This window comes from Phenylobacterium composti DSM 19425, assembly GCF_059568645.1.
The window spans coordinates 442,189-496,873 of the sequence record NZ_JCANTT010000011.1 but is presented as its reverse complement, the minus strand read 5'-3'; the positions used below and the strand labels follow the sequence as shown (position 1 = coordinate 496,873).

The 54,685-nt window shown below is 70.0% G+C and carries 53 protein-coding genes, 1 tRNA gene and 1 pseudogene (2 of these 55 running past the window's edge); 35 read left to right on the top strand and 20 right to left on the bottom strand.

All coding sequences use genetic code 11. The features are described from left to right. The 3 genes in view from BO64_RS05395 to gapR are tightly spaced (each overlapping or abutting the next) and all read right to left on the bottom strand, a layout consistent with a single transcriptional unit that may run on beyond the window. Positions 1-182 carry the start of a ribonuclease T2 family protein gene (locus BO64_RS05395; RefSeq protein WP_496402245.1) on the bottom strand. It extends 526 nt beyond the left edge of the window, so only the first 182 of its 708 coding nucleotides appear in the window; its start codon is at positions 180-182; its stop codon lies beyond the left edge, outside the window. Next, positions 175-501: a hypothetical protein gene (locus BO64_RS05390; RefSeq protein ID WP_496402244.1), complete on the bottom strand. Its 327-nt coding sequence runs from the start codon at positions 499-501 to the stop codon at positions 175-177. Before BO64_RS05390 ends, BO64_RS05395 begins: the two co-directional genes overlap by 8 nt. Further along, positions 498-767 (bottom strand): nucleoid-associated protein GapR, encoded by a 270-nt coding sequence (gapR, locus tag BO64_RS05385; RefSeq protein WP_496402243.1) that lies wholly within the window; start codon positions 765-767, stop codon positions 498-500. The genes BO64_RS05390 and gapR overlap by 4 nt, the downstream gene beginning before the upstream one ends. A gap of 134 nt (positions 768-901) precedes the next feature. Here gapR and folE point away from each other — a divergent pair, with 134 nt between their 5' ends. Then, positions 902-1,489, top strand: coding sequence for a GTP cyclohydrolase I FolE (gene folE, locus BO64_RS05380; protein WP_496402242.1), 588 nt, complete (start codon positions 902-904; stop codon positions 1,487-1,489). 156 nt (positions 1,490-1,645) lie between these two features. Here folE and ykgO read toward each other — a convergent pair whose 3' ends face one another. Continuing rightward, positions 1,646-1,771 carry a type B 50S ribosomal protein L36 gene (gene ykgO / locus BO64_RS05375; RefSeq protein WP_496402241.1) on the bottom strand — a complete coding sequence of 42 codons (126 nt, stop codon included), beginning with the start codon at positions 1,769-1,771 and terminating at the stop codon, positions 1,646-1,648. Between the two features lie 133 nt (positions 1,772-1,904). On the opposite strand from ykgO, the gene BO64_RS05370 reads away from it, so the two are divergent. Further along, positions 1,905-3,203: a lytic murein transglycosylase gene (locus tag BO64_RS05370; RefSeq protein ID WP_496402460.1), complete on the top strand. Its 1,299-nt coding sequence runs from the start codon at positions 1,905-1,907 to the stop codon at positions 3,201-3,203. A 26-nt stretch (positions 3,204-3,229) separates the two neighbouring features. On the opposite strand, the gene BO64_RS05365 is transcribed toward BO64_RS05370, so the two are convergent. Further along, positions 3,230-4,543 (bottom strand): MFS transporter, encoded by a 1,314-nt coding sequence (locus tag BO64_RS05365; RefSeq protein ID WP_496402240.1) that lies wholly within the window; start codon positions 4,541-4,543, stop codon positions 3,230-3,232. A 121-nt stretch (positions 4,544-4,664) separates the two neighbouring features. Here BO64_RS05365 and motA point away from each other — a divergent pair, with 121 nt between their 5' ends. The 4 genes from motA to BO64_RS05345 all read left to right on the top strand — a co-directional run bounded on the left by motA (position 4,665) and on the right by BO64_RS05345 (position 8,145). After that, positions 4,665-5,534 carry a flagellar motor stator protein MotA gene (gene motA / locus BO64_RS05360; RefSeq protein ID WP_496402239.1) on the top strand — a complete coding sequence of 290 codons (870 nt, stop codon included), beginning with the start codon at positions 4,665-4,667 and terminating at the stop codon, positions 5,532-5,534. Positions 5,535-5,640: 106 nt separating this feature from the next. Further along, the gene (locus BO64_RS05355; RefSeq protein ID WP_496402238.1) at positions 5,641-5,871 is read left to right on the top strand and encodes a hypothetical protein; all 231 of its coding nucleotides are present in this window, start codon (positions 5,641-5,643) and stop codon (positions 5,869-5,871) included. Positions 5,872-5,942: 71 nt separating this feature from the next. Beyond that, complete coding sequence (mnmC2, locus tag BO64_RS05350; RefSeq protein WP_496402237.1) at positions 5,943-7,685, top strand: tRNA (5-methylaminomethyl-2-thiouridine)(34)-methyltransferase MnmC2; 1,743 nt, start codon at positions 5,943-5,945, stop codon at positions 7,683-7,685. A gap of 43 nt (positions 7,686-7,728) precedes the next feature. Continuing rightward, positions 7,729-8,145 (top strand): DUF6491 family protein, encoded by a 417-nt coding sequence (locus tag BO64_RS05345; protein WP_496402236.1) that lies wholly within the window; start codon positions 7,729-7,731, stop codon positions 8,143-8,145. A 43-nt stretch (positions 8,146-8,188) separates the two neighbouring features. Here the strand turns inward: BO64_RS05345 and BO64_RS05340 are convergent, their stop codons facing one another. Further along, on the bottom strand, positions 8,189-10,642 hold the full coding sequence (locus tag BO64_RS05340) for a TonB-dependent receptor (protein WP_496402235.1): 2,454 nt from the start codon (positions 10,640-10,642) through the stop codon (positions 8,189-8,191). 222 nt (positions 10,643-10,864) lie between these two features. Here BO64_RS05340 and BO64_RS05335 point away from each other — a divergent pair, with 222 nt between their 5' ends. Then, entirely contained in the window at positions 10,865-12,001 is a 1,137-nt protein-coding gene (locus tag BO64_RS05335) for a zinc-binding dehydrogenase (RefSeq protein WP_496402234.1), read from the top strand. Between the two features lie 204 nt (positions 12,002-12,205). On the opposite strand, the gene BO64_RS05330 is transcribed toward BO64_RS05335, so the two are convergent. Beyond that, the gene (locus BO64_RS05330) at positions 12,206-12,637 is read right to left on the bottom strand and encodes a hypothetical protein (protein ID WP_496402233.1); all 432 of its coding nucleotides are present in this window, start codon (positions 12,635-12,637) and stop codon (positions 12,206-12,208) included. A gap of 218 nt (positions 12,638-12,855) precedes the next feature. On the opposite strand from BO64_RS05330, the gene BO64_RS05325 reads away from it, so the two are divergent. Next, entirely contained in the window at positions 12,856-14,568 is a 1,713-nt protein-coding gene (locus BO64_RS05325) for a tetratricopeptide repeat protein (RefSeq protein WP_496402232.1), read from the top strand. 33 nt (positions 14,569-14,601) lie between these two features. Continuing rightward, positions 14,602-19,047 carry a cytochrome P450 gene (locus tag BO64_RS05320; protein WP_496402231.1) on the top strand — a complete coding sequence of 1,482 codons (4,446 nt, stop codon included), beginning with the start codon at positions 14,602-14,604 and terminating at the stop codon, positions 19,045-19,047. A 24-nt stretch (positions 19,048-19,071) separates the two neighbouring features. On the opposite strand, the gene BO64_RS05315 is transcribed toward BO64_RS05320, so the two are convergent. Both BO64_RS05315 and cpdR read right to left on the bottom strand, forming a co-directional pair. Further along, positions 19,072-19,146, bottom strand: a tRNA-Val gene (locus BO64_RS05315). A gap of 62 nt (positions 19,147-19,208) precedes the next feature. After that, the gene (gene cpdR, locus BO64_RS05310) at positions 19,209-19,565 is read right to left on the bottom strand and encodes a cell cycle two-component system response regulator CpdR (RefSeq protein ID WP_496402230.1); all 357 of its coding nucleotides are present in this window, start codon (positions 19,563-19,565) and stop codon (positions 19,209-19,211) included. Between the two features lie 116 nt (positions 19,566-19,681). Between cpdR and BO64_RS05305 the strand changes: the two genes are divergently transcribed. The 3 genes from BO64_RS05305 to trhA all read left to right on the top strand — a co-directional run bounded on the left by BO64_RS05305 (position 19,682) and on the right by trhA (position 23,615). Next, entirely contained in the window at positions 19,682-20,587 is a 906-nt protein-coding gene (locus BO64_RS05305) for an N-formylglutamate amidohydrolase (protein ID WP_496402459.1), read from the top strand. A gap of 331 nt (positions 20,588-20,918) precedes the next feature. Then, entirely contained in the window at positions 20,919-22,748 is a 1,830-nt protein-coding gene (gene typA, locus BO64_RS05300) for a translational GTPase TypA (protein WP_496402229.1), read from the top strand. 192 nt (positions 22,749-22,940) lie between these two features. Beyond that, entirely contained in the window at positions 22,941-23,615 is a 675-nt protein-coding gene (trhA, locus tag BO64_RS05295; RefSeq protein WP_496402228.1) for a PAQR family membrane homeostasis protein TrhA, read from the top strand. Between the two features lie 10 nt (positions 23,616-23,625). Here trhA and BO64_RS05290 read toward each other — a convergent pair whose 3' ends face one another. After that, positions 23,626-24,078: a GNAT family N-acetyltransferase gene (locus tag BO64_RS05290; RefSeq protein ID WP_496402227.1), complete on the bottom strand. Its 453-nt coding sequence runs from the start codon at positions 24,076-24,078 to the stop codon at positions 23,626-23,628. 54 nt (positions 24,079-24,132) lie between these two features. On the opposite strand from BO64_RS05290, the pseudogene BO64_RS05285 reads away from it, so the two are divergent. After that, positions 24,133-24,621, top strand: a pseudogene (locus BO64_RS05285) (aminotransferase class I/II-fold pyridoxal phosphate-dependent enzyme); the annotation flags it as partial. Between the two features lie 203 nt (positions 24,622-24,824). Here BO64_RS05285 and BO64_RS05280 read toward each other — a convergent pair. Further along, positions 24,825-25,769 (bottom strand): CsgG/HfaB family protein, encoded by a 945-nt coding sequence (locus BO64_RS05280; protein WP_496402226.1) that lies wholly within the window; start codon positions 25,767-25,769, stop codon positions 24,825-24,827. A gap of 163 nt (positions 25,770-25,932) precedes the next feature. Further along, the gene (locus tag BO64_RS05275) at positions 25,933-26,688 is read right to left on the bottom strand and encodes an SDR family oxidoreductase (RefSeq protein WP_496402458.1); all 756 of its coding nucleotides are present in this window, start codon (positions 26,686-26,688) and stop codon (positions 25,933-25,935) included. A 169-nt stretch (positions 26,689-26,857) separates the two neighbouring features. Between BO64_RS05275 and BO64_RS05270 the strand changes: the two genes are divergently transcribed. From BO64_RS05270 to BO64_RS05250, 5 genes are all read left to right on the top strand, one after another. Further along, positions 26,858-28,333, top strand: a complete 1,476-nt coding sequence (locus tag BO64_RS05270) for a M20 family peptidase (protein ID WP_496402225.1) — start codon at positions 26,858-26,860, stop codon at positions 28,331-28,333. A gap of 110 nt (positions 28,334-28,443) precedes the next feature. After that, positions 28,444-29,061: an ATP-dependent Clp protease proteolytic subunit gene (locus tag BO64_RS05265; protein ID WP_496402224.1), complete on the top strand. Its 618-nt coding sequence runs from the start codon at positions 28,444-28,446 to the stop codon at positions 29,059-29,061. A 6-nt stretch (positions 29,062-29,067) separates the two neighbouring features. Beyond that, the gene (locus BO64_RS05260) at positions 29,068-30,678 is read left to right on the top strand and encodes an alpha-glucosidase family protein (protein WP_496402223.1); all 1,611 of its coding nucleotides are present in this window, start codon (positions 29,068-29,070) and stop codon (positions 30,676-30,678) included. A 17-nt stretch (positions 30,679-30,695) separates the two neighbouring features. Next, positions 30,696-31,775 carry a Rieske 2Fe-2S domain-containing protein gene (locus BO64_RS05255; protein WP_496402222.1) on the top strand — a complete coding sequence of 360 codons (1,080 nt, stop codon included), beginning with the start codon at positions 30,696-30,698 and terminating at the stop codon, positions 31,773-31,775. 139 nt (positions 31,776-31,914) lie between these two features. Continuing rightward, positions 31,915-32,709, top strand: a complete 795-nt coding sequence (locus tag BO64_RS05250) for an alpha/beta fold hydrolase (RefSeq protein ID WP_496402221.1) — start codon at positions 31,915-31,917, stop codon at positions 32,707-32,709. On the opposite strand, the gene BO64_RS05245 is transcribed toward BO64_RS05250, so the two are convergent. From BO64_RS05245 to BO64_RS05235, 3 genes are read right to left on the bottom strand one after another with little or no spacing between them, the layout of a single operon-like run. Then, positions 32,706-33,332 (bottom strand): glutathione S-transferase family protein, encoded by a 627-nt coding sequence (locus BO64_RS05245; protein WP_496402220.1) that lies wholly within the window; start codon positions 33,330-33,332, stop codon positions 32,706-32,708. The genes BO64_RS05250 and BO64_RS05245 overlap by 4 nt on opposite strands. A gap of 54 nt (positions 33,333-33,386) precedes the next feature. Further along, on the bottom strand, positions 33,387-34,040 hold the full coding sequence (locus tag BO64_RS05240; RefSeq protein ID WP_496402219.1) for a TetR/AcrR family transcriptional regulator: 654 nt from the start codon (positions 34,038-34,040) through the stop codon (positions 33,387-33,389). A 20-nt stretch (positions 34,041-34,060) separates the two neighbouring features. Then, complete coding sequence (locus BO64_RS05235; protein ID WP_496402218.1) at positions 34,061-34,711, bottom strand: TetR/AcrR family transcriptional regulator; 651 nt, start codon at positions 34,709-34,711, stop codon at positions 34,061-34,063. A 343-nt stretch (positions 34,712-35,054) separates the two neighbouring features. On the opposite strand from BO64_RS05235, the gene BO64_RS05230 reads away from it, so the two are divergent. Next, the gene (locus BO64_RS05230) at positions 35,055-35,252 is read left to right on the top strand and encodes a twin transmembrane helix small protein (RefSeq protein ID WP_496402217.1); all 198 of its coding nucleotides are present in this window, start codon (positions 35,055-35,057) and stop codon (positions 35,250-35,252) included. Positions 35,253-35,263: 11 nt separating this feature from the next. Next, entirely contained in the window at positions 35,264-35,866 is a 603-nt protein-coding gene (locus tag BO64_RS05225) for a cob(I)yrinic acid a,c-diamide adenosyltransferase (protein WP_496402216.1), read from the top strand. A 15-nt stretch (positions 35,867-35,881) separates the two neighbouring features. Here BO64_RS05225 and BO64_RS05220 read toward each other — a convergent pair whose 3' ends face one another. After that, positions 35,882-36,145: a hypothetical protein gene (locus BO64_RS05220; protein ID WP_496402215.1), complete on the bottom strand. Its 264-nt coding sequence runs from the start codon at positions 36,143-36,145 to the stop codon at positions 35,882-35,884. A gap of 169 nt (positions 36,146-36,314) precedes the next feature. On the opposite strand from BO64_RS05220, the gene BO64_RS05215 reads away from it, so the two are divergent. Then, entirely contained in the window at positions 36,315-37,064 is a 750-nt protein-coding gene (locus BO64_RS05215) for an electron transfer flavoprotein subunit beta/FixA family protein (protein ID WP_496402214.1), read from the top strand. Further along, positions 37,064-38,008, top strand: coding sequence for an electron transfer flavoprotein subunit alpha/FixB family protein (locus tag BO64_RS05210; RefSeq protein ID WP_496402213.1), 945 nt, complete (start codon positions 37,064-37,066; stop codon positions 38,006-38,008). Before BO64_RS05215 ends, BO64_RS05210 begins: the two co-directional genes overlap by 1 nt. A 61-nt stretch (positions 38,009-38,069) precedes the next feature. On the opposite strand, the gene BO64_RS05205 is transcribed toward BO64_RS05210, so the two are convergent. After that, positions 38,070-38,219, bottom strand: coding sequence for a hypothetical protein (locus BO64_RS05205; RefSeq protein WP_496402212.1), 150 nt, complete (start codon positions 38,217-38,219; stop codon positions 38,070-38,072). Between the two features lie 128 nt (positions 38,220-38,347). On the opposite strand from BO64_RS05205, the gene gcvA reads away from it, so the two are divergent. The 12 genes from gcvA (at position 38,348) to BO64_RS05145 (ending at position 50,416) form a co-directional block, all read left to right on the top strand. Beyond that, positions 38,348-39,250, top strand: coding sequence for a transcriptional regulator GcvA (gene gcvA / locus BO64_RS05200; RefSeq protein WP_496402211.1), 903 nt, complete (start codon positions 38,348-38,350; stop codon positions 39,248-39,250). 118 nt (positions 39,251-39,368) lie between these two features. Then, positions 39,369-40,247, top strand: coding sequence for a 3-hydroxybutyryl-CoA dehydrogenase (locus BO64_RS05195; protein ID WP_496402210.1), 879 nt, complete (start codon positions 39,369-39,371; stop codon positions 40,245-40,247). Between the two features lie 105 nt (positions 40,248-40,352). Next, the gene (locus BO64_RS05190; protein ID WP_496402457.1) at positions 40,353-40,745 is read left to right on the top strand and encodes a YciI family protein; all 393 of its coding nucleotides are present in this window, start codon (positions 40,353-40,355) and stop codon (positions 40,743-40,745) included. A 4-nt stretch (positions 40,746-40,749) separates the two neighbouring features. After that, positions 40,750-42,024, top strand: coding sequence for an RNA polymerase sigma factor (locus BO64_RS05185; protein WP_496402209.1), 1,275 nt, complete (start codon positions 40,750-40,752; stop codon positions 42,022-42,024). Positions 42,025-42,123: 99 nt separating this feature from the next. Continuing rightward, complete coding sequence (locus BO64_RS05180; protein ID WP_496402208.1) at positions 42,124-42,546, top strand: VOC family protein; 423 nt, start codon at positions 42,124-42,126, stop codon at positions 42,544-42,546. A gap of 98 nt (positions 42,547-42,644) precedes the next feature. Continuing rightward, positions 42,645-43,910, top strand: a complete 1,266-nt coding sequence (tipF, locus tag BO64_RS05175; RefSeq protein WP_496402207.1) for a flagella assembly cyclic-di-GMP phosphodiesterase TipF — start codon at positions 42,645-42,647, stop codon at positions 43,908-43,910. A gap of 47 nt (positions 43,911-43,957) precedes the next feature. Next, on the top strand, positions 43,958-44,821 hold the full coding sequence (locus tag BO64_RS05170) for a TIGR01459 family HAD-type hydrolase (RefSeq protein WP_496402206.1): 864 nt from the start codon (positions 43,958-43,960) through the stop codon (positions 44,819-44,821). Between the two features lie 29 nt (positions 44,822-44,850). Further along, positions 44,851-45,279 (top strand): MaoC family dehydratase, encoded by a 429-nt coding sequence (locus tag BO64_RS05165; protein WP_496402205.1) that lies wholly within the window; start codon positions 44,851-44,853, stop codon positions 45,277-45,279. Continuing rightward, positions 45,276-46,223, top strand: a complete 948-nt coding sequence (locus tag BO64_RS05160) for a bifunctional riboflavin kinase/FAD synthetase (protein WP_496402204.1) — start codon at positions 45,276-45,278, stop codon at positions 46,221-46,223. Before BO64_RS05165 ends, BO64_RS05160 begins: the two co-directional genes overlap by 4 nt. A gap of 149 nt (positions 46,224-46,372) precedes the next feature. Next, the gene (gene ileS / locus BO64_RS05155; RefSeq protein WP_496402203.1) at positions 46,373-49,297 is read left to right on the top strand and encodes an isoleucine--tRNA ligase; all 2,925 of its coding nucleotides are present in this window, start codon (positions 46,373-46,375) and stop codon (positions 49,295-49,297) included. Further along, a complete protein-coding gene (gene lspA / locus BO64_RS05150; RefSeq protein WP_496402202.1) occupies positions 49,294-49,785 on the top strand; it encodes a signal peptidase II in 492 nt (163 codons plus the stop codon). Before ileS ends, lspA begins: the two co-directional genes overlap by 4 nt. A gap of 79 nt (positions 49,786-49,864) precedes the next feature. Next, entirely contained in the window at positions 49,865-50,416 is a 552-nt protein-coding gene (locus BO64_RS05145; RefSeq protein WP_496402201.1) for a DUF3035 domain-containing protein, read from the top strand. Between the two features lie 19 nt (positions 50,417-50,435). Here BO64_RS05145 and BO64_RS05140 read toward each other — a convergent pair whose 3' ends face one another. Further along, complete coding sequence (locus BO64_RS05140; protein ID WP_496402200.1) at positions 50,436-51,428, bottom strand: TraB/GumN family protein; 993 nt, start codon at positions 51,426-51,428, stop codon at positions 50,436-50,438. Between the two features lie 51 nt (positions 51,429-51,479). Here BO64_RS05140 and mutL point away from each other — a divergent pair, with 51 nt between their 5' ends. Continuing rightward, the gene (mutL, locus tag BO64_RS05135) at positions 51,480-53,354 is read left to right on the top strand and encodes a DNA mismatch repair endonuclease MutL (RefSeq protein WP_496402199.1); all 1,875 of its coding nucleotides are present in this window, start codon (positions 51,480-51,482) and stop codon (positions 53,352-53,354) included. A 46-nt stretch (positions 53,355-53,400) separates the two neighbouring features. Here mutL and rsmD read toward each other — a convergent pair whose 3' ends face one another. Together rsmD and BO64_RS05125 are read right to left on the bottom strand one after the other, a co-directional pair. Beyond that, positions 53,401-53,967 (bottom strand): 16S rRNA (guanine(966)-N(2))-methyltransferase RsmD, encoded by a 567-nt coding sequence (gene rsmD / locus BO64_RS05130; protein ID WP_496402198.1) that lies wholly within the window; start codon positions 53,965-53,967, stop codon positions 53,401-53,403. A gap of 3 nt (positions 53,968-53,970) precedes the next feature. Beyond that, positions 53,971-54,685, bottom strand: partial view of a pseudouridine synthase gene (locus BO64_RS05125; protein ID WP_496402197.1) — the 3' portion only. The gene runs 524 nt beyond the window's last position; the window shows 715 of its 1,239 coding nt (coding positions 525-1,239); the start codon falls outside the window, past its right edge; it ends in the stop codon at positions 53,971-53,973.

Below are 54,685 nucleotides of genomic sequence, written 5' to 3'. Positions count from 1 at the left end.
GGCGACCAGCTGATGGCCAGCACATGATGGTCGGCCCGGGTCTTCGAGACCTCGCCCTTCGGCGGCGGCTTGGCCGGCGCGGGCTGTATGCGGTCAGGAAGGCGGCAGGTCTGGGCGAGCGCCGGCAGCGGGCTCAGGGCGAGCAGCAGGACGGCGGCGGCCAGCGCCGGACGTTCAGTCATCCGAGGTTCGCCTGCGTTTGAACGGTTTGCGCTGAAGCCCCTTCTTCTCACCCTTCGCCTTGGCGGCGATTTCCTTGAGCTTGACGGTCTGCATGACCGAAAGGGCCTGACCCGGCGCGCCCTTCTCGGGATCGGCGAAGGCGCGGCCGTAGGTCTTCACGCGTTCAGCGACGCTGCCGAGAAATTCGCCCTCCCAGTCGGAGAGCGTGACGCCCGCCTTGTCGGCGGTCCGGCGGGCGCGCTTGAGGGCGTTGAGGGCGGCGCGCTTGGCGGCCGCCTTCTGGGCCTCGTAAGGCGAGAGGGGCGCCTTGCGCTTCAAATCTCTCCGATCGCCGAGAGGTAGAGCTCGAGGATCGCCTCTTCCTCCTGCCGCTTGGCGCGGTCCTGCTTGCGGAGGCGGATCACTTTGCGCAGGACCTTCACGTCGAAGCCGTTGCCCTTGGCCTCGGCGAAGACTTCCTTGATCTGCTCGGCGATCTCGGCCTTCTCCTGCTCCAGGCGCTCGACGCGCTCGATGATGCTTTTCAGCTGCCCCTGGGCGGTGGCGTTCAGCACGTCGGAATGGGCGGAAGCGTCGTCAGCCATGGCTAAGCTCTATCTCATGTCGAGGGCGGCAGGGAAGGCGCGGTCTATTAGCGGCCCGCGAGGGGACTGTCATGCAGGCATGAACCTCGACTAGAACCTGTCCGTTGAGACGCATCGACGCGGAAGGTTCTGACATGTCCGAAGGCAAGCGGCGCCCGACCGAGGAGGAAGCCCTGGCGGCGGTCCGGACCCTCATCGAATGGGCCGGCGACGATCCCGACCGGGAAGGCCTGCTCGACACTCCCAAGCGGGTCGTGAAGTCCTACCGCGAGCTGTTCTCCGGCTACGAAACCGATCCGCGGGAATATCTGCAGCGCACCTTCGACGAGGTGGGCGGCTACGACGAGCTGGTGATCTTGAAGGACATCCGGGTGGTCAGCTTCTGTGAGCACCACATGCTGCCGTTCCTCGGGAAGGCCCATGTGGGCTACCTGCCCCGCAACCGCGTGGTCGGCATCTCAAAGCTCGCCCGGGTGGTGCACGGCTTCGCCCGCCGCCTGCAGATCCAGGAGAAACTCACCGCCGAGATCGCCGAGGCCATCCAGGACATCCTCGATCCCAAGGGCGTGGGCGTGGTGATCGTGTCCGAACACTCCTGCATGACCATGCGCGGGGTGAACACCCCGGGCTCGCGGCTCACCACCAGCCACCTGCTGGGCGAGGTGCGGGACGATCCCCGCACCCGGCAGGAATTCTTCGACCTGGTGCGCAACGGGGTCTGACGGCCTCGGCGGCGGCGCCGAACCCATGATGCAGACATGCCAAAGGAACCGGTCCAGATCGGCCGGTTCCTTGAAACTCCTGGCGTGGAGCGTGCGCGCGTCGCGCACAAGACACAGCCGAGGCTCGCTCACGAGCCTCCGGCGCGCCCGGCCTGCTTAGCCTTGCTTGGCCTTGTAGCGCGGGTCGGTCTTGTTGATGACGTAGATGCGGCCCTTACGGCGCACGAGCTTGCAGTCGCGGTGGCGCGTCTTGAGCGACTTGAGCGAGCTTCTGACCTTCATGACCGTATACATCTGGGGGGCGGTGAGGCCCCGGTTTCAACAGGAGGGCGCGCATATACGGGGGCAGGCGGCTTTCGTCAACCTGACGGCGTTGTGATTGGGGCTTGGCCCGCCCCGGACTAGATATCCAATGATGCGTCGTCGTTACCTGCTCGCCCTCTATGTCCTCGCCGGCTGCGCCAGCCCGCAGAGGCCGCTCCCGCCCGACATCGCCCCGGAACCGCCCCCCGCGGAGGCGCCCGCGCCTGCGCCTGCGCCATCCCCCGCGCCTTCGGTGACGCCGCCCACGGCCTCGGGCGACATGATCTTCGACGCCTGGGCCGCGGACTTCCAGGGCCGGGCCCTGGCTGCGGGGATTCGGCCCGACGTCCTGCAGCGCGAGATGGCCGGCCTCACGCCCGACCCGCGGGTGGCCGCCCTCGACAGCCGCCAGCCCGAATTCTCCCGGCCAGTGAGCGCCTATCTCAAGGGCGTGGTGACGGCCGATCGGGCGGACGTGGGCCAGCGGCGCCGGGCGGACGTGACCGAATTTCCGGCCATCGAGGAGCGCTACGGCGTCCCCCGCGAGATCCTGATCGGCATCTGGGCGCTGGAAAGCAGCTTTGGCGCCATCCAGGGCGACATGGACGTGATCCGCTCGGTGGCCACCCTGGCCGCCCAGGGCCGCCGCCGGGCCTGGGCCGAGGGCGAGCTGATCGCGGCGCTCAAGATCATCCAGTCGGGCGAGCATCCGCGCTCGCGCCTGAAGGGCTCCTGGGCCGGGGCCATGGGCCAGACCCAGTTCATTCCCTCGACCTTCCTCTCAACCGCCGTCGACTTCGACGGCGACGGCCGGCGCGACATCTGGGGCTCGCGCGCCGACGCCCTGGCCTCGGCCGCCAACCTGCTGGCCAAAGGCGGCTGGGTGCGTGGCCAGAGCTGGGCCCGGGAGGTCACCGTCCCCGAAGGCTTCGACTATAGCCTCACCGAAGGCCCCAGGCTGACGCCCGTGGAATGGGCCGCGCGCGGCGTCGTCCGCGCCGATGGCCAGCCCTGGGCCGAGGCCGACCAACAGGCCCAGGCCCAGCTGGTGGCGCCTGCGGGCGCCAAGGGGCCGCTCTTCCTGCTGTTCCCCAACCACTTCGCCATCCGCAAGTACAACAACAGCCTGGCCTACGCCCTCGGGGTCGGAATGCTGGCGGACAGCTTCCTGGGCTCCGGCGGCGTCGTGCGCCCCTGGCCGCAGGAGCAGCCGCTGGCGCTGGTTGACCGGATGACCGCGCAACGGGCCCTCAACGCCCTGGGCTTCAACGCCGGAACACCCGACGGGGTGGTGGGCATGAACACCCGCACGGCCCTGCGCGCCTGGCAGAAGGCCCGCGGCCTGGTGGCCGACGGCTATCTGTCGCCCGAAATGGTGCAGAAACTGAAGGCCGAGGCCGGCGTCAGCTAGACTACGGAAGACGACGCCTTCAGTGGCTAAACCCCGCCCTCGTCCCGCTTTTCCAGGGTGGCCGCCGTGGCGGCTTCGCGGGACGCCGGCTCGGGGTCGGCGTTCCTGAGCTGCGGATTGCGGAAGGCGTAGGCCAGCATGGTCACCATCAACGCCGTGTTCAGCAGGAACGGCGCCGACCCGATGTGCTGGTAGAGCCAGACGAACAGCGGAGCGAGCACCACATTGATGCCGTTCACCGCCGCGATGAGGCCAGCGACCCGGGCCTGTTCGCCCATGCTCACGGCGATGGACGAGCCGGCGGTGAATCCTGGCCGGGCGAAGCCGAAGCCGAGGCTGGAGATCGCATAGCCGGCCACCACCACGTAGTAGTCGGGGGCCAGGGCGACAGCCAGGTTGCCCACCGCCGCCACGCCCACGCCCCAGCGCAGCAGCTGGCGGGGCGTCATCTGGAACATGCGGATCAGGCCCCATTGGGCGAGCAGTCCCGCGAGGGCGCCGAACATCATGGCGATGGCGATGAAGTACTGCGCCTCGGTGGGCGACATGCTGAGCTTGTCGATGATCAGGAAGCCCAGGGTCTGGGCCTGGGCCGTCTGGCAGGTGGCGACGATGAAGCCGTAGATCAGGAAGGGCGTGACCCGCCGGTCGCGCCACATGGGCGGCTCCTTGGGCGCGCCGGCCACCACCGGCTTGAGCGGCCGCTTCGCCTCCTTCGGTACGGGCGTCTCGGGCAGGAAACGCCAGACCACGAACAGCATGCCCGCCGCGATCAGGGCGAAGGTGAACAGGGGGCCCGCCAGCCCCACCACCGGATAGACGAACAGCGGCGCGAGGAACGGGCCAATGACGGTGCCGAGGCCGAAGGCGCCCGCGAGGCTGGCCATGGCCTGGGTCCGTTTCTCGGGCGCAGTGCGTTCGGCCACATAGGCCTGAGTGGCCGGGTTGGACGCCGCCCCGAAGAGGCCGAACAGCGCCCGGGCCACCAGGAACAGGCCGAAGATCACCATCGGCGCAGCCCAGTGGCGCAGGCCTGCGCTGACCACCACGCCGCACAGGGCCATGGAGACCATGAAGCCGGACAGGCCGACCATCATCAGGGGCTTGCGGCCGTAGCGGTCCGAGGCCCTCGCCCACCAGGGCGAGGAGACGGCCCACAGCACCGCCGAAAGCGAGAAGATCGCCGCCACCATCGGGTCCGGGATGCCGATCGAACGGCCGATGGCGGGCAGAACCGAGATCAGCCCGGTATTGCCAAGCGCTGTCGCCAGGGAAACGCCGAAGATGATGGCGAACGGCCGGCGGGATATGCCGCCCTGGGAGGACGCGGTGCTGGACATCGCCGCCCCGCTTACGCCGGAACCTGCGTCGCGCAAACCCCTTCGCGCAACACTGCTACGGCGCCGCTCACGGGACATTAAACATTAACCCCGATGCTGCCGGCCACCTTCGGGGGAGTCCATGTTCCAGATCGTCGGCATCGTGCTGCTGTTCGTGCTCGTGTTCGGCAGCTACATCATCTCGGGCGGCAACATGGGGGTGATCCTCCACGCGTTGCCGCATGAGCTGATGGCTATCGGCGGCGCCGGCGTGGCCAGCTTCCTGATCGCCAACTCGATGCCGGTCATCAAGGCCACGGCCAGCGGCCTGGGCAAGGTGTTCTCGGGCCCCAAGTGGAAGGCGTCCGACTATCGCGACCTGCTCAGCCTGCTGTTCCTGCTCACCAAGACCATGAAGTCCAAGGGCGTCATCGCCCTGGAAAGCCACATCGAGAACCCCACCGAAAGCTCGATCTTCACCCGCTTCCCGAAGATCATGAAGGATCACTTCGCCATCGACTTCATCTGCGACACCCTGCGGATGATGACCATGAGCCTGGAGGATCCCCATCAGGTCGAGGATGCGATGGAGAAGCAGCTCGACAAGCACCACCACGAGGCCCTGGCGCCCAGCCACGCCCTGCAGAGCCTCGCCGACGCCCTGCCGGCCCTGGGCATCGTGGCCGCCGTACTGGGGGTCATCAAGACCATGGGCGCCATCACCGAGCCGCCGGAAATCCTCGGCCAGATGATCGGCTCGGCCTTGGTGGGCACGTTCCTGGGCGTGTTCCTTGCCTATGGCCTGGTCGGCCCCATGGCCACACGCCTGAAGGAGATCGTCGAGGAGGAAGGCGCCTTCTACCGGATCATTCAGTCGGTGCTGGTGGCTCACCTGCACGGCAACGCCGCCCAGATCTCGGTGGAAATCGGCCGCGGCAGCGTTCCCTCCGGCGCCCAGCCCAGCTTCCTGGAGCTGGAAGAAGCCCTGTCGAACATCCCCAACGAGGCCTGACCGCCGCCCGGCGCGGCCTTGTCGCGCCCAGGGGCGGCCGCCTATCTCCTGCCGGCGCGGCGGCCATCGCACCGCGCCCATCACATCGAGGAAGGACCAGCCGCACATGACCCACGAACTCCTCCGCCGGCTGCTCGTGGCGGGCGCAGCCGTCGCCGCCCTGGCCGTGGCCGCCTGCTCGAAGACCGAGGGCTCGGGGACGCCCGAGACCACCGAAGCCGCGGAACTGCCGGCCGACGCCGAGGCCGCCATGGAGGCCGCCGCCGCCGATGCGGCCTCCGCCGCGGGCGATACGACCGAAGCACCCGCCGCCGAGGCCCCGGCCGAGAACCGCTAAGCGCGGGGCGAGGTTTGCCTTAAACGAGGGCCGCCTGCACAAGGCGGCCCTTTTCCATGCCCGAAGACGCCATGACCGGAAGCCCGCTTGACTGGACCCCCGACGGCCAGCCCCGCTCGCGGCTGTTCGGCGATGTCTATTTCTCGTCCGAAGACGGGCTGGCCGAGACACGGGCCGTTTTCCTGCAAGGGTGCGGCCTGCCCGAGGCCTGGGCGAGCCGGCGCCGGTTCACCGTGGCCGAACTCGGCTTCGGCACCGGCCTCAACATCGCCGCCCTCCTCGACCTCTGGCGCCGCACCCGCCCGCCGCAAGGGCGGCTGCACGTGTTCACGGTGGAAGGCTTTCCGATCAGCGCCGACGAGGCGCGGCGGGCGCTGTCGCGCTGGCCTGAACTGGCCGAGGTGACCACGGCCCTCGCCGACCGCTGGCCCGGCCGCGCCCGTGGCCTGCACCGGATCGAGCTGCCCCACCTCGCGGCCATCGTCGACGTCTACGTCGGCGATGTGGCCGAGGCCCTGACCGGCTGGACGGGCCGGGCCGACGCATGGTTCCTCGACGGCTTCTCGCCCGCGCTCAATCCGCAGATGTGGGCCGACGAGATCCTGGCGCTGGTGGGCGCATGCTCCGCCCCGGGGGCGAGGGCCGCCACCTTCACCGTCGCCGGTCAGGTGCGCCGTGGGCTGGCCGCCGCCGGCTTCGCCGTGGAGAAGCGGCCGGGCTTCGGCCGCAAGCGCGAGCGGCTCGAGGCCCATTTCCCCGGCAAGGCCCACGACCCGGCCGCCCGGCGGGTGGCCGTTGTCGGCGCGGGGATCGCGGGCGCCGCCGCCGCCCGGGCCGTCCGCGCCCTCGGCGGCGAAGCGACCATCTTCGAGGCGGAAGGCCCTGGGGCGGGCGGCTCGGGCAATCCCGCCGCCCTGGTGACGCCCCGTCTGGACGCCGGGCTGGGCGTCCCCGCCGCCCTCTTCGCCCGCGGCTTCGCCCGGGCCGTCGGCCTCTATCGAGACCTTCCCGATGCCCTGATCGCCGAGGGCGTCCTGCAGTTGGCGATGGCCGAGCGCGATACGGCCCGGTTCGAGAAGATCGCCGCCTCCGACCTCTTCGAGCCGGACAGCCTCGCGGTCCTGCCGCCCGAGGCGGTCGCCGCCCGCCTCGGCGCCCCGGCCCCGGCGGCCCTCGACCAGCGGCAGGCCCTGGTGATCGAGCCCGCCCACGTCCTCGCCGCCTGGACGGGAGACATGCGCCGTGCCCGGGTCAGCGACCTTGCGGCCCTCGAGGCCGACGCGGTGATCATCGCCGCCGGCCTCAGCGCCCGGGACCTGGCGCCAGACCTGCCGCTCCAGCCGGTGCGCGGCCAGGCAAGCTGGGCGGCGCGCCCGGCCATCGGCGCGGCCCTCGCCTGGGGCGGCTATGCGATCCCGACCCGCGACGGCGTGCTGTTCGGGGCCACCCACGACCGGGACGACGCTGGGGCCGATCTGCGGCCCGAGGACCACGCCCGCAACCTGGCTGTCCTGGCCAAGGTCCTGCCGGACCTGGCCGCCCGTCTCGCCGATGCGCCGCTGGAAGGCCGCGCCGCCGTGCGCGCCGCCACGCCGGACCGTCTGCCCGTCGCAGGCCAGGTCGGCTCGCCCGGCGTCTTCGCCCTGACGGGCTTCGGCTCGCGCGGCTTCGCCATGGCCCCGCTGCTGGCCGAGCATGTGGCGGCCCTGGCCCTGGGCGCGCCTTCGCCCCTGACGGCGGCGGCGCAAGACCTCGTCGCCCCCTCCCGTTTCGCCAAGCGGCGCCGTTCCGGAACCGGTGAAGCCTCCCTATAATCACGGGCGCTCGGGGGACATTCCTTCACCAAGGAACCGAGACATGAAGATCAGAACCAGCATCGCCGCCGCCGCGCTCGGGCTCGTGGCGCTCGGCCTCGCCGCGCCACAAGGCGCGACGGCCAAGTCGCCCGTGGAAGCCGAGGCTCCGGCCAAGCCGAAACGGCAGTGCTTCTGGGCCAGCGAGGTCAACAACTTCGCCGCCCAGGACGACCGCGTGGTGAACGTCCGCGTCGGAGTCCGCGACGTCTATCGCATGGAGATCTTCGGGACCTGCCCGGAGATCGACTGGACCCAGCGCATCGCCCTGGTGGCCCGCGCCGGCAACTCCATCTGCCAGGGCCTGGACGCCGAGATCATCACGCCCTCGCCCATCGGTCCGCAACGCTGCCTGGTGCGCGAGATCCGCAAGCTGACCCCTGCCGAGATCGAGGCCCTGCCGCGCAAGGCCCGGCCCTAGGGTCTGGGTCACGGGGCGCCGTCTTCGGCGCCCCGCATTCCGCTCAGTAGTTGAACCGCAGGGTCAGGCCGTAGGTCCGCGCCTGGCCCAGGAAGGCGTTGAACGAGCCCGGCTGGAACGGGGCGTCATAGGCCACCTGGTAATAGACTTCGTCGAACAGGTTCTGGGCCCAGGCCTCCAGGCTCCAGCGGTCGTCCTGGGAGCCGATGGCTACCCGGGCGTTCACCACGGTGTAGCCGGGCTGGTTCTTGATCGGATGGAGGTCCGAGCCGGTGTTGTATGACGAGACGCTCTTGGCGTTGACGGCGATCCGGCCCATGAGGTCGGCCGTCAGGTCGCGCTCATAGGTGACCGCCAGCGAGCCCGACCACAGCGGCGCCAGCGACAGGCGCGCGCCGGGCAGGTTACCGCCGAGCGCCACAGGCGTGCTCTCGGGATAGTAGGTCTCGGCATAGGTCACGCCGCCGTTGAGGGTCAGCCCCTCGATGGGCGTGAACCACAGGAAATCCACGTCCACGCCCTTCGACACCACCTTCGGCACCGAGGTGACGGTGAAGACCAGGCCGTTGAAGGCGTTGAGCTGGAAGTCGCTGTAGTCCTGATAGAAGACCGTGGCGTTCAGCAGCAGCGAGTTGTCGAGCAGGGTGTTCTTCACCCCGACCTCGTAGGAATCCACCGTCTCCGGGGCGAAGCTGGTGTCCAGCACCGGCGCGGTCGCCTGGCCGGGAACCGTCTGCACCGTGGAGGCGATACGGTCGAGGTTGAAGCCGCCGGCCTTGTAGCCCCGGGCGTAGGACGCATAGGCCAGGACCGCTTCATTGAACCGGAAGGCGGCCTTCACCGTGCCGGTGAACTTCTCCTCCTTGAGGTCCTGCACATTGCGGCCGATCTGGGCGAAGCGCGGATTGCCCGCGGTGGAGCAGATCAGCTGGTAGGGCCCGCTGCCGAGCAGACCGCCGGCCTGGATCAGCGCCCCGTTGGCGGGAACCGGGCCGCCGATCGCCTGGGCCCGGGCCAAGGCGGTGGCGCAGCCGATCGCGCCGTCGCTGTTGCGCCAGAAGGTGACGAGGTCCTTCTCCTCCCAGGTGTAGCGGGCGCCCGCCGTCAGCTCGAGTTGCTCGGTCACCTGGAAGCTGTTGTTGGTGAAGAGGGCGAAGCCCTGCTCCTTCTGGTGATAGTCGTCGTCCTGCCCGTTGCCGGCGACCCAGGTCGAGCCGTCCGCCGGCCGGCCCGTGAACAGGGGCAGCTGATTGCTCAGCAGGGCGCTGAGGTAGGGCTCGAACTGCCGCCCGTAGCCCACCGTCCGGACGTGGAGATCAAGGTCCTCCTCGGAATAGAAGGCGCCGATGAGCCAGTTCAGCCGCTCGGTGCTCCCGGCGTAGCGCACCTCCTGGGTGAAGGTCTTGAAGGTGGTCGAGCCGGGGTCGGGATCCTCCAGGCCCGGTGAGTAGAGAATGTCCGCCGCAGTCCAGTCGACGTCCGTCCCGCCCTTCTGCCGCCACTTCCGGTAGGCGGTGATGGAAGTCAACTGGGCGCCGCCGAGCCAGGGCGTTTCCCAGTCGGCCTGCAGCGAGATCCCCTTGTCGGTGATCTTCTTCTTGAAGCTCCGGTTGCTGTAGTCGCGGAACTCGTCGATGTCCGGCGGGTCGGCGAGACCGCCGGGAGCCAGGGCGCTGATGATGGCCGCCGTGGGGCCGTTGAAGATCTGCACCGCCCCGCAGCAGCTTTCGTCCCGGCGGGTGTAATCGGCCGCCACATTGATCTGCAGCCTGTCCGTGGGCTCGAACAGCACCTGCAGGCGGCCGGTGTAGAAGTCCTGGTCGTTGATGTCGGGGTTGTTGGCGTTCTTGTAGTAGCCGTCGCGCTCCCGGGCGGCGACGTATAGCCGGGCGGCCACCTGATCGCGCACCAGGGGGCCGGTCATGCCGATGGCGGCGCCAAAGCCCTCATAGTTGCTGATGGTGACCTCGGAGGTGGCGTCGAAGTCCATCTCCGGCCGCTTGGTCATGATGTTGATGACCCCGGCGGTGGTGTTCTTGCCGAACAGGGTGCCCTGCGGCCCTTTCAGCACCTCGATCCGCTCGGGCTCGCCCAGGTCGCTGAAGGCGACGCCGTTCCGCGGCCGGTACACCCCGTCGATCACCACCCCTACCGAGGACTCCAGGCCCGGGTTGTCGCCCACCGTGCCGATCCCACGGATCCGGGCCGTGGTGATGGCTGCGCTGCTGGTGGAGGTGACCGTGAGGCCCGGCGCTGCGATGGTCAGGTCCTTGATGTCGCGGATGCCCGCGTCGCGCAGCTGCTGGGCGTTCACCGACGTCACCACGATGGGCACGTCCTGCAGGCTCTGTTCCCGGAGCTGGGCGGTGACCACCACTTCGTCGATGGTCCGGGGCGTCGAGGCCGCCGGCGCCTGGGCCGCCGCCTCACCAGCTGCACCGACGACCAGAACCGCGGCTACGGCGGACGTACTGCAGAGAATCCCGCGCTGCATCATGGTTTTCCTCCCCTCGGCCGCCTCTGGAGTGGGCGGCCTGAGTGAGGGAAGTACGGATCATTTGTTTCAGCTTCGCCACACAAATTTCATCGTTATCCTACCGAAGTTTCTAAGACGCGACCCGGACGCCACATCTTTTCCTAAGAGGGCTTCTGCTTGGCCGCGGAGGGCCCTATGTGACGTCGGCAGGCGGAAGCCGCCGCGTGAACGGGAGGGATATCGATGCCGCAAGGCCATGGGCTGGAGCTGCGCACGCTGGTGCGCGAGGACGGGCTTCTGGAGCTGTCCCTGGCGGAGGTTCCCATCCCCGAGCCGGGCCCTGACGAGATCGTCGTGCGGGTCGAGGCCTCGCCCATCAATCCCTCCGACCTGGGCCTGCTGCTTGGCCCGGCCGACCTTTCGACCCTGAAGGCTTCCGGCACGGCCGAGCGCCCGGTGGTCACCGCCGCCCTCTCGCCCGCGGCGATGAAGGCCCTCGCCGCCCGGGTCGGCGAATCCCTGCCGGTGGGCAACGAAGGTGCGGGCGTGGTGGTGAAGGCCGGCGCCTCCCCCGAGGCCCAGGCGCTCATGGGCCGGACGGTGGCGATGATCGGCGGGGCCATGTACGCCCAGTACCGCCGTGTGCGCGCCGCCGACGTCCTGCCGCTGCCGGCCGACGCCACGCCGGCCGACGGCGCCTCGTGCTTCGTCAACCCGCTGACCTCTCTCGGCATGGTGGAGACCATGCGCCGGGAGGGTCACACCGCCCTCGTCCACACCGCCGCCGCCTCAAACCTCGGCCAGATGCTGGTGCGCATCTGCCAGGCCGATGGCGTGCCCCTGGTGAACATCGTCCGCAGCCCCGCCCAGGAGAAGCTGCTGCGCGACCAGGGCGCGGAGCATGTGCTGGACTCGACCGCGCCCGACTTCACCGCCCGCTTGACCGAGGCCGTGGCCGCCACCGGCGCCACCCTGGCCTTCGACGCCATCGGCGGCGGCCGGCTGGCCAGCCAGATCCTCTCGGCCATGGAGCAGGCCGCCAACCGCGGCGCCGCCTACAGCCGCTACGGGTCCAACACCTACAAGCAGGTCTATATCTACGGCGGCCTCGACACCGGCCCCACCGAACTGGTCCGCAACTACGGCATGGCCTGGGGCATCGGCGGCTGGCTCCTGACGCCCTTCCTGGCCAAGATCGGCCCCGAGGCCGCCCAGCGACTGCGCCAGCGCGTGGCCGCCGAGCTGAAGACCACCTTCGCCAGCCGCTACACCGCCGAGATCGGCCTGGCCGAGGCGCTGGACCCGCAGGTGATCGCCGCCTACGCCCGCCGCGCCACCGGCGAGAAATACCTGATCAACCCGCAGAAGGGCCTGGGCTGATCCCAAAAAACGGACCATCGGCCCCGCGACCGGCGACAGGCGCCGGTGCGGGGCCGATCCTGACCTGCGGCGGCGTTCAAAACCGCAGGCCAAGACTGTGGGCTTCCAGGGTTCCGAACCCTCGAAGCCGGCGAGGCGTTGCCCCGCCCTAGCTCTCCTCCTCGCCTTCCGGCGGCCTCCCCCGACGCCCCCCTTTGACGCCTCCTAGTGACGCCGCCGGCTGGCCTCCACCAGGGCGCGACCCGAGAGAACGTGGCCGCCGCCCACGTCCTCCAGCGCCACCGGCGGCGACGGCTCGAAATGGATGGTCTTGGCGTCCCGGACGAGGGCCGCGGCCATCTGGTTGTTGGCGGCGTGGGCCCGCACGCCCCGGCACCAGTCCGGCAGTGGACCGCGCCAAGCCGCCGAGATCGGGGTCAGCACCTGCAGCACCACCCCATGCGGCTCGTCAGCCTCGAAGTTGAAGTCCCAGATCCCGTCGGCCGGCGGCGCGTAATAGGCCCAGGGCGACAGGCGCGGCCGCGTCCAGCCGCTGGTGGACGCAAGCCCCAAGGCGGAGACGACCAGTTGGCGCCCGACCGCGGGAAAGTCCGCCGCATGGGCGTCAGTGCGGTCGATGAAACTGATGAGGGCCATGGGCCGCCTCCGCTGTTCGGCGTCTCCCAGGAAACCGTGGGGTGGCGGCGCGGGCCGGTACGCAGCCCGTCGCCGCCAGGGTCTTCCTAAGAAACGAGAGCAGGATGAGACGCCATGGTCCCCGCCACGTGAGACCAGCGTTCCGGCTCCGTGAAAAGAACGTGATTTGCACGTGGGACTTGGTACCGTCGCCTTGCGCTGACGGGGGGCGCAGGGGGATGAAGCGGACAGGGCCCGCCTTCACGCTCAAGCTCATGGGCAGCTTCCGTCTTTCGGGAGCGGGGGGCGAGCGTATCGAGATCGCCAGCCGCAAGGGGATGGCTCTGATCGCCATGCTCGCCACCTCCGCCGACGGCGAACGCGCCCGGGCCTGGCTGCAGGACCGGCTGTGGGGCAGCCGGCAGCCCAAGCAGGCGCAGGACAGCCTGCGCCGCGAACTGCATGAACTGCGCGATCTCCTGAACTGCGGTCCCGCGCCCCTGCTCGGGGCCGACCGCCGCCGCGTGTGGCTCGACCTCGACAACCTGGCCGTGGACGTGCGCGGCGACATCCCCATGCCGCCCGCCGGGGCGCACGAGTTCCTGGAAGGTCTCGACATCCCGGGCGAGGACGGCTTCGAGGACTGGCTGCGCGAGGAGCGCCGCATCCGCGCCGAATGGCCGGCGTCTGCGCCCACGCCCGAGCCCTTGCCGTCCCGCGTCGTCGACGTCTCGCAGCCGGCCCCCGGCTTCAAGGGCCAGCCGGCGCTCGCGGTCCTGCCCTTCGCCAACCTCACCGGAGATCCCGGCAACGACTACCTGGCCGAAGCCCTCGGCGACGATCTCATCGACCGCCTCTCGCGCCTGCGCTGGCTGCCGGTGATCGCCCGCACGTCCAGCTTCGCCACCGCCGCCACGCCCCTGGACCATGCCGCCATCGGCCAGCGGCTGGGCGCCAAATACCTGTTCGAGGGGCGCTTGCGCCGGGCCGGCGACGGCTACGGCCTGGCCGTGGAGCTCAGCGAAGCCGCCACCCGCCGGGTGCTGTGGTCCGACCGGATCGAGGCGCCGCAGATCTTCACCCCCAAGGTCCAGGCCGAGATCGTCGCCCAGCTCGTGGGGGCGCTGGACACCCGGATCGACGCCGCCGAACAGCTGCGGGCGCGCACCGAGCCGCCCCGCGACGCCCAGGTCAGCGACCTCATCTGGAAGGGGCGCTGGCACATCAACCGCCTCACCCGCGAGGACGCCGAACAGGCCCGCGCCGCCTTCGCCCGCGCCCTGGAGCGGGAGCCCGGCTCGGCCGAAGCGCTGATCCAGTCGGCCTGGGCGCTGGGCCGATCCATCTGGGCCGAGCGGCGCTCCGAGGCGCAGGTCCAGGAAATGCGCGAGCTCGCCCAGCGGGCCATCCGCGCCGACCCCGACGACAGCCGCGGCCACTGGCTGGCGGGCGTGGCCGAGATGTGGCTGCGCCGTCCGGAGCGCGCCAAGACGTTGCTACGGCGCGCCATCGAACTCAATCCCAGCCTCGCCGAGGCGCACTCGGCCCTGGGCGACACCTATCTGTGGAACGGCGAGCCCGAACTCGCCCTGCAGTCGCTGCGCGCCTCACTGCGGCTCAATCCCACCGACCTCATGGTCTTCACCATGCTCAGCGCCATGGCCACCGCCTACTGGATGCAGGGGCGCTTCGCCGACGCCGTGGACCTGGCCGAACAGTCGGTCGTCCGTCGCCCGGGCTACTGGTACGGCCACGCCGTGAAGATCGCCGCCCTGATGGACGACGGGGCGCGGGCGGCCGGCGCCCAGGCCTGGCGCGACCTCATGGCCGCCAAGCCGGGGTTCCGGCTGGAGGCGTTGGACTGGGTGCCGTTCATCGACTGCGCCTGGAACGGGCGGATGAAGAAACTTCTCGAAGAGGCCGCGGCCCTGGCCGCGGCGCCTGACGGCTAGCGCCGCCGGGCTTGTGACGCTGGGGGGTGTCCGATGCTTGGTCTGAAGTATTACGAGGGTATCCGCAGGGCCCAGGCCCGGCCCGAGCCTCTGGGCCCCGGTTCCACGCCCGACATCGAGTTCGACAAGCCTGCGGGTCTCTTCAGCCGTCTGCTGGGCGCGGCCACCGGGGCGGCCATCCGCAGCGCCCTGGCGGTCTGCCGCGTCGTGTGCCCGAACCCGAAGATCGGCCCGCTGGTGATCGTCACCCGCGCCGCCGACGTCATGTCCACGCTCAAGGACGGGGCCGCCTTTGAGGTTCCCTTCGCCCTGGAGATGACCGAACTGGGCGGCGGCGCCAATTCCGTGCTCGGCCTCGAAGACGAGCCGCATCAGGCCCTGCGCGGCCTCATCCGCCAGGTGATCGACGACGAGGCCGACGCCGCGCGCATCTGCCGCGACACCGCCGAGGTCGCCCAGGCCCTGATCCGCAACGCCAGCGGCCGCCTCGATGTGATGGGCGACCTGATCACCCGCTGCGCCAGCGAGTCCTGCGCCCGCTATTTCGGCCTGCCCCTAGAGGACCCGGTCGCCTTCGCCAACTGGACCATGGCGGTCTCGACCCTGCTGTTCGCCGATCCCACCGGCTCGCGCGAGACCCGCCGCCGCGGCCTCTATGGGGCGGCGCGCCTGCAGGCCCTGGTGGACCGGGCCCTGGAGGCGGCCGAGGCGCGCCACGAGGCCGGCCATCCCGCCGACACCCTCGCCGACCGGTTCGTGCGCGCCCGCCACACGACCCATCCGGACCTCGCCCCCGCCACCATCCGCGCCACCCTGATCGGCCTGATGACCGGCTTCGTGCCGACCAACACCCTGGCGGCCGGCAAGATGCTGGAGGCCTTGCTGAAACGCCCCGACGCCTGGCGGCAGGCGCGCGAGGCCGCCCGGGCCGGCGACCGCGACCGGCTGAAGGCGATCCTGCTCGAGGCCGGCCGCCTGAACCCCGCCCTGTTCCCCGGCCAGTTCCGCTACGCCCGGACGGAAGGCGTGATCGCCGAGGGCACGTGGCGGCGCCGGGTCGCGCCCAAGGGCAGCGTCGTCCTGGTGGCCACCGGCTCTGCCCTGGCCGACGGCCGCGCATTCCCCAACCCCCGGGCCTTCGATCCCGACCGGCCGCAACGGCCGGAGCTGATGTTCGGCTGGGGCCATCACTCCTGCCTCGGCGCGCACCTCGCCCCGGCCCAGATCACCGAGGTGTTCCTGGCGCTCCTGGCCCTCGATGACCTGCGGCCGGCCAAGGGGCCTGCGGGCCGGATGCGCACGGGCGCGGCCTTTCCCCGCCGGCTGGAGATGGAGTTCACCCCGCCCGCCGGCGCGCCTCGCCGCGAACAGTCGATGGTCGTGGTCTGCGCGCCCCTGCGCTCCGAAGCCGACGCCGAAGCCCTGAAGGCCGAGGTCTGCGCCCTCGGCAATCCGGCCCGCGGCCCGTTGCGCGAGGCCCTCGCCGCCACCGATCGGATCCACTTCTGCTCGCTGTCGGTGATCGATCTCGGCGAGCCGGAGAGGCCGGCCCACCACCTGTTGCTCGAGATCAACGCCGACGGCGACCCGGCCGGCGTGCTCAGCCTGATGGCCGGGGCGGCCCACGACTGGCTGGCGCCGCTTTTCGCCAAAGCGCGCGATCCCTCCGGGGGCCTGCTGGACACCTTGCGCCGCTACAACCTCGACGACCATGCCCGCCCGTGGAGCATGACCCACCTGAACTTCTGCGGGACGGGCGAATTCGCCGTGGCCGACATCGCCCGGCAGGCCGCCCTGGCCGACTTCGCCCGCCGGGCCCTCGACCACCACCTGCGCGGCCACGCGAGCCTGGGCGCCCGGCCGATGCAGGCCCTGCGCTACGTCCGGCGGCTGATCAATGGCGAGACCGACACCCGCTTCCTGCAGCCGGCGACCCGGGCCGGGGTCGAGGCGCTGATGGAGGAAGGCAAGCAGTTCCGCGACCTGCTCATCCAGCCCGCCCGGCGGAAGCTGAAGATCGCCGAGTGGACCGATATCAGCATCCCCCAAGCGCGCCTGCGTGTGGCGCTGTCCAGGGACGCCCGGCCGATCCATCTGGCGCTGCTGGCCGGGTGGGCGGTGCTGACGACGGCGATCTTCCTGGCCGTGGGCCGCTTCGGCCTCGTCCACGCGCCCGCCCGCCTGCTGCTCGCTCTGACCAGCGGTCTCGCCGCCGAATTCGCCCTGGTGGCCGCGGGTCTTGGCGGCCTTCTCCTGTGGCTCCGGGCCGAGGAGCGGAAGGACGTCCCCGACACCCGCCATCCCGACTTCGAGCACCTTCAGGCCTGTACGGCCAACGAGGACGCGCCCGGCTACGCCCAGAACCACTTCATCGCCACGCCCATGCTCAAGAAGGGCCTGCTGCGGCGCCTGACCCTGGGCGCGGCGCTCTGGGGCATCGGCACGCTGGTGACCTACGGCTTTCGCCCCGGCTTCGTGCTGAACATGGGCACCATCCACTATGCCAAGTGGTTCCGTCCGCCCGGCTCCCGTCGCCTGGTCTTCGTCTCCAACTATGATGGCAGCTGGGAGAGCTATCTGGAGGATTTCATCACCAAGGCCCACGCTGGCCAGACCGCCGCCTGGACCAACTGCGAGGGCTTCCCGCCCACCCGGTTCCTCACCGGCGACGGAGCCAAGGACGGCGACCGGTTCAAGCGCTGGGTGCGCCGCCAGCAGGTCCCAAGCCAGTTCTGGTTCGCCCGCTTCCCCGAGCTAACCACCGAGCACATACGCAACAACGCCCTGATCCACCACGGCCTGGCCAAGGCCCATACCGACAGCGCCGCCCGGGCCTGGCTGTCCTGCTTCGGCTCGGCCCAGCGGCCGGAGTCGGTGATCGAGACGGGCGAGATCCAGAGCCTGATGTTCGGCGGCTTCGGCCGGCTGCGGCACGGGGTCTGCCTGGCGGTGCGACTGCCGGACCCGGCTGTCCGTCGCAGGGCCTGGCTCGATGACCTGCTCAATGCCCACGGCGACCCGAGGCTCAAGCGCTTCGCCGTAACCTTCGGCTCGGCGCCCGGCGCCTCCGACGGCCTGGAGCGCGCCACCATCGTCGCCTTCTCCGCAGGCGGTCTCGCCAGGCTGGGCGTCCCTGACGGTGAGGCGGGCGATGGCCTGGCCACCTTCCCAGCCGCCTTCCGCGCCGGCATGGCGGGCCGCGCCCGGGTGCTCGGCGACCGGGGCGAGGACGCCCCGTGGCTATGGCGCTGGACCGATTCCGCGGCCGGCGCCGCCCCGTCCGCGGACGCGGCGGTGCTGATCTACGCCCGCACCCGCAAGGAGCTGGAGGCGGCGGTGGCCGACCACATCGCCCGCCTGGGTGCTGAAGCCATCATCGCCCGGGTCGACACCGGCCCGATGCATCCCAGGATCCACCGGGAGGCCTTCGGCTTCCGCGACGGGGTCTCCCAGCCGGTAATCCGCGGCGTGGAGCGCTTCCAGCGCGATGTCGCCCCGGCCGACCTCGTGGAGCCCGGCGAGTTCATCCTCGGCTACCGCAGCAACCAGGGCTACATCCCACCGAGCCCGGTGGTGGCCGCCGACACCGACCGGCGAGGCGAACTGCCCACCGCCCAGGCCGAGACGCCCAGGCGCTTCCCGGCCTTCGCCGAGGCTCCCCAGACCGAGGCGTTCCGCGACTTCGGTCGCAACGGCTCCTACCTGGTGCTCCGCCAGTTCGAGCAGCATGTGGCCGAGTTCCGCCGGTTCACCCATGAGGCTGCCCGCCGCCTGGAGGCCGACTATCCCGGCCTTGGCGAGACCGTGGGAACGCGCATCCGCCCGGCCTGGATCGCCGCCAAGCTGGTGGGCCGCTGGCGCAACGGCCCATCGCTGATCGACCGGCCGCGCTACTCCCCCTCGGGACATCTGCCGATGGACAACGACTTCGCCTTCGGCGCCGATGATCCGCAGGGGCTGCGCTGCCCCCTCGGAGCCCACGTGCGCCGGGCCAATCCCCGCGACGGCCTCGATCCGGACGACCCGCGCGGGCGCGACATCGTCAACCGTCACCGGCTCCTGCGCCGCGGCCGCAGCTACCGGATGCGCCGCCCCGACGGCCGCGCCGAGCACGGCATGCTGTTCGCCGCCTTCTGCGCCGACCTCGAGCGGCAGTTCGAGTTCATCCAGCAGACCTGGATCAACGCGCCTTCGTTCCACGGCCTGAGCGGCGAGACCGATCCGCTGCTGGGCGAGGCCGGCCGCAGCTACACCATCCCGACTCCGGCCGGGGCGGTGCGCCTTCATGGCCTGCCGCGATTCGTGACCGTGCGAGGAGGTGGCTATTTCTTCATGCCCAGCCGCTCGGCCCTGGCCTACCTCGCCGCCCGCACGGCCGCCCTGGCCCGCATCGAGGCTCGCGCGCCCCACGCCACTCAGTCGCCGCGCGCGCGGCCGAACGTCGAGCCCGGGGTGGAGGCCGGGGTGGAGGCCGTGTGAGGAAGCTGATTTTCAGGAAAGGGATGGTGGACGCGGCTGGGATTGAACCAGCGACCCCTACGATGTCAACGTAGTGCTCTCCCGCTGAGCTACGCGTCCATGATCCGTGCGTCGGGAGGCGCGGGATATAACGGGGCCTCCGGCGGCTGGCAAGCGGCCCTTTACGCTGCGATCATCCGATCGACCTCGGAGACGATCTCGCGCAGGTGAATCGGCTTGGACAGCACCTTGGCGCCGGCCGGGGCTTTCTCGCCCGCGGCCAGGGCCACGGCGGCGAAGCCGGTGATGAACATGATCCGCAGGCCCGGGTGCTTGGCCGCCGCCTGGCGCGCCACCTCGATGCCGTCGAGGCCGGGCATGACGATGTCGGTGAGCAGCAGGTCCCAGGGCTCGTCCAGATGGGCGGCGGCCTCGTCGCCATCGGCGCAGGCGGTCACCTCGTAGCCGGCGCGCTCCAAGGCCCGCGCCAGGAACCCGCGCAGGGAATCGTCGTCTTCGGCAAGGAGGATACGGGGCATCGCGCAAACGGGCTCACATGAACAGCCACCATAGGCGCTTAACCGTAAATCCGCGATGAACCCGCGGAAGGCCAAACCCTTTGACCGGCGCAGACGCTCGGCGTTGTATGCGCACGATGAACGCCTGGGAGCGCCTTGAGGACGCCACGCCGCCGGCCACGGCGGCGGCCTTTACCTTGCGCCGCGCCGCGGCCGAGGGCGCGCCGCCGCCGACGCCCCTGGTGTTCGCCTCGCCCCATTCCGGCCGCCTCTATCCCGAGGACATGATGTCCGCCGCCGCCCTGGACGCCGTCAGCATCCGGCGGTCCGAGGACGCCCTGGTGGACGACCTGATCGCCGCCGCCCCCAGCTATGGGGCGGCTCTGCTCACCGCAAACTACGCCCGGGCCTATATCGACCTGAACCGCGAGCCCTTCGAGCTCGACCCCAGCATGTTCGTGGACGAGTTGCCCGAGTTCGCTCGCGCCCGCACGGCCCGGGTGGCCGCCGGCCTGGGCTCGATCGCCCGGGTGGTGTCGGAGGGACAGGAGATCTACCGGCGCAAGCTCACCTTCGCCGAAGCCCGCAAGCGGATCGAAGACGCCCACCGCCCGTACCACCGGGCCCTTGAGGGTCTGCTGGCGGAGGCCCAGGCGGCCCACGGGGTGGCGATCCTGATCGACTGGCATTCGATGCCCGCCGCCGCCGCCAAGGCCGGATCGCGCGGCAGGCCCTGCGACATGGTGCTCGGCGACCGGTTCGGCGCGGCCTGTGCAGGGGTGCTGCCGGCCCGGGTCGAGCGCGAACTGGAGGCCTGCGGCTATCGGGTGGCGCGCAACACGCCCTACGCCGGCGGCTACACCACCGAGCACTACGGCCGCCCGGCGCGGCGCACCCACGCCCTGCAGATCGAGATCAACCGGGCCCTCTATCTCGACGAGGCGACCCTCGCCCCCACCGAGGGGTTCGCCGGCCTCAAGGCGAATGTGGAGCGGCTCACACAGCTGCTGGCCGAGACCGACTGGTCGGCCCTCAAGCCGTAAAAAAAAAAAGCCGCGCCCGAAGGCGCGGCAGTTCAAATAGGGAGGAAACGCCCAGGAAGGGCAGAGGCGTCGACGACGCCCGATGCGCGTCCTATACGCTGCACTGCACAAAATGGCAAGCATGCACCGCACCAAAATTGCCGACGCCGCGGCAGAAAGTTGAATTTCCTGCCCGGGAGCCCCAGGTTTCAATCGATCAATCACTGCCCAGCCTGGATGCAGCGCACAAAGATTTCGTCGCCATAGCGTCGCGGCTGGTGACTTCTTGCTGGCGGCGCGGCCCGCTCTCCCCTACAAGCCCGCCCTTCCTCGCCGCCCAGAACCCCGTTCAATGTCGCTCCGCAACATCGCCATCATCGCCCACGTCGACCACGGCAAGACCACGCTCGTGGACCAACTCCTCGCCCAGTCGGGCGTCTTCCGCGCCAATGAGGCGACGGTCGAACGCGCCATGGATTCCAACGACCAGGAGCGCGAGCGGGGCATCACCATCCTCGCCAAGTGCACTTCGGTGCTCTGGAACGGGAAGGCAGGCGAGACCCGCATCAACATCATCGACACCCCCGGCCACGCCGACTTCGGCGGCGAGGTGGAGCGGATCCTGGGGATGGTGGACGGCTGCGTCCTGCTGGTCGACGCCGAAGAGGGCGTCATGCCCCAGACCAAGTTCGTGCTGACCAAGGCGCTGAAGATGGGCCTGAAGCCCATCCTGTGCATCAACAAGGTCGACCGCGCCCACGCCGACCCCGACCGGGTGCACCTCGAGACCATCGACCTGTTCTCGGCCATCGGCGCCTCCGATGAGCAGCTGGACTTCCCGCACATCTACGCCTCGGGCCGCAGCGGCTGGGCGACGCTGGACCTGAACCAGCCGTCCGACACCCTGGCTCCGCTGTTCGACCTGATCGTCGACCACGTGCCGCCGCCGGCCGTGGAGGCGAACAAGGACAAGCCGTTCCGCATGCTGAACGTGCTGATCGAGAGCGACCCCTTCCTCGGCCGCCTGCTCACGGGCCGCATCGAGAGCGGCAAGGCCATCCCCGGCATGGCCATCAAGGCCCTGGACCGCGAGGGCAAGCAGATCGAGCAGGGCCGCATCACCAAGGTGCTGGCCTTCCGCGGCCTGAAGCGCCAGCCGATCGACGAGGGCGTGGCGGGCGACATCGTCGCCATCGCCGGCATGTCCAAGGCGACCGTGGCCGACACCCTCTGCGCCCTGGAGGTGTCAGAGCCCCTGGACGCCCAGCCGATCGACCCGCCCACCATCTCGATGACCGTCAGCGTCAACGACAGCCCCCTGGCCGGCCGTGAAGGCGACAAGGTGCAGAGCCGCGTCATCCGCGACCGCCTGCTCAAGGAGGCCGAGGCCAATGTCGCTATCCGCGTCACCGAGACCCCCGGCGCCGACGCCTATGAGGTGGCCGGCCGCGGCGAACTGCAGCTGGGCGTGCTGATCGAGAACATGCGCCGCGAGGGCTTCGAGCTCTCCATCTCGCGGCCGCGGGTGGTCTATCAGACCGGCGAGAACGGCGAGCGCCTGGAGCCGATCGAGGACGTCGTCATCGACGTGGACGACGAATACACCGGCATCGTCATCGAGAAGCTGTCGGCCCGGAAGGCCGAGCTGAAGGACATGGGCCCCTCGGGGGCGGGCAAGACCCGCATCCAGCTGATGTGCCCGTCCCGGGCGCTGATCGGCTACCAGGGCGAGTTCCTCACCGACACCCGCGGCTCGGGCGTGCTGAACCGCGTGTTCAGCCACTACGAGCCCCACAAGGGCCCCATCGAGGGCCGGCCGAAGGGCGTGCTGGTGTCCAACTCCGATGGCGAGACCGCGGCCTATGCGCTGTGGAACCTGGAAGAGCGCGGGGTGATGTTCGTCGGCCCCGGCGAGAAGACCTACCAGGGCATGATCATCGGCGAGAACAGCCGGGCGGACGATCTCGACGTCAATCCGATCAAGGGCAAGCAGCTCACCAACGTGCGCGCCTCGGGCAAGGACGAGGCCGTGCGCCTCACCCCGCCCCGGCGCCTGACCCTCGAACAGGCCATCGCCTACATCGAGGAGGACGAGCTGGTGGAGGTGACGCCCAAGTCGATCCGCCTGCGCAAGGAAGTGCTGAACCCCTCGTTCCGCAAGAAGCGCAACCGCGAGGACTGATCGCCGGCCCAGCCGCAGCGATCCAGCCTTGAGGCGACGATCAGGGGCCGCGCGGGTTCTCCGTCGGCCCTTTTTCCTGCGCGCTCACGCGCTCCGGCGCCACCGAAAGAACCGGCAATGAAATTTTAACGCGCCGCGGCCGCTGCGGCGCCAGACCGGCGTCATGGGAAGGGCTATAGAATGGCTCTCGAAATGACCTCACCGACGACCACCGCGCCCCATCCGCCCCGTCACTATCCGACGCCTGCCGCCAAGTGCGCGGACCTCGTGGTGCATGTGGTCGGCCTGACCCTGTCCCTGGTGGGCGGCGTCGTCCTGCTCGCCCTGGCGGTGCGGCAAGGCTCCATCAGCCAGGTGGTGGGGGTCTCCATCTACGCCGCCGGGGTGGTGGCGATGCTGGCCTTCTCCACCGCCTACAACTTCGCCAAGCCCCGGTTCCGGCCCACCCTGCGCCGGCTCGACCACGCGGGCATCTTCCTGATGATCGCCGGTTCCTACACCCCCTTCACCCTCGGCCTGCCCGGCGCCTGGAGCTGGGGCATGACCGCGGCCGTCTGGTCGATCGCCACCCTAGGGGCGGTGGGCAAGCTGGTGCTGAAGAACCTCGACCGGAAATTCTGGGTGGCCATGTATCTGGCCCTGGGATGGCTGGTGGTGGTGGCCCTGAAGCCGATCATCGACAGCCTGGCCTGGTACGCCTTCGCCCTGCTGGTCACCGGCGGCGTGCTCTATTCCACCGGCGTGATCTTCTATGTGAACAAGCGCCTGAAGTTCGCCCGGGCCATCTGGCACGGCCATGTGGTCGCCGCCGCCGGCGCCCACTGGGCTGCGGTCCTCCTGGGCGTGGTCCTCGCCTCCCAGAACTGATCGGCCGCCCTCAGTAGGGCCTCTCCATGAAGACGTCGGCGCGCGCATAGGGGCTCTCCACCGGGGCCAGGTCGCGGAAGCCCATGGCCCGGTAAAGGCCGAGCGCAGGGGCGAGGCTGGAATTGGTCTCAAGATAGAGCCGCGTGGCGCCGGCTTCCCGGCCCGCGTCGATGCAGCGCGCCATCAGCATGCGGCCAAGCCCCCGGCCCCGGGCCTTTTCGCTGACGGTCATCTTGGCCACCTCATAGCCGCCGTCGGCCATGGGGATCAGGGCCACACAGCCCACCGCCTCGCCGTCCAGCTCGGCGATGAAGATGCGGCCGCCCTTGTCGATAATCGTGCCCTGTGGATCGGCCAGCACCTCCCGGTCCTTGGGCTCCAGGGCGAAATGCCTGGAGATCCAGGCCTCGTTCAGGGTGCGGAACGCCTCCGCGTGGCGGGGCTCGAACTCGACGATCTTCATACTCTGCCTCCTGGCGGTGGCCTCGCCGCGACTCTTTGGTCAAAGTCGGCGGCGATGGCCAATCCGATCTTCGCGAAACTGCCCACCACTGTCTTCGAGGAGATGTCGGCCCTGGCCCGCACCCTGGACGCGATCAACCTCGGCCAAGGCTTCCCTGACGATCTGGGGCCGGAGGCGGTCCGCGCCAAGGCCGCCGATGCGGTGCTCAACGGCTACAACCAGTATCCGCCGATGCGCGGCCTGCCCGAGTTGCGGCAGGCGGTCGCTCGCCACTACGCCCGCAGCCAGGGCCTCAATCTTGATTGGGAGGCCGAGGTCACCATCACCTCAGGCGCCACCGAGGCGCTCACGGCCGCCTTCCTGGCCCTGATCCGGCCGGGCGACGAGGTGGTGCTGTTCCAGCCGCTCTACGACAGCTACGCCCCGATGATCCGGCTCGCGGGAGGCGTCCCGCGGCTGATCCGCCTGGAGCCGCCGGGCTGGCGATTCACCCGCCCGATGCTGGGGGCCGTCTTCGGCGAACGCACGCGGTTCGGCCTTCTATGAGGAGGCGCCGGTGACGACCATCGTGCGCCTCTGCTTCTCCAAGGTCGATGCGGTGCTGGACGAGGGCGTCCGGCGCCTGGCCAAGGCCCGGGACCTCAGCCGCAAGGCTGCGGGCTGATCGTCATTACCCTCAGCGGTGGAGCGGTCCGGCCCCAGGACCACGTATGGCGATCCTGGGGCCCTGATCCGAAGTCGGCGTCTTACGCCGGGCCGATCATGGCCGAGCTGACCCAGCCACGGTTGCCGTTCTCGTCATCGACTTCCCACCAGATGCCGTCCTTCTTGCCCGTAGGATAGACGAGGTCGCCGACGGCGAAGCTGCGGACCTGCGGGGCCTGCGGCGAAGGCGCCTTGCGCATCACCACCGGCTGCTTCACGCGCTGGGCCTGCATACCGGCGGCCTGGGAGGCCTCCTCGCCCGTGGGCGCGCTGTGGCGCAGGTAGTCCACCAGGTCCACGAAGGCGTTGAAGTAGGCGGCGGTGATCACCTTGCCGAGGGCGGTGTTGCCGTAACCGCCGCCCAGGGCGCCCCAGCCGTCGTAGTAGCCGGCGCCGAAGCCGACGTCGGTCTTCTTGGCGACGCCTTCGGCCACGTACAGCTGCTCGGTGGTGCGGGCGTCCACCAGGGTGAGCAGGGTCTGGGCCTGCGAGCTCTTCACGGTCAGGCCGCTGGCCAGGGAGCCGACGGCGCCGAGGCGGCCGCCGAACGCGCCCACGGCCGCGCCGATGGCGCCGCCGCTGGAGTTGCGGTTGGTGTTGGCGATGTCGGGCACCAGGAAGAAGTCGGCGGCGGCCACCTGGCCCTTGCCGATGTTGGAGCCCCGGCGCAGGTCGCCGCTGGCGCCCAGTTCGGCTTCCTGGCTGCGCATGGCCAGGCCCGCATTGCGGTCGACCACCCGCAGGCAGTTCGAGCGCATGGCGAAGAGCTTGATGACCGTCTCGGGGTTGGAGAGGCCGAGGCCCGTCCACCAGTCGTTTTCCGGCTCACGGATGGCGACGCGGCCCAGCGGGCGCTCGCACCGCGGGAGTTCGGGCGTGGCCGCGTTGTTCGGCGGCTTCTTGTCCATCCCGTACTGGGCGGCGGCCGGACTGGCGGCCAGGGCGGCGGCAAGGACGCCCACGGCGCCCAGCGCGATCTTGCGCATTATTAATTCCCCAACTTCGGAAAAGCTGGGCAATATCGGGCCGCAAACGACGCCTTCAACATCTTTTGCGATAAATCAGGCAAGATTTGCGAGGAACGGCGATCCTCAAGCCGGCCCGAAAAGGGGGGCGTGACGGGCCGGCCGACCCGCCACGCCATGCCCGTCAGCAGGTCGTGCCGCCGTCCACGACGATGGTCTGGCCGGTGGTCCAGGCGCCCGCCCGCGAGGCCAGGTAGATGGCCGCCCCGGCCAAGTCGTCCGGCTCACCCAGGCGGCGCAGGGGAGTGCCCGAGCTGGCGCGCTTCTCGCCTTCCGGGGTGTCCCACAGGGCGCGGGCGAAGTCGGTCTTCACCAGGCCGGGCGCGATGCAGTTCACCCGCACATTGTCCGGCCCCAGTTCGTGGGCGAGGTTGCGGGCCAGCTGCATGTCGGCGGCCTTGGAGATGCAGTAGGCGCCGATGGTGGTCGAGCCGCGCAGGCCGCCGATGGACGAGACGATGATGATCGAGCCGTCCTTCCGCTCGCGCATCTCGGGCGCGACCATGCCGATCAGCCAGTTGTTGGCGATGATGTTGTTGTCGAGGATCTTCCGGAACGCCTCGTCGGTGATGTCGAGCTGGCTGCCGTAGAACGGGTTGGTGGCGGCGTTGCAGACCAGGATGTCGATCTTGCCGAACGCCTTGCGGGTCTCGTCCACCAGCCGCTGAAGGTCCTCCTTCGAGGAGATATTGGCCGGCACCGCGATGGCGTGGCCGGGATGCCGCTCATTGATCAGGGCGGCGACCTCGTCGCAGGGACCGGCCTTGCGCGAGGAGATCACCACCTTGGCGCCCTGCTCGGCCATGCGTTCGGCGATCGCCCGACCGATGCCGCGCGACGATCCCGTGATCACCGCCACCTTGCCGGTCAGGTCGAACAGGCCGCCCGCCCCTACCTTCAGGCTATTCGTCGTCTCGCTCACGGCGCTCTCCCAAACAGTTGTTTGACTCGGCGGCATTAGCGCCGCCGCCTGCCCCTTGGTCAAGGCGCCGCCGCGCTTGCGGTCCAGGCCTCGCGCGGCGAAGCTCGGCCTTGGGGAGGAATGGGCGATGAAGACCTTCGGACGAATCCTGCTGGGCCTGGCGGTGCTGATCGTGGCGCTGGCCGCCGTAGTGCTGGTGCGCACCTTCACCTACCGGCCGCCGCCGGGGCTCGATGCGCCGGACACGCCCGTGGCCGAGGCCGTGCCGGTGGACGTGGACCGCGCCGCCCGCAACCTCTCCGCCGCCATCCAGATCCGCACCGTCCGCCACCAGGACCGCGCCGAGGACCAGCTCGCCGAATGGGAGCGGCTGCACGCCTTCCTGCAGACGACCTATCCCGCCGCCCACGCCGCCATGACCCGGGAGGTCATCGAGGCCGAGACGCTGCTCTACACCTGGCAAGGTTCGGACCCGTCGCTGGCGCCGATCATCCTGATGGCCCACCAGGACACCGTGCCGGTCACCCCCGGGACCGAAGGCGACTGGAAGCATCCGCCGTTCGCCGGGACAATCGCCGAGGGCGCCGTCTGGGGCCGTGGGGCCATCGACGACAAGGGCTCGCTGATCGGGCTGTTCGAGGCCATCGAGACCCTGGCCGCCCGGGGCTTCCAGCCGAAGCGCACCGTGATCCTGTTGGCCGGAGGCGACGAGGAAGTGCTGGGCTCAGGCGCCCAGGCCGCCGCCCGCCTCCTGAAGTCCCGGGGCGTCATGGCCGAGTTCGTGCTGGACGAGGGCCTGGTCGTGCTTACCGACAATCCGGTCACCGGCGGCAAGCTTGCGGTCATCGGCACGGCGGAAAAGGGCTATGCGACCCTGAAGGTCACCGCCCACGCCCCCGGCGGCCATTCCTCGGCCCCGCCCCCGGACTCCGGCGGGGTCGCGGTCCTGGCCAGGGCCGTCACCGCCATCGTCGAGGACCAGTTCCCTCTCGCCTTCCGCGGCCCCGGCGCCGACATGCTGAAGGCCCTGGCGCCCAGCGGCGGCTTCGCCCTGCGGATGGCGGTGGCCAACGAGTGGCTGTTCCGGCCGCTGCTGGTCCGCCAGGTGGCCGCCACGCCCCCGGGCGCGGCCCTGCTGCACACCACCATCGCTCCCACCATGCTCAAGGGCAGCCCCAAGGAGAACGTGCTGCCCCAGGACGCCACGGCCTGGATCAACTACCGCATCGCCCCGGGCGACACGCCCGACAGCGTCATGGCCCGGGCGAAGGCCGCCGTGGGCGACCTGCCGGTGGCGCTGGCCTGGAACGGCGCGCCGGCGGCGCCGTCTCCCGTCTCCTCGACCTCCTCGTCGGGCTGGAAGGTGCTGGCCGCCACGGCGGCCGCGGTGTCGGGCGCGCCGGTGGCCCCGGGCCTAGTGACTGCCGCCACCGACAGCCGCTGGCTCTCCCCGGTGGCCAGGGACGTCTATCGCTTCCAGCCGGTGGAGCTTGCGCTCTCGGACGTCCAGCTGATTCACGGCACGAACGAGCACCTGAGCCTCACGAGCCTCGAGAAGATGGTGCAGTTCTACGCCCGGCTGATCGCCACGGCGGCGGGCTGAGCCGAAAACCCCGTCCCACCGCTTGCCGGAAGCCCTCCGGACCAATAACTCGTTGAAGGACAGATTTCGCCGCGGCCGCGAGGCGCGCCGACGGCCAGCCAGGAGCCGCCATGCTGAAGTGGACCGCCTACATGGACGAAGACGGGGACGACGACGACAAGGGCCGCCTGCCCGACATGCCGATGACGGCGGGGCCGGTCCAGAACGCCCTCTTCAAGTCCCGCACGGTCCTGGTGTTCGGTGAAATCGACATGCGCCTGGCCGAGCGGGTCACCGCCCAGCTTACGGCGCTTGCCTCCGAGAGCGACAAGCCGATCCGGATGATCATCAACTCGCCGGGCGGCCACGTGGAGAGCGGCGACACCATCCACGACATGATCCGCTTCTGCGGCGCCCCGGTGACGGTGATCGGCACCGGCTGGGTGGCCAGCGCGGGCGCCCACATCTACCTCGGCGCACCGAAGGAACAGCGGCTCTGCCTGCCCAACACCCGCTTCCTGCTGCACCAGCCGGCAGGCGGCGTGCGCGGCCAGGCCTCGGACATCGAGATCGAGGCCGAGGAGATCATCAAGATGCGCGAGCGCGTGAACCGGATGATCGCCCGTGAGACCGGCCAGCCCTACGAGAAGGTCGACAAGGACACGACCCGGAACTTCTGGATGAACGCCGAGCAGGCCGTCGAGTACGGCATCGTCTCGCGCATCATTACCAACACGTCCGAGGTCTAGGCCAACATGACCCCGTGGTGGCGGGGGGCGGTCCTCTATCACGTCTACGTCCGAAGCTTCTTCGACAGTAACGGCGACGGGCAGGGCGACCTGCCCGGCGTCCTGGCCAAGCTCGACTACATCGCCGGCCTGGGGGTCGACGGGATCTGGCTGTCGCCCATCCATCCCTCGCCGAACCGCGACTGGGGCTACGACGTCGCCAACTACGAGGGCGTGCAGCACGACTACGGCACGCTGGAGGATTTCGAGCGCCTGCTGAAGGCGGCCCACGAGCGCGGCCTGAAGGTGGTCCTCGACGAGGTGCTGAGCCACACCTCCGACGAGCATCCCTGGTTCGTGGAAAGCCTCACCGGCGGCCGCGACGGCCCCAAGGCGAGCTGGTACGTCTGGGCCGATCCCAAGCCCGACGGCGCCGCGCCCAACAACTGGCTGTCGGTGTTCGGCGGTCCGGCCTGGTCCTACCAGCCCACGCGCCGGCAGCATTACCATCACAAGTTCCTGCGCCAGCAGCCAAAGCTGAATTGGCGCAATCCCCAGGCGCGGGAAGCGGCCCTGCGCGTCCTCGACTACTGGCTGGAAAAGGGCGTCGACGGTTTCCGCCTGGACGTGGCCGGCACCTATCTCCACGACGAGACCCTGGCCGACAATCCGCCCGTGCCCATGGCCGAGCGCACCGGCCTGCACTGGGGGCACGCCGGCAACCTGCAGCGGCACCTGCGCGACTCCAACCTGCCCGAGAACGTGCAGATGCTGGACCTCATCCGCCGGCGGGTGGAGGCGTTCAACGGCGTCAACGGGGGCGAGCGCTTCGTCTTCGGGGAGTTCTCGGAGGAGGAGGCGCGCTGCGGCGCCTATTGCAGCCCCGCGGACGGCCTGCACAGCGCCTACACCTTCGTCATGCTGCTGGCCCGGCGGCTCGAGCCGGACTTCGTGCGCCAGCACTACCGGACCCTGGCCGACCATCCGCAGCACTGGCCGACGATCAGCTTCTCGAACCATGACGTGCCGCGCACGGCCAGCCGCCTGGGTGACGGCTCGCCCGAGGCGGCGAAGATGCTGTTCGCCCTGCTCATCGCCCTCAGGGGCACCACCCTGATCTACCAGGGCGAGGAACTGGGGCTGCCGCAGGCCCGATTGTCCCGCGACCAGCTCCGCGATCCCGTGGGCGACCTCTACTGGCCCTATGACGGGGGCCGGGACGGCTGTCGCACGCCCATGCCCTGGAACACCGACGAAAACCTGGGCTTCACCACCGGCCGCCCCTGGCTGCCAGCCGCCGAGGAGCATCGGGCCCTCACCGTCGAGGAACAGGCCGCCGATCCTGAATCCCCCCTGACCTTCGCCATGGACGCCATCGCCTTCCGCAAGGCGACGCCGGCCCTGCGCCTGGGCGACATCGACTTCATCGAGACCGAGCCCCCGGTCCTGGCCTTCGTCCGGGCGCACGACGGCGAGCAAATCGCCTGTGTGTTCAACTTCTCGGCCGAGCCCCGCTTCGTAGGCATGCCCGAGCTGGAGGGCGCGGAACTGCTGCCCGTGCGGGCGGGTGATGCAGACCTGCGCGGCGGCTCCATAGGCCTGTCGCCCTATGCGGCGGCGTTCCTTCGGCTGGCCTAAACCGCTACAAGCCGCGCATGGCAGACGGCGACGCCAAGACCAGGGAACGATCCCGCGAGAGGTTCGGCCAGGGCTTCCTGACCGACACCTGGTACTTCGCCGCCCTCTCGTCCGACCTGAAGCCCGGCAAGCTGGCGCGCTACGAGATCCTGGACGAGCCGGTGCTGCTCGGCCGGGCCCGCTCCGGCGAAATCTTCGCCCTGCGCGACATCTGCCCCCACCGCGCCGCGCCCCTGTCGGCCGGCCGGGTGGTGGAGGACACCGTGGAGTGCCCCTATCACGGCTGGCGCTTCCGCACGGATGGGGCCTGCGCCGCCATCCCCTCGCTCACCGCCAATCAGGCCATGGAGGTCTCGCGCATCCGCGTGCGCCGTTATCCGGCGGTGGAAAGCCAGGGCCTGGTGTTCATCTGGGTAGGCGGCGACGCCAGGTCCGAGCCGGACCATCCCGCGCCGACCTTCCCCGGCGTGGTGGGCGGCGCGCCCAAGCTGGTCGACCGGATGGTGTTCGAGTCCCACATCGACCACGCCGTGGTCGGCCTCATGGACCCGGCCCATGGCCCCTATGTGCACCAGCAGTGGTGGTGGCGCTCGGCCAAGAGCCAGCATGAGAAGGCCAAGCGCTTCGAGCCGCGTGAGGCGGGCTTCGCCATGGTCCGTCACGAACCCTCGAAGAACAGCCGCGCCTACGCCATCCTCGGCGGCCAACCGCTCACCGAGATCACCTTCCGCCTGCCGGGCCTGAGGTGGGAGCACGTCACCGTCGGCAAGCGCCAGGTGCTGTCGCTCACCTGCCTGACTCCCATCGACGCGCGCCGCACCCGGATCACCCAGATCATCTGGTCCGACCATCCGGCCTTTTCGGTCCTCAAGCCGTTCATCGCCATGGGCGCCCGGGCCTTCCTGCGCCAGGACGCCCGGATGGTGGACCTGCAGAACGAAGGCCTGCGCTACGACCCCGCCCTGATCTGGATCGACGACGCCGACCGGCAGGCCAAGTGGTACCAGCAGCTCAAGCGTGAGTGGGTCGCCAGCCGGCGCGAGGGCCGCCCGTTCCGCAACCCGGTGGAGCCGGCCGTCCTTAAGTGGCGTAGCTGATCATCGCCCCGCCCTTGACAACCAGGCGGGAGTGGACGCGCCGACGCCCCTGGGTGATCGTGGGTACGTAAACCTCGCCTTCACCCCAAAACCATAACTTGCGCTATGCGCGCCAAGGTGGCGCTTCTGGGTTCGCTCCATGCCAAGCTTGACCGTGAACGGCGTCGAGATCGCCTACGATGACATTGCTCCGGCGGCGTCGCCGGAGCGCACCGTGGTGTTCCTGCACGGCTACGCCTCCAACCGCAGCGAAGGCTGGCGGCGCACCGGCTGGTACGGCGCCTTCGAGCGCCGCGGGGCCCGGGTCATCGGCATCGACCAGCGCGGCCACGGCGAGAGCGCCAAGCTGCACGATCCGGCGGCCTACGCCCGGGAGGCCCTGGCCGCCGATGTCCTGGCCCTGCTGGACGCCCTGGGCGTCGGCCGCTTCGACCTGATCGGCTATTCCATGGGCACGCGCACGGCGCTGCAAGCGGCGCTGGACGCCCCCGACCGGGTGGGCAACCTCGTGCTCGGCGGGGTGGGCGGCCGGTTCTTCGATCCCCCGGACGAGAGCCGGGCCGAGAGCCTGGCTGCGGCCATGCTGGCCGACGATCCCGAGACCATCGACCATCCGCTGCTGCGCAGCTTCCGCCATTTCGCCGACGAACAGGGCGAGGACCGGGCCGCGCTCGCCGCCTTCGCCCGGGCGCGCAACCCTGCCTTCACGCCCGACCAGCTCGCGGGCCTGCCCATGCCGGTGCTTGTGGTCACGGGCCAGCGGGACCAGACCGCCGGCGATCCCGAGGACCTGGCCCGGGCCTTCCCGCACGGGCGCGCCGTCTCGGTGGCCGGCTGCGACCACTTCTCGGCCATCCCGCACGCCCTGACCAAGGCCGCCGTCTTCGACTTCCTCGATGGCCTGCTGGACGATCCGTTCCCGCCCGGGTTCTAGCCGCCGGCCAGGTTGTAGGCGCCGCCGCGCTCCAACGCCTTGCGGTAGGCGGGGCGGGCCTGGAAGCGCGCCACCCAGGCCGTCAGGTTCGGCCGGGTCTGCAGCCGCCCGAAGGCCCGGGCCACCTCCCCCACGAAGCTCATCTGAACGTCGGCGGCGGTGAAGTCCCCGAGCAGCCAGTCACGCCCCGCCAACGCCGCCTCCACATAGTCGAGGTGGTTGGCGATCTCGTCGTCGATCCGTGGCTGCAGGGGCGCGCCCGCCTCGCCCAGGCGGCCCACATAGAGCTGCAGCATCAGCGGCAGCATGGCCGAGCCTTCCGCATAGTGCAGCCATTGCTGGAAGGCCTCGTAGGCGGCGCTGCCCGTCGGTGGAGCCAGCCGGCCGCCGCCGTGTCGGCGCACGATGTAGTCGATGATGGCCCCGGATTCATGGACCGTGCGGCCCTCGTCCGAGATCACCGGGCTCTTGCCCAGGGGATGCACCGCCTTCAGCTCCGGTGGCGCAAGACGGGTCATGGGATCGCGGGCATAGCCCTTGATCTCATAGGGCAGGCCCAGTTCCTCGAGCAGCCACAGGATGCGCTGGGAGCGGGAGTCGTTGAGATGGTGGACGACGATCATGGCGGGGCCTCCGTTTAATTTACGGAGTAAACGCTTGTTCAGAGAACAGCGCAATCAGCGCGGCGCGAAGCCCTCGCACACCAGGCCGATCTGCCGGTCCATGACGTCGGTGCAACCCTTGGCGTCCAGCCCCTTGGTGACCACTAGGCGGTAGGTCCAGGCATAGGCCGCCATGAGCAGGTCGACGACCTCTTGCAGGTCGACGTCCTTGCGCACGTCGCCGTCCTCGACGCCCTTGGCCAGGACGCCCCGGATGATCTCCTGCAGGCCCGGCGTGCGCCCGTAAGGCTTGGCGCTGGCCGGCAGCGTCCAGTCGTAGGCGGCGGCGATATGCGAGAGGAACAGGCGCACGTGCTGCGCCTCGAAATTGAAATGGATGGCAAACATGGTCCGCAGTCGGTCGGCCGTGGAGCCGCGCAGGTGCGGCATCACCCGGTAGAGTTCGCCATAGAGCCTGTCGAGCCGGCTCTGCATCACTTCGGAGAGAATCTCGCCCTTAGAGGCGAAGGTGGTGAAGACGCTGCCCACGGCCACGCCCGCATGCCGGGCGATATCCCGGATGGTGGCCCCCTGGTAGCCGCGGGTGTCGAACAGTTCGCGTGCGGCGGCGAGCACCCGCTGGCGAGTCGCTTCCTTCTGCGACTGCCGCGCGGCTGCTCGCCTCGCTTCTTTGGCTTCGGCCTTTTTCTTGTCGGCGTCAGCCGTCATGACCCCCCCAGGTCGTCGGCTCAGCCGCGACGCGCGCCGGCCAGCAGGATCCGAATCTGATCCTTGGCCCGGGCCTGCAACGCATCGAGGCTCCAGCCTTCGAAGATCGCCTGAGCGTAGTTCGAAAGATAGGCCTCAAACAGCATTTGGCCGCGCAGCTTGGCTTCCGCCTCCTGACGCAGTTCGCCCCGCTCGACGGCGAGGTTCAGCTGCTCGACAAACAGATCCTGCATGGCCTGGATCGGGGCCAGCGCCCGCAGGGTCGGACCGCTTTCGCTCGTCCACGACACGCCAAAGGCGGCGCGGGCCAGCGGAAGGCGGCTCTTGTAGAAGGTGTAACCGGCCATGAAGACCTTCAGCAAGGCGTCCTCGACGCCACGGCCGCGGCCGGCGGCTTCGCGCATGGCGTCCAGCAGGGTCTCGCAGTCCGCGGTCATGATCTCGCGGAAGAGGTCCGACTTGTCGGTGAAGTTCGCGAACACCGCGCCCGTCGACATGCCCGCGGCCGCGGCGATGTCACGGATCGTCGCGCCCTCGTAGCCCTCTTCCGAGAACAGCTTGCGGGCGGCGGCCAGGACCTTCACGCGCGTCTGCTGCTTGGCCAGGGCGCGCCGGGTGGGGGCGCGAACAGGAGACTCGGCGGCGACTTGGTTCGGGGAGATGTGTTTCATCGTACTCGTGGGCTGTCCGGGGAGGACCGGGGGTTTGCTCTGCTTGAGGTGAGCGGCGCCAGGGACGACGCTCGGTGAACGTGTTCAAATAACTCGTTATTTGACCGCGAAAGCGAGCCTTCGCGGTTCCACGCTGCGCCCGGAGACGCCGCGCGACCCTTTTCAACCCTATGTGGTAGTGCAGTTGGATACCCGTCGAATCTTGACGTTCGACTAGGATCGCCGGTCGTTGAACATGATCGACAGAACCGAAGTCAAGATCGGCAAAGCCGCAGTCGGAGGGCGATCCGGCCCCCCGAGCTTTCCGGTGGCCGCCGGCCCGCGCCGCGCCTAGATTGCCGGCATGGACCTGTTCGACTTCCTGATTCCCGCCGCGCTGGCGACCGTAGCGATTGTCCTAGCGCTCGGAATTTACTCGCTTTTCCGCGGCGGCGACTTCGGCCGATCGTACTCCAACAAGCTGATGCGGCTGCGGGTCGTGGTGCAGGCCATCGCCATCGTCGTGCTCGTCGCGGCGGTATGGTGGCGCACTCAGTCCTAGGCCCCTGCGACATGGTGACGCTCAACCGGATTTACACCCGCACCGGCGACGGTGGGACCACGCGGTTGGCCACCGGCCAGCCGGTCAGCAAGAGCGACCGGCGGGTGGAAGCCTATGGCGCGGTCGATGAGACCAACGCCTGCGTCGGGCTGGCGCGGGTCCACACGAGCGCCGTCCCGGAAGGCCACGTAACAGAGGTCTTCCCTGGCTTTGACGCAATTCTTGCGAGAATCCAGAACGAGCTTTTCGATCTTGGGGCTGATCTCGCGACTCCGCCCCGGCCGGACGAGGCCGAGGGCCAGGTCCTGCGGATCTCCGACGCCCAGGTGGCGCGACTGGAGGCCGAGATCGACGCCATGAACGCCGAGCTTCCCGATCTGCAGTCGTTCATCCTGCCGGGCGGCACCCCGCCGGCGGCGGCGCTCCATCTGGCGCGCACGGTCTGCCGGCGGGCCGAGCGCGAGGCCGTGCGCCTTCTGGAGGCCGGCGAGCCGGTCAGCGGGCCGGCCCTGCGCTACCTCAACCGGCTCTCCGACCTGCTGTTCGTGGCGGCGCGCATGGCCAACGAACGCGGCCGCGCCGAGGTCTTCTGGCGATCGGGCGCGACCCGATAGCGGCGTGAGGCCGCGCTACTTCTCGGCCGGCGGAGCCGGACGGCCGATGGCGGCCCGGGCGGCGGCCTCGGCTTCCTTGTCCTGAATGGTCCGGCCGGTGATGTCGGAAATCAGCACGGGCTGGGCGCAGACGCGCTGCCCAGGGTCCCACCACTTCCGTTCTTCCGCGCACTTCTTGGCGGGGATGGCCCAGCCGAAGGTCCAGACCAGGACGCCGACGACCGCGAGGCCGAAGACGCCCAGGAAGATCAGCTTGAGGCGCTCGATCATCGGGTTCATGCCGGCCTTCTAGAAAACTTGTGCGCCGTCCGCTAGCGGCACCTTCGGCCGGAAATTGCGACCGCCGCGAGAACTTGTGACCCCGCGGCGGGCTTGCAATGCGCCCGGGAAGCTTTATTGGCCCGAGCGTCCCATTTTTCCGCGAACCAGATTTGAGGCGCTACAACTCATGAAGGTGTTGGTCCCGGTTAAGCGGGTGATCGACTACAACGTCAAGGCTCGGGTCAAAGCCGACCAGACGGGTGTCGACCTCGCGAACGTGAAGATGTCGATGAACCCCTTCGACGAAATCGCCGTCGAAGAGGCCGTCCGCCTGAAGGAGAAGGGGGCCGCCACCGAAGTGGTCGCCGTGTCGGTGGGTCCGACCCAGGCGCAGGAAACCCTGCGGACTGCCCTGGCAATGGGCGCCGACCGCGCCATCCTGGTGCAGTCGGACCAGGACCTTGAGCCGCTGGCCGTGGCCAAGGTGCTGAAGGCCATCGTCGCCGAGGAAAACCCCGAACTGGTGGTCATGGGCAAGCAGGCCATCGACGGCGACAACGCCGCCACCGGCCAGATGCTCGCCGCCATCCTCGACTGGCCGCAGGCGACCTTCGCCAGCGCCGTTGAGGTCTCGGGCGGGTCGGCCAAGGTCACCCGCGAAGTTGACGGCGGCCTGCAGACCATCGAAGTCACCCTGCCGGCGGTCGTCACCGCGGACCTGCGCCTCAACGAGCCGCGCTACGCCTCGCTGCCGAACATCATGAAGGCCAAGAAGAAGCCGCTCGACGTGAAGGAGCTGGCCTCGCTCGGCGTCGACACCGCGCCGCGTCTCAAGGTCGTGAAGGTCACCGAGCCGCCGAAGCGCGCCGGCGGCATCAAGGTGGAAACCGCCGCTGACCTGGTCCTGAAGCTGAAGAACGAAGCGGGGGTCCTCTAATGGCCGTTCTCGTCATCGCCGATCACGACAATCAGACGCTCCGCGACGCCACCCACAAGACCGTCACCGCCGCCCAGAAGCTTTCGGGCGACGTGGACGTTCTGGTGGCTGGCACGAACACCGCCGCCATCGCCGCCGAGGCCGCCAAGATCGCCGGCGTCCGCAAGGTGCTGGCCGCCGAGAGCGCCGAGCTGGGCCAGGGCCTGGCCGAGGCCTTCGAGGCCCTGGTGGTTCCGCTGGCCGCCAACTACGACGCCGTGCTGACCCCGGCGACCTCGCAGGGCAAGAACATCAGCCCGCGCATCGCCGCCAGGCTGGACGTGGCGCAGATCTCCGACGTGATCGACGTGGTCGACGCCTCGACCTTCGTGCGCCCGATCTACGCCGGCAACGCGCTGGAGACCGTCACCACGTCCGACGCAAAGAAGGTCGTCACCGTCCGCCCGACCGTCTTCAAGGCGGCGCCGGAAGGCGGCTCGGCCACGGTCGAGACGATCGCCGCCCCGGCGGCCCCGGCCAAGACGAAGTTCGTCGGCCAGGAGATCGTCAAGTCGGCCCGTCCGGACCTGGGCGGCGCCAAGATCGTCGTCTCCGGCGGTCGCGCCCTGGGCTCGGCCGAAGAGTTCCAGAAGGTCATCGAGCCGCTGGCCGACAAACTCGGCGCGGCGGTCGGCGCCAGCCGCGCCGCGGTGGACGCCGGCTACGCGCCCAACGACTATCAGGTCGGCCAGACCGGCAAGGTCGTGGCCCCCGAGCTGTACGTGGCCGTCGGCATCTCGGGCGCCATCCAGCACCTGGCCGGCATGAAGGACTCCAAGGTGATCGTGGCGATCAACAAGGATCCCGACGCGCCGATCTTCCAGGTGGCCGACTATGGCCTGGTCGCCGACTACAAGGCGGCCGTTCCCGAGCTGATGGAAGAGCTGACCAAGATCGGCAAGTAACCCGGCCACACGGGTTGCGAAGGGCGGCTCCCCATCGGGGGCCGCCCTTTTTCTTTGCGCTCTAGGTGCGGGCCAGGCGCACCGACGGCTCGGCGCTCAGCTCCACATGCGTGCGCTCCAGATAGTCCTGCACCGGCCGAACGGCCGATGCGACGCCCGCGACGGCCAGCACCAGGCTGCTGGCGAGCGTGACTGCGATCGCGTCCCTCATGGTCTTTCCGTCCTTCGATCCCGCTGGCTGTCCAGCGCGGCCCTTCTGACGCCGATGTGGGGTTCGGGCCGCCGCTCGGCGAACGATAGTTTTTGCCCAAGGTTGTTACCCGCGCTAACATCTTAACCATGGTCCGGGTGCCCCCCTTCTTCGCCCTGCGCGCCCTCGAGGCGGCCGCGCGCCACCGCAGCTACAGTCGGGCGGCGGAGGAGCTTTCGGTCACCCACGGGGCAGTCAGCCAGCAGATCCGCAAGCTGGAGGACGAGCTGGGGGCGCGGCTGTTCGAACGCCGTGGCAACGCCATGATCCCCACCGCCGAGGCCGAGCGCCTGGCCCGGGAGGTGGGCCGGGCCCACGACATCCTGAAGAACGCCGTGGCGGCCTTCGCCAAGGCGGCCGAGCGCGACCCGCTGGTGGTCAGCCTCGATCCCCAGTTCGCCAACCGCTGGCTGCCTGCGCGTCTCCCCGGCCTCGTCAGCCACCCGGCCGGCGCGAACCTGGAGCTGCGGGTGGACTCCCGCCTGGCCGACTTCGTCACCGACGGGGTGGACATGGGCGTGCGCTACGGGGCCGGCGCCTGGCCTGGGGTGGAGACGGCCCGCCTGTTCCGCGAGACCCTGCTGCCGGTCTGCAGCCCCGATCTCCTGGCCCGCTGCCCCATGGCCGAACCCGCCGACCTGCTGGCCGCCCCCTTACTGCACCACAGCCACCGCCCCTGGAGCCTGTGGTTCGAGCCCTTCGGCCTTGAGGCCCCGCCCCAGCAGGGCATGATCTTCGAGGACTCGGTCATGTTGCTGGAGGCCGCCGCCCAGGGCCTGGGCGTCGCCCTCGCCCGCAGCGGCCTGATCGAGCAGGACCTGCGCTCGGGCCGGCTGGTGCGTCCGTTCGAGCTGGACGTGCCCTCCGACCTCGGCTTCTGGGCGGTGTGGCGGGCCGACAGCCGCAAGTTGCGGCGCATACACGCCCTGCGAGACTGGCTGATGGCGGCGGCCGGGGGCGAAGGCGGCTCGGAGGGCGCCCGGGCCGCCTGACCTTCATCAAGCGGTGCTGCGCCGCAGCAAAAGCCTTGCCGCACCGCGCTCAGGGCATGTTAGAACACCGTCACATTCCGTGTGCGCTCCGCAAGCGCCCTATCGAGGCTCAGGCTGAATGGTTCAGATCAAGTCGGTCGGCGTCATCGGCGCCGGTCAGATGGGTTCGGGCATCGCGCATGTCTGCGCCCTCGGCGGCTACGACGTCCTGCTCCACGACATCAGCGAGGAGCGGGTGAAGCAGGGCATCTCGACCATCGAGAAGAACCTCGCCCGCCAGGTGTCCCGCGGGCTCATCGAGCCGGCCGCCATGGAAGCGGCCATGAAGCGCATCCAGCCGGCGCCCGAGCTTCAGTCCATCGGCAAGACCGACCTCGCCATCGAGGCCGCCACCGAAGACGAGGAGGTGAAGAAAGCCATCTTCAAGGCCCTCACCCCGCACCTGTCGGACACGGCCATCCTGGCCTCGAACACCTCGTCGATCTCGATCACCCGCCTGGCCTCGGCCACCGACCGCCCCGAGCGGTTCATCGGCCTGCACTTCATGAATCCTGTGCCGGTGATGAAGCTGGTGGAGATCATCCGCGGCATCGCCACCGACGCCGAGACCTATGAGACGGCGGTCAATTTCGCCAAGTCGCTGGGCAAGACCACCTCGAACGCCGAGGACTTCCCCGCCTTTATCGTCAACCGCATCCTGGTGCCGATGATCAACGAGGCGATCTACACCCTCTATGAGGGCGTGGGCACCGTCGACGCCATCGACACCGCCATGAAGCTGGGCGCCAACCACCCGATGGGCCCGCTGGAGCTGGGCGACTTCATCGGGCTCGACACCGTCCTGTCGATCATGAACGTGCTGTACGAGGGCCTGTCGGACTCCAAGTACCGCCCCTGTCCGCTGCTGGTGAAGTACGTCGAGGCCGGCTGGCTGGGCCGCAAGAGCGGCCGGGGATTCTACGACTATCGCGGCGAAAAGCCCGTTCCGACCCGCTAGGCCGGCCCCGCCGCTAGCGGCGAACGGCGATCACTAAATTCTCCTCGCCGGCGTCGGCCTGGGGCATCCTCGTCCGTCCTTGAGACACGGATGAGGTCCCGGCCGATGCTCTACGCCCTGCTCTGCTACAATGCCGAAGACGTGGTCTTCTCCTGGAGCCAGGAGGAAGACGACGCGGTCATGGCCCGGCTCGGGATGGTCCACGAGCGACTGGAGAAGGCGGGCAAGCTCGGCCCCTCCCTGCGGCTCCTGCCGACCACCGCGGCCACCACCCTGCGCAAGAGCGACCCGCCGATGGTCATCGACGGGCCCTACGCCGAGACCAAGGAGCAGCTGCTCGGCTTCTACGTCATCGATTGCGAGAACCTCGAGGAGGCGCTGGAAATCGCCCGGGAACTCGGACGCGCCGATCCCGGCGGGGCCTACGAGATCCGCCCGGTCCGCCTGTTCCTGCCCGGCGGCCTGCCTGAGGACGCCGCCGCCCAGGTGAACGCCTGAGCCCATGACCGACCTCGCCTGGATCAACGCCCAGATCGCCGCCGCCCGGCCCCAGGCGGTGGGCGCCCTGCTGCGCTACTTCCGGGACCTGGATGCGGCCGAGGAGGCGTTCCAGGACGCCTGCCTGCGGGCCATGAAGAACTGGCCCAGGAATGGTCCGCCCCGCGATCCCGCCGCCTGGCTGATCATGGTCGGCCGCAACGCCGCCATCGACGGCGTGCGCCGCCGGGCGAAACAGACCGAACTCCCGCCGGAAGAGGTGCTGTCCGACCTCGACGACGCCGAAGAGCGGGCCGCCGAGCAGATCGACCACGCCGACTACCGCGACGACCTGCTGCGCCTGCTGTTCATCTGCTGTCACCCGGACCTGCCGCCCGTGCAGCAGGTGGCCCTGGCCCTGCGCATCGTCTCGGGCCTGTCGGTGAAGCAGATCGCCCGGGCCTTCCTGATCTCGGAAGCGGCCATGGAGCAGCGGATCACCCGGGCCAAGCGCCAGGTGGGCGCGGCCGGCGTCGCCTTCGGCGCCCCCACGCCGGCCGAGAGGGCCGAGCGCGTCGCAGCGGTCCTCGCCATGCTCTATCTGGTGTTCAACGAGGGCTATTCCGCGGCCGACAATCCGGCCCGGGCCGAACTCTGTGGCGAGGCCATCCGCCTTACCCGGCTGCTCCTTCGCCTCTATCCGGCCGAGCCCGAGGTCATGGGCCTTCTGGCCCTGATGCTGATCCAGCACGCCCGCAGCCGCGCCCGGTTCGACGCCGCGGGCCAGATCGTCCTGCTGGAGGATCAGGACCGCGGCCTTTGGGACCGCAAGGCCATCGCCGAGGGCTTGGCCCTGATCGACAAGGCCATGCGCCACCGCCGCCCCGGCCCCTATCAGGTGCAGGCCGCCATCGCCGCCCTGCACGTGCGCGCCCCTTCGCCGGCCGAAACCGACTGGGCCCAGATCGACCGGCTCTACGCCACGCTGGAGCGGCTGACACCCTCCCCGGTGGTCACCCTCAACCGCGCCGTGGCGGTCAGCAAGGTGACGGGGCCGGGCGCAGCCCTCGCCATGATCCAGCCCCTGGCCGAGCGGCTGGCCGGTTATTTCCACTTCCACGGCCTGCGCGGCGCCCTGCTGCTGGAGCTGGATCGCAAGGCCGAGGCCCGGGAAGCCTTCGACCGCGCCATCGGCTTGGCCAACACCGCCGCCGAGGCGGCCCACATCCGCCAGCATCTCGACCGGCTCATGTCCGAGCACGCTCAAGCGCCGACGCAGGACCGGTCCGGCGCGGCCTAACGGCGGGGCGGCGACGCCGGTCATCAGGCCGTGCGCGCGTTTTGTCGGACCGGCGTGGTTGCGTTCGTCCTTCGCCAAGGACGAGACAGGAGACCGCCAATGTCCGAAACACTGGCCCCGCAAGCCCCCGCCAAGGTCGACGTCAAGGGCGGCGTCGTCGCCTATCTCAACGTAGAGGGCGCCCTGCGGGCCGCCGACTTCTACGTGAAGGCCTTCGGCGCCGAGATCGCCGCCCAGATTCCGCCGGATGACAAGGGGCGGACGATGCACGTCCACCTCTATGTGAACGGCAGCTCCGTGATGCTGAGCGACTTCTATCCCGAGCACGGCCACGCGTTCGAGAAGCCTCAGGCCTTCAACCTCACCCTGGTCATCGACGACATCGAGGCCTGGTTCAAACGGGCGGTGGAGGCCGGCTGCACCCCCATCAGCGAGCCGCAGAAGATGTTCTGGGGCGACTACTTCGGACTGGTCGTGGATCAGTTTGGCGTCCACTGGGCCTTCAACCAGATCGACGACTAGTTCATCTGCGGCGGCAGGCCGCGGCCTGCCGCCGTTAATCCATTCGACTTTCGGGGATTCCGCGTTCGATACTGCCAGTTGATTCGGATGGCGGACCCATGCGGCGGCTGACGCTAGCGCTCCTCTGCGCGACCTACCTCTGCCTCTCGTTGATCGTCGCCCTGACGCTCTGGCGGAACGGCGGCGGCTGGGGCGCGGGCCTGGCGGCCCTCATCGGCGGCCTGGGGCTCTGCTTCGCCTTCCACGGCCTGATCGCGCGCGCCCTCGAGTCCAGCGCCATCAAGGGCGAGATGGACAACATCCGCGAAGCCCATCGCATCCTGCTCGACCAGGTGGAGCGCCTGGACGCGCGCCTGGCCCAGGTGGCCCAGGCGGTGGAGACCGACGTGGTCCGCTCGGAAGAGCTGTCCGACGAGGTCCACATGCTGGAGAACCTCGTCCAGAAGCTGCAGCAGCGCTTCGAGGAAGGCGCCTCGGCGCCCGTGCCCTTCCCCGGCCGGGCCGGCTCCGAGCCGCGCCGGGCGGCGGGCCTGTTCGAGACGGTCCGCGAGGCCCTCGCCGAGAACCGGGTCGACCTCTACCTGCAGCCGGTGGTCTCCCTGCCGCAGCGGCGGACGATCTTCTACGAGAGCTTCTCGCGGCTGCGCGACTCCACCGGCCGGGTGATCATGCCCGCCGAGTACCTCACCGTGGCCGAGCCGGCGGGCCTCGTCACCGCCATCGACAACCTGCTGCTGTTCCGCTGCGTGCAGATCGTCCGCCGCCTCGCCAAGCAGGACCGGCGCATCGGGATCTTCTGCAACGTCTCCATGGCGAGCCTCGCCGACGAGAGCTTCTTCCCGCAGTTCCTCGACCTGCTGGCCGCCAACCGCGACCTCGCCGGGGCCCTGATCTTCGAGATCGGCCAGGCCGCCTTCGACGCCCGCGGCTCGCTGGAGGCGCGCAACATGGCCAAGCTCGCCGAGCTCGGCTTCCGCTTCAGCCTCGACAAGGTCACGGACCTCGACCTCGACCTGCAGGACCTCGCCCGGGCCGACGTGAAGTTCGTGAAGATCGGCGCCCAGGGCCTTCTGGACGAACTCGTCGAGGTGGACGGCCGCCTGGTCCTGAAGTCCTTGCCCGACCTCGCCGCCGAGGACTTCGCCCAGCTCACCCGTCGCTATGGCATCGAACTCATCGCCGAGAAGGTGGAGGGTGAGCGCCAGGTGGTGGACATCCTTGAGCTCGAGATCGGCTTCGGCCAGGGCCACCTGTTCGGCGAGCCCCGGGCCATCAGGGACCAGGTGCTGGCCGAGGCCGGCCCGCCGCCCGCCGTCGCGCCCCGGGTCGTGCAGCCAACGCCGCTGCGCCGCGCTTTCGGCTAGTCTTGGCGATTGACGCGGCCGGGCCTTAGCCGATACCGCCCGGGCCCATGACCTCCCTGACCCTGGCCGACGGCCTCTCGGCGATCGCCGACCGCTACGACGTGCTGCTCTGTGACGTCTGGGGCGTGATCCACAACGGCCGCGAGAGCTTCCCGGCGGCCCGCGAGGCCCTGGCCCGCTTCAAGGCCGAACGGGGACCGGTCGTGCTGATCTCCAACGCCCCCCGGCCCAACGGCCCGATCCTCGAACAGCTGGCCAGTCTCGGCGTCGGGCCGGAGTGCTTCAGCGCCCTGGTCACCTCAGGCGACGCCACCCGCGCCCTGCTTGCCGAGCGCGCGCCTGGCCCGTTCTGGAAGATCGGTCCCGACCGCGACTGGCCGCTGTATGAGGGCCTGAACCTCCAGCTCGGCCCGCTGGAGGATGCCCGCTGCATCTCCTGCACCGGCCCCTTCGACGACGAGACCGAAACGCCCGAGGACTATCGCGAACGGTTCGAGGCGGCGATCGCCCGGGGCCTGCCGATGATCTGCGCCAACCCCGACATCGTGGTGCAGCGCGGCGACCAGCTGATTTACTGCGGCGGCGCCCTCGCCCAGCTGTACGAGACCCTGGGCGGCGAGGTGTTTATGGCCGGCAAGCCCTATCCCGCCATCTACGACCTCGCCTTGGAGACCGCCGCCGACCGCCTCGGCCGGCCGGTGGACCGGGCGCGGGTGCTCTGCATCGGCGACGGCCTGCCCACTGACATCCGCGGCGCCAACACACAGCGCCTGGATGTCCTCTTCATCGCCAGCGGCATCCACGCCAAGGAGACGGTGCGCGACGGCGCGCTCGACGTCTCGGTAGCCAAGCATCTCCTCGACCTGGAAGGCCTCACCGCCACCTGGGCCTTGGCGGACCTCGTCTGGTAAGAACGGCGAACGCCGGAGGGTATCGCGCTTTGCAAGGCCTCTATTTCGAAGACCTCGCCGTCGGCAGTTCGGCCGAGATGACCCGCGTGGTGGGCGAGGCTGACATCGTCGCCTTCGCCCAGGTGTCGGGCGATGAGAACCCCGTCCACCTGGACGCCGACTACGCCAGGACCACCAGCTTCGGCGAGCGCATCGCCCACGGCATGTTGGCGGGGGCCTACATCTCCGCGGTGCTGGGGACGAAGCTTCCGGGGCCGGGCGCCATCTATCTTTCCCAGGCCCTGACCTTTCGCCGGCCGGTGCGGATCGGCGACGCCGTCACCGCCAGGGTCACCGTCAAGGCGCTGGACGCGCGGCGTGGCCGGGTCACCCTGGAGACCGTCTGCGAGGTGGACGGCCGGACCGTGGTCGACGGCGAGGCCGTGGTCATCGCCCCCCGCAAGCCGGTGGCGGGATGAAACGCATCCGGGTCATCCGCGGCTGGAAGAACCTGCCCGCCGAAGATCGCGGCGCGGCCGTGGCCATGGGCAGCTTCGACGGCGTCCACCGGGGCCACCAGAAGGTCATCGCCCTCGCCGCCAAGGCCGCGGTCGAGCTTGAGGCCCCGCTGGGGGTCATCACTTTCGATCCGCACCCGCGGGTCTATTTCCGCCCGGACGAGCCGGCCTTCCGGCTGATGAAGACCGATCAGCAGGCCCGCGCCCTGGAGGCCCTGGGCGTCGACGCGCTCTACGTCCTGCCCATGGACGCGGAGATGGCCGACATGACCGACCGCGAATTCGCCGTCCGGGTGCTGCACGAGGGCCTGGGCGCCCGGCACGTGGCGGTGGGCTTCGACAATTCCTTCGGCAAGGGCCGCACCGGCAGCCCCGCCACCATGCGGACCTATGGGGAGGAACTGGGCTTCGGCGTCTCAGTGGCCGATCCCGTGGGCGAGGCGGACGGCTCCAAGTTCTCGTCCACCGGCGTGCGCGAGGCCCTGCGCGACGGCCGTCCGGAAGAGGCCGCCCGCATCCTCGGCCGGCCCTTCGCCATCGAGGGGCCCGTCCAGCGCGGCCGGCAGCTGGGCCGCAAGCTCGGCTTCCCCACCGCCAATGTCGACCTCGCCGACTATGTGACGCCGCGCTTCGGCGTCTACGCCACCCGCACTCGCCTCCCCGACGGGCGCGAGATCCCCGGAGTGGCCAACATCGGGGTCAATCCAACGGTGGAGGGCGTCACCCGCCCACTGCTGGAGGTCTGGCTCTTCGACTTCGACGAAGACCTCTATGACCAGGTCATCGAGACCGACCTCGTCCGGTTCCTGCGTCCCGAGGAGAAGTTCGCCAGTCTCGAGGCCATGACCGAGCAGGTCATGCGGGACGCCAAGGCCGCGCGCGCCCTGCTGACGCCGGAGTCCTAGCCTCTCCGCCCATCGTCTGTTAGAGCCTCCGCCCATGACTTCGGGTCGGATGAGCCTGCGAATTAACCGCCCGGCGTGACGCCGCCGGACGAGCTCCAGCGCGCGCCGGGTTCCACCGCACTTCACCGACACCCCTGCTGGATTGAGTTATGGCCGACGCCGCCGAGACCTCTGGTCGCGACTACCGCGAAACCGTCTTCCTCCCCGAGACCCCGTTCCCGATGCGCGCAGGCCTGCCGCAGAAGGAGCCGCAGATCCTCGCCCGCTGGGACGAGATGGACCTGTACAAGGCGATCCGGGCCGAGCGGCAGCGCGCCGGCGCGCCGCTGTTCGTTCTGCATGACGGCCCGCCCTACGCCAACGGCGCCATCCACATCGGCCACGCCCTGCAGAAGACCCTGAAGGACTTCGTCGTCCGCTCGCGCTTCCTGCTGGGCTACGATGTGGACTTCGTCCCCGGCTGGGACTGCCACGGCCTGCCGATCGAGTGGAAGATCGAGGAAGAGCTGCGCGCCCAGGGCCGCCGCAAGGACGAGGTCTCCAAGGCCGAGTTCCGCACCCGCTGCCGCGAATACGCCGCCCATTGGATCGACGTGCAACGCGAGGGCTTCAAGCGCCTGGGCGTAATCGGCGACTGGGAGAACCGCTACGCCACGATGGACTACGCCTCCGAGGCCGCCATCGTCGCCGAGTTCCACAAGTTCGTGACGTCCGGCCAGCTCTACCGCGGCTCCAAGCCGGTGATGTGGAGCCCCGTGGAGCGCACCGCCCTGGCCGACGCCGAGGTGGAGTACCACGACCACGTCAGCCCCACGATCTGGGTGAAGTTCCCGGTCACCGAGGGCAGCGACGCCGCCCGCGGCGCCAGCGTGGTGATCTGGACCACCACCCCCTGGACCATCCCGGCCAACCGGGCGATCAGCTACAATCCCGAGATCGCCTACTCGGTCTATGAGGTCGAGGCGATGGAGACGGGGCTGGAGTTCGAGCCCTGGGCCAAGGCGGGCGACCGCCTGATCGTCGCCGACAAGCTGGTGGGCGACGTCATGGCCGCGGCCAAGGTCGCCAAGTATCGCAAGGTCGAGGCCGTGGACTGCCAGGGCATGGTCTGCGAACATCCGCTGGCGGGTTTGGACTCCTACTACGGCTTCCAGGTTCCGATGCTCGCCGGCGACCACGTCACCGACGAGGCCGGCACCGGCTTCGTCCACACCGCGCCCGGCCACGGCGCCGAGGACTACGCGGTCTGGCTGGCGCACGGCCATCGCGAGATCCCCGACACGGTCGACCCCGACGGCGCCTACTATCCGCACGTGGCTCTCTTCGCCGGGCTCAAGGTGCTGGAGACCGAGGGCAAGAAGGCCGGCAAGTTCGGCCCGGCCAACGGCGCGGTCATGGAGAAGCTGATCGAGGCCGGCCGGCTCCTGGCGCGCGGGCGGCTGGAGCACAGCTATCCGCACTCCTGGCGCTCGAAGGCGCCGGTGATCTTCCGCAACACGCCCCAGTGGTTCATCCGCATGGACGAGCCGGTGGAGACCCCGGCGCTGGGCGGCCGCACCCTGCGGGAAGCGGCCCTGGAGGCCATCGAGGCCACGACCTTCTACCCAGCCCAGGGCAAGAACCGCATCCGCTCCATGGTGGAGAGCCGCCCCGACTGGCTCATCAGCCGCCAGCGCGCCTGGGGCGCGCCCCTGGCCATGTTCGTGGACAAGGAGACCGGCCAGCCGCTCAACGACCCCGAGGTCAACCAGCGGATCATCGACGCCATCCGGGCCGAGGGCGCGGACGCCTGGTTCAACCGCCCGGTCACCGACTTCCTCGGCTCGCACGATCCGGCCCGCTACGAGAAGGTCGAAGACATCCTCGACGTCTGGTTCGACAGCGGCTCGACCCATGCCTTCACCCTGGAGGACCGGGCCCACACCCGCTGGCCCGCCGACCTCTACCTGGAAGGCTCCGACCAGCATCGCGGCTGGTTCCAGTCCAGCCTGCTCGAAAGCTCCGGCACCCGCGGCCGCGCCCCCTACGACAACATCCTCACCCACGGCTTCGTCATGGACGAGAACGGGGAGAAGATGTCCAAGTCCAAGGGCAACGTCGTCGACCCGGCCAAGGTCATCTCCGAAAACGGGGCGGAAATCATTCGCCTCTGGACCGCGATGATCGACTATTCCGACGACTGCCGGATCGGGAAGACCATCCTGCAGACGACCTCGGACGCCTACCGCAAGCTGCGCAACACCATCCGCTACCTGCTGGGCGCGCTCTCCGATTACACGCCGGACGAGGCGGTGGAGCTCGACCAGATGCCGCCGCTCGAGCGGTTCATCCTCCACCGTCTGTGGGAACTGGACGCCCAGGTGCGCGCCGCCTACGAGGCCTATGCCTTCCAGGACGTGATCCGACCGCTGACCGAGTTCTGTCAGAACGAGCTGTCGGCCCTGTTCTTCGACATCCGCCGCGACAGCCTCTACTGCGATCGTCCCGACTCGGTGACGCGCCGGGCGGCCCGCACCACCATGGATGCGGTGTTCGAGCGCCTGACCGCCTGGCTGAGCCCGCTCATCCCCTTCACCATGGAAGAGGCCTGGAGCACCCGCTATCCGGACGCCCCGTCCAACTGCCTGCGGGTGATCCCGGAGACCCCGGCCGAATGGCGCAATGACGCCGAGGCCGCCCGCTGGGCCAAGGTGCAGGCGCTCACTTCCGTGGTCACCGGCGCCCTCGAGGTCGAGCGCCGCGAGAAGCGGATGGGCGCCGCGCTTGAAGCTGCGCCGCGGGTGCATGTGGCCGACCCCGAACTGCTCGCCGCCTTCGAGGGGCTCGACGCCGCCGAGGTGTTCCGGACCAGCCAGGCGACCCTGGTGACGGGCGAAGGCCCGGCCGAGGCTTTCCGCCTCCCAGAAGTGCCCGGGGTGGCCGTCGAGCCTCTGAAGGCCGAGGGCCGCAAATGCGCCCGGTCCTGGAAGATCCTGCCCGAGGTGGGCTCCGACCCGCGCTACCCCGACCTCAGCCCGCGCGACGCCGACGCCGTGGCTGCGTGGGACGCCAAGCACGGCAGGGCGTCTGCATGAGCCGCATCACCCGCCACGGCTGGGCCGCCTATGGCATCGCCGTCGTGCTGGTCATCATCGACCAGCTGACCAAGCTGTGGGCCCTGGCCCTGCCTGAGCAGGTTCCGCATCCGGTCGTCTGGCCGCTCCAGTTCACCCGCATCTGGAACAACGGCGTCAGCTTCGGCCTCTTCCAGGCGGGCCACGACCTCGTCCGCTGGGGCTTCGTGGTCTTCTCTGTGGTGGTGGCGATCCTGCTGGCCGTCTGGGCCCGGGGAGCCAGCCGCTGGCTCCCGGCGCTCGGGCTCAGCCTGGTGATGTCGGGCGCCGTCGGCAACGCCATCGACCGCGCCCGCTTCGGCGCCGTGGTCGATTTCATCGACGTCAGCCCGATCGGCGTCTTCCCCTGGATCTTCAATATCGCCGACAGCGGCATCACCATCGGCGTGGTCCTGCTGCTGCTCGACAGCCTGCGTCGCGAACGGCCCGCGAAATCGGCGTCTGCGTGACGCCGTTGGCGGACGTGTGCGATTGGTTTATTGCCTTCAGTCCGTGGCCGGGGGCGGCCCAAGGAGCTTGTTCAAGTTGATGAGCGTCAACCGTGTGATCCTCGCCATCGCCGCGCTTTCGGCGGTCGGCCTGGCGGGTTGCCAGTCGACCCAGAAGGCGCTGGGCATGTCCAAGGTGACCCCTGACGAGTTCCGCGTGGTCACCAAGGCGCCGCTGGTGGTGCCCCCTGACTATGCCCTGCGCCCGCCGGCGCCTGGCGAACCGCGTCCGCAGGAGCTGCAGCCCGAAAGCGCCGCGCGCAACGCGCTGCTGGGCCAGCGCGAGGCCGAGCTGCGGTCGGACGGCGAAAAGCTGCTGGTGGCCAAGGCGGGGGCCGAGCGCGCCGACCCGCTGATCCGCTATGTGGTCGACGATGAGTTCGGCGACGTGGCCCACAAGGAAAAAAGCTTCGCCGACAAGGTGATGTTCTGGAAGAAGGGCGAGCCCGCGCCCGCCGTGCCGCCGGGCGAGACCGTCGATCCGAACATCGACCCCGCGGCCGAGGCTGAGCGCCTGGCGAAGCTGACCGGCGGCAAGCCAATCATCATCCAGCGCGAAGGCGGTCGCCGGATCAAGCTGCCGGGGCTGTAAGCCGCCCCGGCCTATCGCCCTAGCCGCCGGCGGCGTCTCCCGCCGGCGTTCTTACGTCCAACCCCTGGCCGCGCAGGCGGTCCAGCACGCCGCCCTGCGCCAGCAGCGGCCGGAGCGGTACGAGGACGATGGCATGGCCCGGCCGCTGAAGCTGGACCGTGATTGCCGCGGCCGTGTCGGCCTTCATCCGCTCATCGAACGCCCGCCCGCCGGGGATCATCGCCAGGCAGCGCTCGTAGGTCCGCTCGTTCTCCAAGGCACCGGGCACATCGCCAGCGGCCCAGGCCCGGGCCGCCTCCAGGGTAACGCCGGGGCCCGCCTCGGCCTGCTGCAGCACCTCGTCGAAACAGACCCGGCCCACCTGCGGCGATGTGCGGAGGATGGCCCCCAGCAGAGGGCCGATGTCGTAGCTCTTCTCCACCACCGGCACGCCCTTCTGACGGGCCAGCAGCTCCACCAGCTTGGCCGGGTCGGTGGTCGTCAGGTTCGACCGCTCGCGATAGTCCGAAGCCAGTTGAACCCCGGCGGCCAGCGGATTGGACGTGGGATAGTGCTTGGCGGGAAAGCCCAGCCGCTCGCGCACCGCCACGAAGCGGTCGCGGGTGGCCGGATCCAGCCGCGCCTCGAACGGTCCCCCCGAGCGCAGGCGCAGCAGGTTGAAGCCTGCGCCAAGAACGCCGACGCCCTTGGTGCGAATATTGGTGAAAGGCAGGACCACCGCATTGGCCCCTTCGAGGCGATGCTCGAAGATCGCCCGGTCCCACTCCATCCGCTTGGGCGCCAGTGACGGCACCCCGAGCACATAGACCGTGGTGTCGGCGTCCGAGACCCGCCACCAAGCTGGGCCCGGGAGGCGGCCCACCACCACCAGTTCCTCCACCAGCGCTGCATCCGGGTCATCCGCAAGCGCAGCCGCCTGCGCAGGGGCGACGGCAGGCGCCTGCGCCGCCGCCGGCAGGGCGAAGGCCGCTGAGGCGGCCGCAAGGCAGGCGAGACGACGGAGCGGGCGCATGGGGGACCTCCGGAATCGTACTATGTAGGATGGCCCCGGCGAAATCCTGACATGCCCATCCGCAGACTCCCGCCCGAACTCATCAACCGCATCGCCGCCGGCGAGGTGGTGGAACGGCCCGCGAGCGCGGTGAAGGAGCTGGTGGAGAACGCCCTCGACGCCGGTGCGACCAAGGTCGAGGTGCAGGCGGACGGCGGCGGCCTCACCCGCATCCTGGTGGCCGATGACGGTCAGGGGCTGACTGCGGAGGAGCTGCCGGTGGCCGTGGAGCGGCACGCCACCTCCAAGCTCAATCCGGGCGAGGACGGCGAATACGACCTGCTGCGCATCTCGACCCTGGGCTTCCGCGGCGAAGCCCTGCCCTCCATCGGCTCGGTGGCGCGGCTGTCCATCACCAGCCGGGCCCGGGGCCAGGCCGACGCCCACGCCATCCTCGTCGAGGGCGGCGCCGTCGGGGCCGTGGCGCCGGCCGCCTTCCCCGGCCCGCATGGCGCCCGCGTGGAGGTGCGCGATCTGTTCTACGCCACGCCCGCCCGACTGAAGTTCATGAAGTCGGAGCGCGCCGAGGCCCTGGCGATCACGGAAGAGCTGAAGCGGCAGGCCATGGCGCACCACGCCGTCGGCTTCGCCCTCGACCTGGACGGCCGCCGCGCGCTGCGCCTCCCCGCGGAGAGCGACGACGTCGAGGGCCGGCTGGCTCGCCTGGGCGCGGTGATGGGACGCGAGTTCTCGGAAAACGCCCTGCTCATCGACCATGAGCGCGAGGGGGTGCGCCTGTCGGGCTATGCGGGCCTGCCCACCTACAACCGGGGCAACGCCGCGCACCAGTACCTGTTCGTCAACGGCCGGCCGGTGCGGGACCGGCTGCTGCAAGGCACCCTGCGCGGAGCTTACGCTGACTTCCTGGCCCGGGATCGACATCCGGCCTGCGCCCTCTACATCGAGCTCGATCCGAGCCTCGTGGATGTCAACGTCCACCCGGCCAAGGCCGAGGTGCGGTTCCGGGATCCAGGCCTGGTGCGCGGCCTGATCGTGGGGGGGCTGCGCCACGCCCTGGCGGCGGCGGGCCACCGCGCCTCGACCACCGTTTCCATGGCTGCCCTCGGCGGCCTTCGCCCGCAGACCCTGCCGCCCCAGCCGTCGGCCACGGGCTTCTCGGCCTGGCGTCAGGGCGGCTGGACGCCCACGCCCCAGGGCGCCGCCCTGGCCGCCGCCGTTCAGGCGATCCCCGGCCTCTCCGAGCTTTCCGCCCGGGCGGAACCCGACGCCTATGGCGCGCCGCCGCCTGCCGATCAGGCCGGCGTGGCCGAACCCGCCGGGCCGGCGCCCGTGATCGATCCGGTGGACTATCCCCTGGGCGCGGCGAGGGCTCAGGTGCACGAGACCTACATCGTCGCCCAGACCCGGGACGGCGTGGTGATCGTCGACCAGCACGCGGCCCACGAGCGCCTCGTCTATGAGCGGATGAAGGCCGAGATGGCCGAGGGCGGCGTAGCCCGTCAGGCCCTGCTGCTGCCCGAGGTAGTGGAGCTGGATCCGGCCGAGGCCGAACGCGTCGTCGCCCGCGCCGGGGAGCTGGAAGCCTTGGGCCTCCTGGTCGAGGCCTTCGGTCCGGGCGCAGTGCTGGTGCGCGAGATTCCGGCCCTGCTGGGCGAGACCGACGTCCAGGGGCTGGTGCGCGACATCGCCGATGATCTCGCCGAGAACGGCCAGGCCTTGGCCCTCAAGGAGCGGCTGGAAGAGGTCTGCGGCACCATGGCCTGCCACGGCTCGGTCCGCGCCGGCCGCCGCCTCACTGCGCCGGAGATGAACGCCCTGCTTCGGCAGATGGAGGCGACGCCCCACTCCGGCCAGTGCAACCACGGCCGCCCCACCTATGTGGAGCTGAAACTGGCCGACATCGAGCGCCTGTTCGGGCGGAGATAGCGGGCCCACGCCGCAGCCTGAGCCCGCGTTCTCGGCGGACTTGCCGTCAGCCCGCGAGCCTGAGGAACCAGACCCGGGCCGCCCCGTAGTCCCGGGTGTCGAGCATCTCGTAACCGGGCGCCTCCAGCGGCGCTTCGCCGACGCCGCGTTCGACCACCGCCGTGGCCCCGGGCGCCAGCCAGCCGCCCTCGGCCAGCTTGCGCAGCACCGCCTCGGCCAGCCCCTTGCCGTACGGTGGATCGAGGAAGGCCAGGTCGAACGCCGGCCCGTCCGCCCCCGGTCGCACGCCCAACTGGGTGGCGTCCCGCCGGTGGACGCGGGTGCGGCCGAACAGCCCCATGGCGTCTACATTCTCGCGGATCGCCCCCCGCGCCGCCTCGTCGGTCTCCACGAAGAGGCAGAAGGCCGCCCCCCGCGACAGCGCCTCGAAGCCCAGGGCGCCTGAGCCTGCGAAGAGGTCGATCACGCGTCGGTCCCGCACCCCGTCCGACCAGGGGGCGTGCTCTAGGATGTTGAAGATGGCCTGACGGGCGCGGTCGGACGTCGGCCGCGTGCCCTGCCCCGGCGGCGTGACCAGGGTCTTGCCGCGGAAGTCTCCGGAAACGATGCGCATGGCTCAGCCCCGCCGCTTCGGTCCGGGCCGGCCGCCGCTGGGCCGCCCAGGACCCGGCCTCGTCGGACCGCGTCCGCCCCCCCCTGGACCGAGCCGCATCGGCTTGCCCTCCGGTCTAGCTGTAGGCGCGGCCAGCGACCGGCCGGACGGCCGGGCCGGTCCGCGCGCCGGCGCCGCCCGCCCCTCAGCCGGCGGCTTGGGCGGAGCACCGATGGTCTTGCCTTCGATCTTCGCCTGCAGCAGCGCCTTCGGCGGCTTCTTCGCATGGGGCCTGGGCTTGGCCTTCGGCTTGGCCCAGCCAGCCTTGTACTCCTTCTTCGCCTTCTCCTTCGGCGGCGGGACCAGCTCGGTCTCGCGGCTCTCGGCCTGGGCGCGGCGCGACTTGCGATGGGGCGCCCGATACTGCGGCCGGTCGCCCTTGGGCATGTTTTCCGGTGGGATGAGGCCGGCGAGCTGCTCGCGGATCACCCGCGGCCCGACTTCCTCCACCTCGCCCACGCCCAGCGTCCCAAGGGCGAAGGGGCCATAAGACAGGCGGATCAGCCGGTTCACCTTCAGACCGAGAGCCTCCAGCACCCGCCGCACTTCGCGGTTCTTGCCCTCGTGCAGGGTCACGGTCAGCCACAGATTGGCGCCCTGGCCGCCCTCCCTGGCCTTGTCGAGCCTGGCCTCGATGGCGCCGTAGCGGACGCCGTCCACGGTGATGCCGTCCTTGAGC

Excerpts from the sequence above, each read along its gene's own strand:
- ykgO (WP_496402241.1), bottom strand. The coding sequence starts at position 1,771 with ATGAAGGTCAGAAGCTCGCTCAAGTCGCTCAAGACGCGCCACCGCGAC.
- BO64_RS05220 (WP_496402215.1), bottom strand. The coding sequence starts at position 36,145 with ATGAACCCGATGATCGAGCGCCTCAAGCTGATCTTCCTGGGCGTCTTC.
- mnmC2 (WP_496402237.1), top strand. The coding sequence starts at position 5,943 with ATGACCGGAAGCCCGCTTGACTGGACCCCCGACGGCCAGCCCCGCTCG.
- tipF (WP_496402207.1), top strand. The coding sequence starts at position 42,645 with ATGCGGCGGCTGACGCTAGCGCTCCTCTGCGCGACCTACCTCTGCCTC.
- BO64_RS05320 (WP_496402231.1), top strand. The coding sequence starts at position 14,602 with ATGCTTGGTCTGAAGTATTACGAGGGTATCCGCAGGGCCCAGGCCCGG.
- BO64_RS05345 (WP_496402236.1), top strand. The coding sequence starts at position 7,729 with ATGAAGATCAGAACCAGCATCGCCGCCGCCGCGCTCGGGCTCGTGGCG.
- BO64_RS05180 (WP_496402208.1), top strand. The coding sequence starts at position 42,124 with ATGTCCGAAACACTGGCCCCGCAAGCCCCCGCCAAGGTCGACGTCAAG.
- BO64_RS05265 (WP_496402224.1), top strand. The coding sequence starts at position 28,444 with ATGCTGAAGTGGACCGCCTACATGGACGAAGACGGGGACGACGACGAC.
- BO64_RS05205 (WP_496402212.1), bottom strand. The coding sequence starts at position 38,219 with ATGAGGGACGCGATCGCAGTCACGCTCGCCAGCAGCCTGGTGCTGGCC.
- BO64_RS05225 (WP_496402216.1), top strand. The coding sequence starts at position 35,264 with ATGGTGACGCTCAACCGGATTTACACCCGCACCGGCGACGGTGGGACC.
- BO64_RS05170 (WP_496402206.1), top strand. The coding sequence starts at position 43,958 with ATGACCTCCCTGACCCTGGCCGACGGCCTCTCGGCGATCGCCGACCGC.
- BO64_RS05340 (WP_496402235.1), bottom strand. The coding sequence starts at position 10,642 with ATGATGCAGCGCGGGATTCTCTGCAGTACGTCCGCCGTAGCCGCGGTT.
- BO64_RS05245 (WP_496402220.1), bottom strand. The coding sequence starts at position 33,332 with ATGATCGTCGTCCACCATCTCAACGACTCCCGCTCCCAGCGCATCCTG.
- BO64_RS05195 (WP_496402210.1), top strand. The coding sequence starts at position 39,369 with ATGGTTCAGATCAAGTCGGTCGGCGTCATCGGCGCCGGTCAGATGGGT.
- BO64_RS05290 (WP_496402227.1), bottom strand. The coding sequence starts at position 24,078 with ATGAAGATCGTCGAGTTCGAGCCCCGCCACGCGGAGGCGTTCCGCACC.
- BO64_RS05250 (WP_496402221.1), top strand. The coding sequence starts at position 31,915 with ATGCCAAGCTTGACCGTGAACGGCGTCGAGATCGCCTACGATGACATT.
- mutL (WP_496402199.1), top strand. The coding sequence starts at position 51,480 with ATGCCCATCCGCAGACTCCCGCCCGAACTCATCAACCGCATCGCCGCC.
- BO64_RS05235 (WP_496402218.1), bottom strand. The coding sequence starts at position 34,711 with ATGAAACACATCTCCCCGAACCAAGTCGCCGCCGAGTCTCCTGTTCGC.
- BO64_RS05370 (WP_496402460.1), top strand. The coding sequence starts at position 1,905 with ATGCGTCGTCGTTACCTGCTCGCCCTCTATGTCCTCGCCGGCTGCGCC.
- rsmD (WP_496402198.1), bottom strand. The coding sequence starts at position 53,967 with ATGCGCATCGTTTCCGGAGACTTCCGCGGCAAGACCCTGGTCACGCCG.
- BO64_RS05160 (WP_496402204.1), top strand. The coding sequence starts at position 45,276 with ATGAAACGCATCCGGGTCATCCGCGGCTGGAAGAACCTGCCCGCCGAA.
- BO64_RS05355 (WP_496402238.1), top strand. The coding sequence starts at position 5,641 with ATGACCCACGAACTCCTCCGCCGGCTGCTCGTGGCGGGCGCAGCCGTC.
- BO64_RS05280 (WP_496402226.1), bottom strand. The coding sequence starts at position 25,769 with ATGCGCAAGATCGCGCTGGGCGCCGTGGGCGTCCTTGCCGCCGCCCTG.
- BO64_RS05365 (WP_496402240.1), bottom strand. The coding sequence starts at position 4,543 with ATGTCCAGCACCGCGTCCTCCCAGGGCGGCATATCCCGCCGGCCGTTC.
- gapR (WP_496402243.1), bottom strand. The coding sequence starts at position 767 with ATGGCTGACGACGCTTCCGCCCATTCCGACGTGCTGAACGCCACCGCC.
- BO64_RS05305 (WP_496402459.1), top strand. The coding sequence starts at position 19,682 with ATGAACGCCTGGGAGCGCCTTGAGGACGCCACGCCGCCGGCCACGGCG.
- BO64_RS05335 (WP_496402234.1), top strand. The coding sequence starts at position 10,865 with ATGCCGCAAGGCCATGGGCTGGAGCTGCGCACGCTGGTGCGCGAGGAC.
- typA (WP_496402229.1), top strand. The coding sequence starts at position 20,919 with ATGTCGCTCCGCAACATCGCCATCATCGCCCACGTCGACCACGGCAAG.
- BO64_RS05215 (WP_496402214.1), top strand. The coding sequence starts at position 36,315 with ATGAAGGTGTTGGTCCCGGTTAAGCGGGTGATCGACTACAACGTCAAG.
- BO64_RS05240 (WP_496402219.1), bottom strand. The coding sequence starts at position 34,040 with ATGACGGCTGACGCCGACAAGAAAAAGGCCGAAGCCAAAGAAGCGAGG.
- BO64_RS05145 (WP_496402201.1), top strand. The coding sequence starts at position 49,865 with ATGAGCGTCAACCGTGTGATCCTCGCCATCGCCGCGCTTTCGGCGGTC.
- BO64_RS05260 (WP_496402223.1), top strand. The coding sequence starts at position 29,068 with ATGACCCCGTGGTGGCGGGGGGCGGTCCTCTATCACGTCTACGTCCGA.
- BO64_RS05230 (WP_496402217.1), top strand. The coding sequence starts at position 35,055 with ATGGACCTGTTCGACTTCCTGATTCCCGCCGCGCTGGCGACCGTAGCG.
- folE (WP_496402242.1), top strand. The coding sequence starts at position 902 with ATGTCCGAAGGCAAGCGGCGCCCGACCGAGGAGGAAGCCCTGGCGGCG.
- BO64_RS05325 (WP_496402232.1), top strand. The coding sequence starts at position 12,856 with ATGAAGCGGACAGGGCCCGCCTTCACGCTCAAGCTCATGGGCAGCTTC.
- BO64_RS05270 (WP_496402225.1), top strand. The coding sequence starts at position 26,858 with ATGAAGACCTTCGGACGAATCCTGCTGGGCCTGGCGGTGCTGATCGTG.
- ileS (WP_496402203.1), top strand. The coding sequence starts at position 46,373 with ATGGCCGACGCCGCCGAGACCTCTGGTCGCGACTACCGCGAAACCGTC.
- gcvA (WP_496402211.1), top strand. The coding sequence starts at position 38,348 with ATGGTCCGGGTGCCCCCCTTCTTCGCCCTGCGCGCCCTCGAGGCGGCC.
- motA (WP_496402239.1), top strand. The coding sequence starts at position 4,665 with ATGTTCCAGATCGTCGGCATCGTGCTGCTGTTCGTGCTCGTGTTCGGC.
- BO64_RS05210 (WP_496402213.1), top strand. The coding sequence starts at position 37,064 with ATGGCCGTTCTCGTCATCGCCGATCACGACAATCAGACGCTCCGCGAC.
- BO64_RS05140 (WP_496402200.1), bottom strand. The coding sequence starts at position 51,428 with ATGCGCCCGCTCCGTCGTCTCGCCTGCCTTGCGGCCGCCTCAGCGGCC.
- BO64_RS05330 (WP_496402233.1), bottom strand. The coding sequence starts at position 12,637 with ATGGCCCTCATCAGTTTCATCGACCGCACTGACGCCCATGCGGCGGAC.
- BO64_RS05190 (WP_496402457.1), top strand. The coding sequence starts at position 40,353 with ATGCTCTACGCCCTGCTCTGCTACAATGCCGAAGACGTGGTCTTCTCC.
- BO64_RS05255 (WP_496402222.1), top strand. The coding sequence starts at position 30,696 with ATGGCAGACGGCGACGCCAAGACCAGGGAACGATCCCGCGAGAGGTTC.
- cpdR (WP_496402230.1), bottom strand. The coding sequence starts at position 19,565 with ATGCCCCGTATCCTCCTTGCCGAAGACGACGATTCCCTGCGCGGGTTC.
- lspA (WP_496402202.1), top strand. The coding sequence starts at position 49,294 with ATGAGCCGCATCACCCGCCACGGCTGGGCCGCCTATGGCATCGCCGTC.
- BO64_RS05185 (WP_496402209.1), top strand. The coding sequence starts at position 40,750 with ATGACCGACCTCGCCTGGATCAACGCCCAGATCGCCGCCGCCCGGCCC.
- trhA (WP_496402228.1), top strand. The coding sequence starts at position 22,941 with ATGACCTCACCGACGACCACCGCGCCCCATCCGCCCCGTCACTATCCG.